This window comes from Salinicola rhizosphaerae, from assembly GCF_014652715.1.
Classification (GTDB): domain Bacteria; phylum Pseudomonadota; class Gammaproteobacteria; order Pseudomonadales; family Halomonadaceae; genus Salinicola; species Salinicola rhizosphaerae.
On sequence record NZ_BMZI01000009.1, the window covers coordinates 1 to 57,671 of the forward strand.

Genomic DNA, 57,671 nt, shown 5'->3' on the forward strand with positions numbered 1-57,671 from the left:
TTCTTCGCTGCTTCCGAGAACCTGTCTCGTCGTCAGCGGATGCGTACTTTACGGATCGGCCGCCGACTTGGCAAGGCCTGTTTTCAACTTTTTTGACCCGACGGGCCAATCCTCTTCGCCGACGCCGCCGAGCGAGCGCACCCGGAGACGACAACGCCCGCGCAGGGCGGGCGTTTCGAGCGATCGATGGCGAAGAGGAGCGGCCTGTCAGTCATCCTGCTTGTCAGGCCCGTCCATCGCCGCGCGGCGCTTCTCTTTCTGCGCCTTGCGCAGACGCCCGAGGGCGAGCACCGGCCCGGAGACAACGTAGCAGCCAAAGAGTGCCAGCAGCATGACCGATGGCTCGATCGAGATCAGCACGAAGAGCAGCACGATCGCCAACAGGAAGACGAACGGCACCGGCCCCTTGAAGTCGATCTCCTTGAAGCTGTGATAGCGAACATTACTCACCATGAGCACACCCGCCGCGGCAACCACGATCGTCATCAGCACCTTGAAGCCGAGCGATTCGGCATCGAAGGTATGAAAGACCCAAACGCAGCCCGCCACGACAGCGGCGGCCGATGGACTGGGCAAGCCAACGAACCACTTCTTATCGGTACTGCCGATCTGCACGTTGAAGCGCGCCAGACGCAGCGCGGCACCGGCCACGAAGATAAAAGCGGCGATCCAGCCGATCTTGCCGACGTCCTGCAGAATCCAGGTGAACGAGACCAGCGCGGGCGCCATGCCGAAGGAGACCATGTCGGCCAGACTGTCGAACTCCGCGCCGAAGGCGCTCTGCGTATTGGTCAGGCGCGCCACGCGGCCGTCGAGCCCGTCGAGCACCATCGCGACAAAGATCGCGATCGCCGCCTTGGCGTAATCGCCGTTGATGGCGGCAACGATGGAGTAGAAACCGGCAAACAGTGCCGAGAGCGTGAAAAGGTTGGGCAGCAGGTAAATGCCGCGGCGCCGAATGCGCTTGCCATTCTCGACCGTCTCCTCGATGACTTCATCCTCGTCATCGAACAGCGGCGAGGTGGCCCCGATAGTGATCGTCTCGGGCTCCTGCTCGGGGTGGCGGTCGTCCTGATTCATGGCATCACATCCCTGGTCGATTGGTGCGCTGGCGTTGAATGGCCATCATTCTACAGTTTGGCAGGAATCTCGACAGTTGCGCATGCCAAGCATCGGTATGCCGTAACGCAAACGGGGCGCGACTCGCGTCGCGCCCCGTTTGAACCGCCATACCGCAGGGCGGTCAGTTCTTGCTCTTGTCGACCAGTTGGTTGGCCGCGATCCAAGGCATCATGCCGCGCAGCTTCTCACCGACCTGCTCGATCGGATGTTCGGCGGTCTGACGCCGACGCGCGTTGAGCGAGGCATAGTTGCAGGCGCCCTCGGCAATGAACATCTTGGCGTACTCGCCATCCTGGATACGCTTGAGCGCGTTGCGCATCGCGGCTTTCGATTGATCGTTGATGATCTCGCGGCCGGTCACGTACTCACCGTACTCCGCATTGTTGGAGATCGAGTAGTTCATGTTGGCGATGCCGCCTTCGTACATCAGATCCACGATCAACTTGAGCTCGTGCAGACACTCGAAGTAAGCCATTTCCGGCGCGTAGCCTGCTTCGGTCAGCGTCTCGAAACCGGCCTTGACCAGCTCGACCGCACCGCCGCAGAGCACCGCCTGCTCGCCGAAGAGATCCGTTTCGGTCTCGTCCTTGAAGGTGGTCTCGATGATGCCGCTACGACCGCCGCCGATGGCGGCCGCGTAGGAGAGCGCGATCTCCTTGGCCTGCCCGGACGCATCCTGGTGGATCGCGATCAGATCCGGGATGCCGCCACCGCGCACGAATTCCGAGCGCACGGTATGCCCTGGCGCCTTGGGCGCGATCATGATGACATCGAGATCGGCGCGCGGCTCGACCTGGCTGTAGTGAATGTTGAAGCCGTGAGCGAAGGCGATGGTCGCACCTTCTTTCAGATTCGGTTCGATCTCGTTTTCATAGATCGCCTTCTGGTTCTCGTCCGGCGCGAGGATCATCACCACGTCCGCGGTCTTGCACGCGTCCGCGACGCTCGCCACCTTGAGCCCGGCGCCTTCGGCCTTCGCAGCCGAGGAAGAGCCCTTACGCAGCGCGACAGTCACATCGACGCCCGACTCTTTAAGGTTGTTGGCGTGGGCATGGCCTTGAGAGCCATAGCCGACGATGGTGACCTGCTTGGCCTGGATCAGGGAAAGATCACAATCCTTGTCGTAATAGACGCGCATGGCGGACTCCGAAATCGATCTGTGTGAGCGGGTGCTGCCGTTGTCATTCCGGGCAGCGCTTGTGTCAGCGTTGATGGCCACCGCGGTGCCGTCTGACGCGGCACTCATTCGGTCTCGGCATCACAACCGTCTGCGATGCGTTAGCCTGCGGCCACGATAAGCCAGGCACCTCATTGCGTAAAACGCTATATTTGCAATGATGTATTTCAGGATATGCAATCATGGATATGCGCTCGCTCACTCACTTCCTCGCGCTCGCCGATCACCTCCACTTCGGCCGCGCGAGCGAGACTTGCCACATCAGTCCATCGACGCTCTCCCGCTCGATCCGCCAGCTCGAGGAGAGCCTGGGCGTGACGCTGTTCGAACGGGACAATCGACACGTCGTGCTGACACGTCAGGGCATGCTGTTTCAGTCCTACGCCCGCGAGACACTTGAACAATGGCAGTCGGTGCAGCACACCCTGATGGAAGAGACGCGCGAACTGGCCGGGGAGATCAGCATCTACTGCTCGGTTACCGCCAGCTACAGCTTCCTCTATCGGCTACTGAGCGAGTTTCGGCTGCGCCATCCGCGCATCGAGATCAAGCTCCATACCGGCGATCCGGCCGATGCCATCGCTCGCGTGCAGTCAGAAAGTGAAGAGATCGCCATTACCGCTCGCCCTCGCAGCCTGCCGGACGCCCTCGCCTTCAAACCGTTGGCGACGTCTCCGCTGGTGTTCATTGCGCCGCAGGACGGCGCCGACTGGCTACCGGCGACGCCGGAGATTCCCACGCCGGCACAGTGGCAGCATGTACCGATGATCCTGTCCGAATCCGGGCTGTCGCGAGACCACGCCGATACCTGGTTTCGGGCGCTCGGCATCGCCCCGCGCATCTACGCTCAGGTGGCCGGCAACGAGGCTATCGTCAGCATGGTCGGGCTTGGCTTCGGTGTCGGCATCGTGCCGCGCATCGTGCTCGACAACAGCCCGCTCAACGACCGTGTCAGCGTACTGCCGGTCAAGCCGGAGCTACCGCACTACGATGTCGGGCTGTGCGTGCTCAAACGTCGCCTGAAAAGCGCGCTGATCGAGGCGCTTTGGGCGCAGTTACCCAATTAGCGGCGCAGCTGCCGAGTCAATCGCCAAACCGGTGGTGTACCAATGAAAGACGCCCGGTGAAATCGCTTCCACCGGGCGTCGTTGACAGCCGCTTCGGGCTAGAGCGACAGCAGCTTGTCGCCTCGGGCGATGCCGGAAACCCCGGTACGCGCGACTTCCAGAATGCCGATGGGCGCCATCGCCTGGACGAAGGCATCGAGCTTGCCGGCGTCACCGGTGATCTGCACCGTGTAGACGCTCGGCGTGACGTCTACGATCTGCGCGCGGAAGATATCCGCCGTGCGCTTGACCTCGTCTCGGGCGGCGCCCAGCGCCTTGACCTTGACCAGCATCAGCTCGCGCTCGATATGGTTGCCCTCGGTCAGATCGACCAGCTTCACCACATCGATCAGCTTGTTGAGATGCTTGGTGATCTGTTCGATCACGCGATCGTCGCCCACCGTGGTGACCGTCAGTCGCGACAGCGACGGCTCCTCGGTCGGCGCGACATTCAACGTTTCGATGTTGAAGTTGCGCTGGGAGAACAGCCCCACCACGCGGGAAAGGGCGCCCGGCTCGTTTTCCAGCAGAATCGAGATGATATGGCGCATCAGGTCCGCTCCGTCTTCGAAAGCAGCATGTCACGCATGGAGCCAAGCGGCACCTGCATCGGATAGACGTGTTCGAACGGGTCGACGTAGATGTCGAGGAACACGAGTTCGCTGGTATCGGCAAACGCCCGCTCGAGCGCCGGGGCCAGCTCATCGAAGGTCGTCACCTTGAGTGCCGTGAACCCATAGGCCTCGATCAGCTTGGCGAAGTCCGGCAGCGATTCCATGTAAGAGTGGGCATGGCGGGACTTGTAGTTCAGGTCCTGCCACTGACGCACCATCCCCAGCGACTGGTTGTTGAGGTTGACGATCTTCACGCCGACATCGAACTGCTTACAGGTCGACAGCTCCTGCATCATCATCTGGAAGCTGCCTTCGCCGGTGAAGCAGACCACGTCATCCTGCGGGAACTGGAGCTTGACCCCCATCGCCGCCGGAAATCCGAAGCCCATCGTGCCGAGCCCGCCGGAGGTGATGAAACGATTGGGTTTGGCGAACTTGTAGTACTGGGCCGCGAACATCTGATGCTGACCCACGTCCGTGGTCACGAACGCCTCGCCGCGCGTGGCTCGGTAGACCGCCTCGATCACTTCCTGGGGCTTGAGTGCCTCGCCGGCCTCGGACGGCTCGTAAAGCTTGCCCTCACGCTCCCCACGCCAGCCGTCGATGCTCTGCCACCATTCGGCGAGCGCCTCCCCGCTTGCCGGCTCGCGGCCCTGTACCAGGCTGATCATCTCGTCGATGACGCTGCCGGCCGCCCCGACGATCGGTACATCGGCGCGCACGGTCTTGGAGATCGAGCTCGGATCGATGTCGACGTGCACGATCTTCGCGGTCGGACAGAACTTCGAAGTGTTGTTGGTGACGCGATCATCGAAACGCGCGCCGATGGCGATGATCAGATCGGCATGGTGCATCGCCATGTTGGCTTCATAGCTGCCGTGCATGCCGAGCCAACCCAGCGATTGGCGGTCACCCTGCGGATAGCCGCCGATGCCCATGAGCGTCGTGGTAATCGGAAAACCGAGCCGCTGGACCAGATCGGTCAGCGCTTCCGACGCATGACCAGTGACGATCCCGCCGCCGGTGTAGAAAACCGGCCGACGCGACTTGAGCATCATGTCGACCGCTTTCTTGATCTGGCCGGCGTGGCCGCGAGTGACCGGATTGTACGAGCGGATCTTGACCTTTTTCGGGTAGACGTACTCGTAGCGCTCGGTGGGCGCGGTCATGTCTTTCGGGATATCCACCACGACAGGGCCGGGACGGCCGGTCGCCGCGAGATAGAACGCCTTCTTCAACACCTCGGGGATCTGGCTCGGATGACGAATCGAGAAGCTGTGCTTCACGACCGGCCGCGTGACGCCGACGATGTCGGTTTCCTGAAAGGCGTCCTCGCCGATCAGATGACTGGCGACCTGACCGCACAGCACGACCATCGGGATCGAGTCCATGTAAGCGGTGGCAATGCCGGTCACGGCGTTGGTTGCCCCTGGCCCGGAGGTGACGAGCACCACACCGGGCTTGCCGGTCGCGCGCGCGTAGCCGTCGGCGGCGTGCGTGGCGGCCTGCTCATGGCGGACGAGAATGTGCTGAACGCTATCCTGGCGGAACAGGGCATCGTAGATGTGCAATGCCGCGCCGCCGGGGTAGCCGAAGATTCGCTCGACGCCTTCGTCTTTCAGAAAGCGGGCGATCATATCGGCGCCGGAAAGTAATTCCACTGGTGAGTCTCCCCTGGAAATTCGAGTGCCACTACGCCTCTGGCGAATGAAGCGCAGCTCAATCGCGGCGGTACGCCGCTGCCAACACACGTTGGCGCCTGATGCCATTGTCCTGGCGTCTGGGTCCGGGGTGGGGACCCGCACTCATCGGCATCGCGCTGGCCGACTGGCCGGCTCGGTGCCTGGCACGGCAGATCGCCGTGTCGGGGTTGGCGGGAACGGGCGGTTGGCCCATTCCCTCATGTCCTGAGAACGTGCACCGGAACGCTTCCGATCGCGCGTCTCGACAGGCGGGTAGAGGTCACGAAGAACCTACCCTTCACGCGACGGCCGGGGATCGCCCGAGTGTGTCGCGCCTGCTATCAGGAACCGCCTAGATTCCACCAGCGCCCGTGGGCTGTCAACCTTCTCGCCTGCCGATATCGGAGTCGACGAGAAAAACGACCTGTCCGCGTCCGTTTCACTGACTGAAGCAGGATGTCTTGCGCGAAGCGCGCGTCATTTTCCACCGGCGAACAGCCCGAACTCCGTCCCTGAAAACCGAGCACAAAAAATCCGCGGCGCTTTCACGCCGCGGGCGAAGCAACGGTCAGGACGCGACCGCGTGTTGCATGAGTTTTCCCGCGTTACTTGTCGAACGCCAGATGATCCCCCTCGGCGGTCACCCGGATGGTGTTGCCGGGAACGAACACGCCGGCAAGCAGGTCCTGAGCGAGCGGGTTCTCGATCCGATTCTGGATAGCGCGCTTGAGCGGCCGCGCGCCGAACACCGGGTCGAAACCGACGACCGCCAGCTGCGCCATCGCTTCGTCGCTGACCTCGAGCTTGAGATCGCGCTCGGCAAGGCGGCTGCGCAGGCGCTCGAGCTGAATCGCGGCGATCGCCTGGATCTGCTCCTGGCCGAGGGCGTGGAACACCACGACCTCATCGATACGGTTGATCAGCTCGGGGCGGAAATGGTTCCCCACAACGGCCATCACCGCATCGCGCATCGCCGAGTAGTCGGCGTCCTCGCCCCCCATACGCTGGATTACGTCCGAACCCAGGTTCGAGGTCATCACGATCACGGTATTGCGAAAATCCACCGTGCGACCCTGGCCATCGGTCAGACGCCCATCCTCCAGCACCTGCAGCAGGATGTTGAAGACATCCGGATGCGCCTTCTCGACTTCGTCGAGCAACAGGACCGAGTAGGGCTTGCGGCGCACCGCCTCGGTCAGGTAGCCGCCCTCTTCGTAACCGACATAGCCCGGCGGCGCCCCGATCAGTCTCGCTACGGAGTGTTTCTCCATGAACTCGGACATGTCGATGCGCACCATGGCCTCTTCGGTATCGAAGAGGAAGGTGGCCAGCGACTTGCAGAGCTCGGTCTTGCCGACGCCGGTCGGGCCGAGGAACAGAAACGATCCGTTGGGCCGGTTGGGGTCCGCCAGCCCGGCGCGCGAACGGCGCACCGCGTTAGCCACGGCATTCACCGCTTCGTCCTGACCGATGACGCGTTCGTGCAGCGCCTCTTCCATGCGCAGGAGCTTGTCGCGCTCGCCCTCCAGCATCTTGGCCACCGGAATGCCGGTCCAGCGCGAGACGACCTCGGCGATCTCCTCCTCGGTCACGTTGGAGCGCAGCAACTTGAGCTCGGTCGGCTCGCTCTGCTCACCGTCGTCGTTGCTCTCGGCGATCTGGCGCTCCAGTTTCGGAATCACCCCGTACTGCAGCTCGGACATACGCCCCAGGTCACCCTGACGACGCGCCGCCTCGAGATCGATGCGCGCCTGCTCGAGTTCGGCCTTGTACTGCGCCGCGCCCTGAATGCTCGCCTTCTCGGACTTCCACACTTCATCGAGGTCGGCATACTCGCGCTCGAGTTCGCTAATCTGCGTTTCGAGATTCTCGAGGCGTTTGCGCGATGCCTCGTCGGTCTCTTTCTTCAGCGCCTCGCGCTCCATCTTGAGCTGAATCAGGCGCCGATCGAGCCGATCCATCTCCTCCGGCTTGGAGTCGAGCTCCATGCGAATGCGCGAGGCGGCTTCGTCGATCAGATCGATCGCCTTGTCCGGCAGCTGACGATCGGTGATGTAGCGCGTCGAGAGCTTGGCGGCCGCGATGATCGCCGAATCGGTGATATCGACACCATGGTGGACTTCGTAGCGCTCCTTCAGGCCACGCAGGATGGCAATCGTATCCTCCTCGCTCGGCTCGTCGACCAGCACCTTCTGGAAACGACGCTCGAGCGCGGCGTCCTTCTCGATGTACTGACGATACTCGTCGAGCGTCGTCGCCCCGACGCAGTGCAACTCGCCACGGGCCAGCGCCGGCTTCAGCATGTTGCCGGCATCCATGGCGCCGTCCGCCTTGCCGGCGCCGACCATGGTGTGCAGCTCGTCGATGAAGAGGATGACGCGCCCCTCTTCCTTCGCCAGCTCGTTGAGCACGGATTTCAGGCGCTCCTCGAACTCGCCGCGAAACTTGGCTCCGGCGAGCAGCGCGCCCATGTCGAGCGACAGCACGCGCTTGTCCTTGAGCCCCTCCGGCACTTCGCCGTTGACGATCCGCTGCGCGAGCCCCTCGACGATGGCGGTCTTGCCGACGCCGGGTTCACCGATCAGCACCGGATTGTTCTTGGTGCGGCGCTGCAGCACCTGGATCGTGCGGCGAATCTCGTCGTCGCGTCCGATCACCGGGTCAAGCTTGCCGTCGGTCGCGCGGGCGGTCAGATCGAGCGTGTATTTTTCCAGTGCCTCACGCTTCTCCTCGGCATTGGCGTCATCCACGTTGGTCCCACCACGCACCTCGCTGATGGCAGTAGCCAGGCGCTTGCGATCCAGCCCGGCCTGCGTCAGGACCTTGGCCACGCCACTTTTCATGTCCAGCGCCGCCAGCAGAATCAGCTCGATGGCGATGTACTGATCGCCCCGATTCTGCGCTTCGCGATCGGCCAGATTGAAAAGGCGCGCCAGATCCGGGCTCATGCTGACATTGCCATCGAACTGGCCGACTTCGGGTAAGTTATCCAGATAGGAAGAGAGCCCTTCACGCAGCCGGCTGACATCGCCGCCCGCTTTCTGCACCAGGCCTTTCACGCCGCTGTCGCGCATCTCGAGCAACGCCATCAGCAGGTGGCCGGGGTCGAGCTGATTGTGGCCGCGCCCCACCGCCAGCGACTGCGCTTCGGACAGCGCGTTCTGCAGCTTCGTCGTCATGCGATCCATACGCATACGTTCACCTCCATGGGCCGCCTCTCGGCGTGAGGCAGCGTGTCAGTTTATAAGTTGACACTAAAATGGAGGTATGTTTGCGCTTTTCAAGCAGAAGGTATGAAAATTTTTACTCGGAACGACTCTTTACGCGAAAATAGCTCATACGAGAATTTGCCGGATACTGCTCAGCGCAACCAGATCACGCTCGCCATGTGACCCGTACGCCCGTTGTCTCGGCGGTAGGAGTAGAAGCGTTGCTCATCGCAGGCGGTGCAGAAGTGCCCACCGCCGATCTGCGTGATGCCGAGACGCTCGAGTCGCAGCCGCGCGAGCCGGTAGAGGTCGGCCATATAGTGGCCGAGACGATAGGGGCTGGGCTCGAAAGCGCTCTCGGCTTCCGCCTGGACGGCGACGAACGCCTCGAAGACCTCGGGCCCGACCTCGAACTGGGCATTAGAGATGGCCGGTCCCATCCACACCAGCAACTCGGCGGGATCGACGCCGAGTGCTGCCACGCTTGCCTCCAGCACGCCGCCGGCCAGCCCGCGCCACCCGGCGTGAGCGACACCCACGCGGGTACCCTGACGATCGCAGAAGAAAACCGGCAGGCAGTCGGCGGTGAGCACGACGCAGGCATGGCCGCGATCGAAAGCGACGGAGGCGTCGGCTTCCGGCGGCATATCACGATAGTCGTCGGCGTAGCGCTGCATCACGCGCGCGCCGTGCACCTGCTTCAACCAGAACAGGGGGCGTCGATCGCCGACTTCCTGAGCGATCAACTCACGGCAGCGAGCGACCGTCTCGGGGTCGTCGCCCTTGAAGCCACTGGGATTGAACGCGGCGTAGTCTCCCTGACTCGGCCCGGTTTCACGTGTGGTGACAAAGGCACCGACGCTGGCCGGCGCCGCCCAGTCCGGCACGATCAACGTCGGCGCGTCGGCGGCATGCATGGTCGACACCGGCGCCGGCCGGGTAGCGAAATCCTCGCTCATCGCTCGGCCTCCGTATCCTCGCGCAGCGCATCCAGCAGCAGAAACATGTCATCGGGCAGCGGCGCCTGACACTCCACCGGCGCGCCGCTGGCGGGATGGTCGAAACGCAGCTTGTGCGCGTGCAGCGCCTGACGGGGAAATTCGCGCAGCAGCGTCTTGAGCTCATCGCCGGCCCCCGCGGGTAACTTGAGCCGGCCGCCGTAGACCGGATCGCCGACCAGCGGATAGCGAACATGCGCGAGGTGTACGCGAATCTGATGTGTACGGCCGGTCTCGAGCCGACAGCGCACGTGAGTATGCGCGCGAAAGCGCTCCTTGACGCGGTAGTGCGTGACGGCCGGTTTACCGGAGGCGGTGACCGCCTGACGCTGACGATCCTTGGGGTGGCGACCGATCGGCGCATCCACCGTGCCGCCGGCGGTCATCGCCCCCACGACAATCGCATCGTACTCGCGCGAGACCGTTCGCGCCTGGAGCTGTTCGACCAGCGCCGTCTGCGCCGCCAGCGTCTTTGCCACCATCATCAGTCCCGTCGTCTCCTTGTCGAGCCGGTGGACGATGCCGGCGCGGGGGATGGCGGCGAGCTTGGGCTCATGGTGGAGCAGCGCATTCAACAGGGTGCCGTCAGGGTTGCCCGCTGCCGGATGCACCACCAGGCCAGCAGGCTTGTCGACCACCAGCACATCGTCGTCCTCGTAGACGATCGCCAGCGGGATGTCCTGGGCCTCCCAGCGCGTCTCCTCCTCGAGACGCGTATCGAGGCTCAGCCGTTCGCCGCCGAAGACCTTGTCTTTCGGACGCGCGGATCGGCCATTAAGCGTCAGTTCGCCTTGCTGAATCCAGCTCTTGAGACGTTCGCGCGAGAACTCAGGGAACATTTCGGCCGCAGTCTGATCTAGACGTCGTCCGGCCAGATGCTCGGGTATGCGCTCGTCACGCTTCAGGATGTCGGCCATACGCGGGGATCGGTTCCGTTGCCGGTGCAGGAATGACCATCGGGAAGCACGGCTCGGCGCTGACGCGGCGATGGCGACTCGAGGCCGGGCGCGCGTAGGCATTCACGCCGTGTTTCCTTTATAGTGGGTCGGATTGGGCGGATTCTAGCACGGCCGCCAAGGATTGGTTGATACGAGGATGACGATGCGATTTTCAGCGCGATTTCCCGCACTGGGTGCCTTGCTGATCACGGGCGCCCTGCTCGCCGGTTGCGCCAGCAATGAACCTGCTCCCGACCTGCAGGAGCAGGATCTCTACCAGAAGGCTCAGAGTTCGCTCGATGCGGGTCGCTACACCACCGCCGTCACGCAGCTGGAAGCGCTCGACACTCGCTTCCCGTTCGGCCGCTACGCGGAGCAGGCGCAGCTCGAATTGATATACGCCTACTACCAGACCGAAAACTGGGAGCAGGCGCGCGCCGCCGCCAGCCGTTTCATTCGCCTGCATCCCGATCACCCGCAGGTCGACTACGCCTACTACATGCGTGGTTTGGCCGCCTATCAGGCCGGCCGGTTCAGTCTCGAAGGGCTGGAGCTGATCGATATCTCCAAACGCGATCTCGGCGCCTCGCGTGACGCCTATGTCGACTTCGGCGAACTGGTACGCCGCTTCCCGGACAGCGCCTACGCGCCCGACGCCCGCCAGCGCGTCATCTATCTGCGTAACGTGCTGGCACGTCACGAGCTGCAGGTCGCCGATTTCTATCTGCGCAAGGGCGCCTATGTCGCCGCCGTCGAGCGCGGTCGCTGGGTGATCGAGCACTATCCGAAATCGACGGCAACCCGCGATGCCCTCGCGGTCATGACGGAAGGCTATCTTGGCCTCAACATGCGTGACCGCGCACAGAGCGTGCTGCAGACGTTGATCAAGAACGACCCCGACAACAGCCAGCTCGACGGTGATACCTTCGTTCCCCGGCATGTTGACGTCGATCCGCCGCTGACGGCGAACGGCTAGCCCCGGCTTCGCCGGGGAGCCGTAAGCGATAAGAGCGGCGCTACGCGCCTGGAAGCTAGAAGAAGTTGCTGCTATCAGCCAAGACCGACGTTTTGGACTTTCGGTTTTCCTTACAGCTTACCGCTTATGGCTTATGGCTTGTGGCTTCCCGACGAAGTCAGGCGGGGATCAGTTCCCCGGCTGCCAACCGTTGACGATCGGATAACGCCGGTCGCGGCCAAATCCCCGCAGCGTCACACGCACGCCCACCGGCGCCTGGCGCCGCTTGTATTCGTTGCGGTCGACCAGCTTGACCACCTTGTAGACGTCGTCGCGCTCGTAACCGGCCTCGATGATCGCCTCGGCGCTCATGTCGCCCTCGATGTAACGTTCGAGGATGGCGTCGAGCACATCGTAGCCGGGCAGTGAATCGCTATCTTGCTGGTCGGGCGCGAGTTCGGCAGAAGGCGGACGCGTGATCACCCGCTCGGGAATCGCCGGCTCCTGCGCGTTGCGCCACCTGGCGAGCCGGTAGACCCAGGTCTTATAGACGTCCTTCAACGCGTTGTAGCCGCCGACCATATCACCGTAGAGCGTGGCGTAACCCACCGCCATCTCGCTCTTGTTGCCGGTGGTCTGAACCATCAGGCCCTTCTTATTGGAGATCGCCATCAGCAGGACGCCGCGCACGCGGGACTGCAGGTTCTCCTCGGTGGTATCGGCGCCAAGACCGCTGAAGCTTTCGGCTAGCGTGGCGGTGAACGCCTCCACCATCGGCGCGATCGGCATGACCTCGTAGCTGACGCCGAGCAGGCGAGCCTGTTCGGCCGCGTCCGCCTGGGAAATCTCGGCCGTGTAGTGATACGGCATCATCACCGCCTGAACGCGCTCCGACCCCAGCGCATCGACGGCGATCGCCAGCGACAGCGCGGAGTCGATGCCACCGGAAAGCCCCATCACCACACCCTTGAAACCACTCTTGTTGACGTAGTCGCGCAGCCCCGTCACCAGCGCGCAGTAAAGATTCTCCTCCGCGCCGAGCAACGGCTCGCGCTCACCGGCCTCCGGCTGCCAGCCTCCATCGCCGTTGACGAAGCGCACCGGCATCAATCCTACCTGCCAGAATGGCGCGCGCACCGCGACGTCACCGCGCGCGTCGAGAATCAGCGAGCCACCGTCGAAGACCAGCTCGTCCTGGCCGCCAATGGCGTTGACGTAGACCAGCGGCTTGCCCACCTCGCTGGCGCGGCCGGCGAACAGGCGCTCGCGCTCGGCGGGCTTGTCGAGATGAAACGGCGAGGCATTGAGCGTGATCAGCACATCCGCCCCGGCCTCGGCCGCCTGACGCACCGGCGCGCCATCCCACAGATCCTCGCAGATCAGAATGCCGAGACGCGCGCCGCCGTGCTCGATGATCAGCGGCTCACGGCCCGGCTCGAAGTAGCGATCCTCGTCGAACACCTGGTAGTTGGGCAGCGCCTGCTTGGCATACTCGCCCAGCCATTCGCCGGCGAGCAGCGCGCCGGCCAGATTGTAGCGCTTGCCCTCGCGCACGCCGGGATAGCCGACGATCACCAGCGTCTGCGGGGCGATACGGGCGATCTTCTCCGCCATCTCGCGCCGGGCGGCATCGAGTCGCGACGCCATCGCTTCGCGCAGCAGCAGATCTTCCGGCGGATAACCGGTCAGAAACAGTTCGCTGAACACGACCACGTCGGCGCCATGTTCGATCCGCGCCTCACGCACCGCCTCGATCGCGGCGGCGGTATTGCCGGCGATATCGCCGACCAGCGGATCGAGCTGGGCCATTACCAAGGTCAGATCTTGCATGTGTCGAAGCGTCCTCGAAAGACAGCGAGTTGGCGACGCCAAGGTTAGGTTGGCGTCGCATCCTTGCGGATCATTTTCGCCCATGCCGGACGCAGAGGCAAAACGCAGCGCGGTGCGGCTTCAGGCCGGCAAGCGGTACGGCGACGGGTCGACGATCGGTTCACAGCCGATCAGCTGATCAACTAGCAGACGCGTCGACGCCGGCGCCAGCACCAGGCCGTTGCGATAGTGCCCGGCATTGACATGCAGCCCCTCGAGACCCGGCACGGCACCGATCCGCGGCACGCCATCGGGCGAGCCGGGGCGCAGGCCCGCCCAGTGATGCTCGACCGGACAGTTCGCCAGCGCCGGCACGATCGATAAGGCGCTGGCATGCAGCGAAGCGAACGCTGCCTGTGTAGTCTGCTTATCGAAGCCGACCTCCTCGAGCGTTGACCCCGCGAGCACACGGCCATCGCCGCGCGGAATCACGTAGCGCCCATCCTTCAGCACGACCCGTTCGACCAACCCTGGAGGAGCCTTGAACAGGATCATCTGCCCGCGTACGGGGCGCACCGGTAGATCGACACCAACGCCAGCCAGCAACGTTCGCGACCAGGCCCCGGCACAGACGATGGTCTCACCGGCAGCAATCGCCCCCTGATCCGCCTCGACGCCGCGAACGGCGCGCCCTTCGGCCCGTAGCCGCACGACCGCGCGCCCCTCGTGTAGCGTGACGTTCGACATCGCCATCAGACGCGCCCTGAGCGCCTTGCCAAGACGCGGATTGCGAATGCTGCCGAGCGTCGGCATCCAGAGTGCGCTCTCGAAGCCGGGCGCAGCCTTGGGCTCTCGCGCATAAAGCGCATCGGCCGGAATGCGACTCAACGGCTTGGCGACCTCACGTGCCCAGGTCAGTGCCTGTTCGACGTCGTCGACGCGCAGGTATAAAAGGCCCTTCTGACGATATTCGGGGTCGATACCGGTCTCTTCATGGAGTCGGTCGGCGAGTTCAGGGTAGCGGCCCTCGGACCAGCTCGAGAGCGCGGAGATCGGGCGCGAATAGCGCCATGGATAGAGCGGGGAGACGATACCGCCACCGGCCCACGACGCTTCCCGCCCGCATTGGCCGCGTTCGACGATCGCGACGGAATGCCCGGCATCGGCAAGCTGCAGCCCGGTCATCATGCCGATGACGCCCCCACCCACGATCAAGAAATCCGGCATTCGGTCGATATCCTGGCAAAAGCGCGAGTCTACCACTCGCCTGACGCCCGGACCTCATCATGCCCTCAGCCACAGGCTTCATCCGTACCCCGCATCGCCAGCGCGGCTTCACGCTGATCGAGCTGATGATCTGCGTGGTGATTCTGGGGATCCTGGCGACTTGGGCAGCGCCAGGGCTGGCCAATCTGAGCGCCAAGATGACACTCGACAGCGAGGTGCAACGGATCTGGCAGCTTTTGCGGCTCGCGCGTCAGGAAGCCGCCAGCAGCGGTCAGGAGACCTGGCTCTGTCCAAGCGCGGAGGGGTCAAGCTGCAGCAACGCCGCCGACTGGAACGCGACACTGCTGTTGTTCATCGACGCCGATGGCGATGGACAGCGCGGTAGCGGCGAGCGTGTGCTGGCGGTGAGCCAGCCGGCGGGCAATCAGGTCAGTATCACGGCCAACAGTTTCTCCTCTGGCCTGGGCTACACCGCACTGGGATTCACCCGCGGCCGAGGGTCGGGCACGTTTACGCTGACCAACCCCGCGCTAGGGAGTGAAGGCAAGAAGATCGTGGTGCACTTTGCACGCATTCGAACTGAGTCGGTAACCGAAGACGACTCGGTCACCGAAGCGGAGAAAAACGGCTAGTCACACTCTCCCGAGGCGGGCGTTCGCGTACCCTCGCTCGTCAACGTCATCACATCGCATTCACCGCTGGTGCGACCGTCTGAGCGACTCGCTTCAATGGTGTAGCTTTGGCCATCACCGCTAACCGTCAGCTTCAAATCATATTTCGCGGTTCCGCTTTCCGGCGACTGACTGGGCGATAAGTCGAGGTCAACTGGCGATTCTGCCTCTTGCGTATCCTCTCCGTATCGGTAGATCTGCGAATAGCGCCGCTCCAGCGCCAGCGCCAGCGACTGCATCGCCGCCTGGGCATCGCGCGCCTGAGCGCGCTCCACGTAGCGCAAATAGCTCGGAATGGCGATCGCCGCGAGGATGCCGACGATTACCACCGCGATCATCAATTCGATCAGCGTGAAACCGCGGGCTCGGGAGAGTGATTTCATGAGTTAATCCAGTGTGCGCCAGGTGACACGACCGAGCTGCATGCGGTTGAGTGGGGTTTCGGCTATCTTCGCCAGCGTGCCGTTGGTGCCGGCGCTGATCTTGGTTTCCTGCGTTCCTGCCTCGTTCAGCACGACGCTGGGCGTAAATATCGCCCCGTCAGTCGCAACGCCGATGGGCACGTAGCTCGCGTCGTTGTCGGATGTCGGGTAGTAGGCATCCTGTTCGTCGACCGTGCCATCGCCATTGACGTCGATGACGGGTGTGGCAAAGGCCGAGCCGTACCAGGCGTTGAGCTCGTAGAGATAGCCGGCGTCCTCCGCGCCGCAGGTGCCGAAGCCGGGAATCAGCGAGGAAAAAAGAATGCGATTGCCGCGAAGCGAAGGGCCATCGACGACGCGCTCGGTACCGGTGAAGTCGAGATACCAGCCGTTTTCCGGATAGCTGCGTGTATCGACACTATCGAGATAACGCACCACGGCCGACGTCGAGTCCTGGTCATCGAGCGTCGTCTGATGAAGGGCCCGGCCGCTCAGGCTCTCACGAGTTAGTGTGTCCTGGCGGGCACTGCCGTCGACGAAATCGCGGATCGCATAGAAGCTGTCGGCCGTCTGACGATCCTGTGTCGTCGGCAGCCCGTAGTTTTCCTCGGCCCCCGTACCGAAAAAGAGCATCAGCCCGCCATCGGGATGATTGCCGACGGTCAGCGTCGAGGTCATGACCTGATGCTCTCCGTCGCGAACGCCGCTGAAAAGACGGTGCATGCCCGCGCCCCACTCTGACGGATCTTCGGAAGAGAGATCGAAGCGCCAGATATTGCCCTGTAAATCCGCGCCGTAGGCGAGATCCACGCGCCCATCCTCGTCGCGATCGACGAGCGAGACCGTCATCAAGCCGTTGGCGCCGCTGTTGTCGGCGGCACCAGGCGTCAACCGGATGACGTCATCGGCCGACCACTCCCCACCGGCGCCGCCATCGACGAACAAGATGTAAAGGCTGGCTTTGCCCGCCTCGCTGGCATAGCCGTTGCCGCTCACGACGGCAAAGCGCCCGTCTTCCATTTGAACGACGCTGGGCTGGTTGTAGATGTAGCCAATTTGCGATTCATCGTCACCGAAATGGGTTTTATCGTCGTCGACACCGTACTCCCAGAGCGAGAGCGCGGCGGCGTTGGATTCACTGAAGCGAGCAGGCTCGGTCACATCCAGCGCGAAAAGGCCCTGGCCACCGGACCCCAGACCGCTCGCCAGCATCGAGAACCAGTCGCCGGTGCCAGCCGCGCCATGGCGAACATCGAGGACCGTCGGACTCCCATCGACGTAGTACCGATGCTGGTAATCCGGGTCGGCGAGTGCCGGTAGCTGGCTGATCAACATGCCGGGAATGTAGGCTAGCTTCTCGACGCCTGTGGCAGCATCGAAACCGTGCAGCATACCGTCGTTGCCACCGACGTAGAGCATCGGCGTGCGATCCGCATGAACCGCGCGAAACGTGGCGTACGAGGTATCACCCTCTGGAGGAACGTAATAGGTGTTGGGAACACCGACCAGATAAGGCTGAGAGCCGATAAAGTCCCCAAGCCTGGCGCCCTCGCGACCATTGAGCCAGAAGCGATCTCGAAAGCTGCCGCCATTACGTTGCTCTTTGGCAGTGTCTCCCCGGATATAGGCAATCAAGTTACGAAGCGACTCGGTCATATTGACGCCCGCATCACTGAACGCTTTCTCGGTAAAGGGGACGCCGGCTCCAGTAATCGGATTACGCGTGATAATACGACGATCTCCGGGCGCGGGTAGCTTGTCACGCGCACTCCAGACGGGCGACGGCGTACCATCGTCTTCGAGCTTCACTGCCTGGACATCGCCCGACCAGCTGTACTGATTGTTATAAAGCGTCTGGAAGACGTAGTCCTTGACTTCGCCGTCATACCCAACGGTGACGCCAGCCCCGGTACGGTTGGTATTTTCCAGTACTTGATCGAGAAGTTGCCGCAGCGTATCGGACAATTCCCCGATCTGGTTGACTTCGAAGTAGGCCCCCGGGGAGCCATCTGGCCTGCGGCTGTCATTGCCGTATTTGGCGGCGTAATAGAGTGGTGTTTCCAACTGCTGACCGGTATTACCCGTCACCCGATAAACCGCAGTTGTTGCAGCGCTTCCGGTGCATGGCGCGGATGCCGGGCATAGCGATTCCGGATAGTCGTTGGTATAGCTATTGATACCTGTGTGCACGTTGAAACCATCGCTCTGCGCAAGAACAATCTGATCTGCGCGATCGCCAGTACCGTATCGCCCCCCCGTACCGCTCAGTATGTAACCCAGCCCGAGCTTATGAGAAGCCGCAGCGCGCGTCACGCTGGTCGTGATCGCGAGTCGTTCGTTCGATAATGTATAGCTGAGCCGTACTTCGGCATCGAAATCGTAATCGCCACCAAACTCTGAATCTTCCCAGTCGACCAGAAAGCTGCCGCTAGAACCGTCGGCTGCTTGGGACTCGACTAAAAAGTTGACCACGGCACATTTACCGTTGGCTGTAGTGTTGGAGCAGGCAGGTATCAACGACACTGACTTTCCATTGCCAATGGGAATGGAGACCAAGGGAACGTTGGACGCGAGCTGGACGGCGTAGGTATCGATCGACCGGCCGCTCTTGCCATCGTCGCTATGAACCACGGTATCGTCATGAGCGAATCGGGCTAGACCGGCGACGCTGTAGCCACCTTCCAACCCCGGCGCCGAAGGACAAAGACCCTTGGCATCTCCAAGATTGGAGAGCGATTTTGCCGTGCAGAATTTATCACTACTGGTTCCGCTGCTGGCGGGAGTCTGACCGATGAAGTAGCTACCAGAAATGCCTTCAGCAGCACCGACGGCATTAGTCTCGGACCGTATCTGGGCGGCAGAGATAGGGCTACGACTTGGAGCACCGAGATTATCGCTGTCGAATGAGATTTCACTGGCGTTGATCAGCAGGAGAGAGTGCGCTGCGCACCATTTATCGGAGATATCGTTATTCCATGCCGGCGACGTCAACCCAGGAACATAACTGGTTTCGACACTTCCCGCGCCCACAGAAAAGATATCCGTTGGGCTATTTTCGCCACTAATATAGCGAAGAGCCTCGAGAGCAATTTCACCGAACGGGTTCCCCCAATTAGAGCAACTCCCATTGGCAAAACTACTCTTTCCCCAAGGGCAGTTATCTCCAGCAGTCGCGTTATAGTTAGTATCCTTATAGCTATATTTAGCGATCTTGAGAGCATCGAGATTACTGACAATGCCGCTGACACCTGGTTGGTAGACTCCATTCGACTCACTGTATTCATTGCCAAAGTTTTCGAAGTTGGCTCTTAAAACTCCACCCTGTTTATTATTCCGATAGGAGCCCGTAAACATGCCAAATTCAATATCCTTGACATAATCATGAAGCAGGCCCGTTGGTTTCGGATAAGCGGAATCCGGATAGGCTGTGCAGTTATCTTCTCCCGGAGAGCGGCATACCTCGATACGTGCGCGATACTCCGCAGCCTGGTAATTATTTCCACCGGCCCTCCTCGGAAAATCTCCCCAATCGTAGCGCTCGGAACGCCACGGACACTGCCAAGCCTCAGTACTGGCCCACAGTGGCCAACCGACCTTGCTTCCGTTCTCGTTACCAGTTGCGACGCGAATCAGAGGTGGGTCAGTCACTGCTCCAGAATAAATATTTTCTTGAGCGTGATAAGTAGTATTGCAAAAGGTGATCGCGGTCGAACCGTTGTAGGGAGTGTTTTTGTTGATGATGCTTTTATCCGACAAGATCTTGCTAAAGCTATGCGAGTCCATCGGTAGGAAGGCTCGCTCGAGAATTGTCGTGTCCTGTGCATTATCACGATAGCGCTTGCCGCCATAGAGTGCTTTGCGAATGATATCGATGCGCGTCATTGTCGCCCAGTTGAGCAGGTTACCACTCCAGAATTTATTCCCCGTACAGGAGTGATCGGCAGCAGCGTTGCTGGTGCGTTTGAAAGCGCCATCCGCGAGAGCACTATCGTACTGATAGCAACTCGCACTATCGAAGTATCCGTAATAGTCCAGGTCCGGGCGATACGTAGAATCGATAGCTCCGTCCCCATCCAGGTCAGACCAGTCGGTATAGGCCTTCGAAAACCAGTTATGGTCATTGGAGAGCACCAGCATGCTGCGTGGCTCGGACTCTGCCTGTGCGCTCAACGGTGGATATTGCGGGATGTCCGAGGCAGCCAGGCAGCGCCCAGCGATTAGCAGTATTGACAAGGCAAGCCATCGTTCAATAGACATAACGTGCCTCGAGACGCTGGACAGAACGCCCTCCTGGGCCGAAGCCAATGCTGAAGACGCGAAAGAAGTATCGCTTATCAGGATTTTCCTCGGCCTGCCCCTTTACCGCCGCATCAACATCCTCGTAGCCGTCGATGAGCGCCGGCGAGATACAGCCGATCAGATAGCGCGGTGTCGGCACGAAGCTGTCGCCTCCACCGTCGTAGAGGGTGAAATCGGCGGCGGCGCCCTGACTCTCGAGCGACTTCCAGTGGTCATCGGACTCTAGCGCGTCTGCGGTCGTGATGTTGTAGCGGGCACCACCGGTGTTGCAGAACAGGCTCAGCTCATCGGTGCTCGTGATCGCCTGCTCTGCCGAGCGCAGGGCTGCCTCTGCTGCCTGAAACGCCATCTGTCGTGCCGCGTCATTCGTCGCAAGCCGTTGCTGCATTCTCGTTATCTCGCCGGCACCGAAGGTGAGCATGGCGATCAGTGCTACCAGCACGAGGGTTACCAGCAGCGCAGCCCCGCGCTCCGTGTGAGGCAAAGGCGATGTCATTGTGCCGTCTCCGGCAGGTTACGCAGTGTGATCGTCGAACTCAGACGGGTGCGCGCATGCCCATCGTCATAGGTGAGCGAACCATCCCCCCACGGGAAGGTCTGCGCATATCGCGTCCCCGAGCTTTCGTCGGAAGCCAGAATCATCTCGAATTGAATCGCCTTGACCGCGCTCCAGTTGACGTCCGCTTCGCGCTGGAAGCGATTGCCGTCGTCCAGGTAGCGCCAGCCCAGCGCATCGACATCGTTGAGCAGGGGCAGCGAGTCATGCGCCTCGTCGTTCTCGAAGTAGACCTTGCAACGCAGCGTACGGTCTTCGAGATAGAACCTGCTGATCGCGATCTCGTCCGCATTATCGTCATCGGGAAAACGAGTGCCGTCGCACAGAGTCAGCGCCTGCCCTTCGAGTACGGGCGCTCGATATCGAATCCAGACCTCGTCGTCAGTGTCGGCGCCAACGACCTGCCCCACCTCGAATGACGGGATGCCGGAGCCATCTGGCGACGTAAATGAGGGGAAAACGTCGCTCAGATCCTCCCAGCGATCGCTGTAGCCGGCGAGCCATAGCTGCTGCTGCACGACATGCAGGGCGAATCGCCGGGCATCCTGGACATCGCCGTTGGCGACCGATGTCTGATAACTCTGACGGCTAGAAATCAGGTAATTCGTGACCATCAGCACCAGCATCAGCCCGATGGCCATGGCGACCATGAGCTCCACCAGGCCGAGGCCTGACTGGCGTCGTGAGGGCCCACCGATCACAGCGCGGTCTCGATGCGCAGACAGCCACCGCCCTCGATAGCGCCGCCCCCATCGTCGTCCTGCGGGCGACAGTCGTTGTCATCGTTCTCGCCGCGGACCCGGCGCCATACGATAGCCAGCTGCGCGAGCAGCAGACCATCGCCCTCGTCGTCGATCGTCAACGACACGACAGCATTAGGCAACTGCTCGGCGAGCGAGGACTGCCAGTCCTCCACCACGTTGCACAGCCACTGATTGACGCTATCGCAACCGCTCCGCGAGTTGGCATCGATCTGCAGAGTTTCGGCAGCCTGCCGATCAATGCGCAACTGCTCGATCAGGCTGCCGGCAAGCATCACCGCCTCAGAGCGCCAGCGCGCCTGAACCTCTTCATGCATCGTGGCGAGCTGGAGCGCGCCAACGCCGAGCAGTGCAATACTCAAGACCAGCAGCGCAATCAGTGATTCGATCAGCGTCACGCCACGCTGACAGGCACCGAGGCCCGCGATCGGTCCGGCACTAGGAGTATCGACTGGCGCTTTCGATTGGCTGAAGGACACGGGACCCTCGTCTGACGCGAGAGCCGCCTGGATGGAGACGGCCGACCGGGGTGCAATCGTCGAGAGACCCGACGATGACATTCGTTTACCCCATATCGGCCATTGTCGAAGGGAATTTAGGGCGGGTTAGACTTCGCTGGCAATCACGCGTTCGCGCAGCTCGCGCGGCATCGAGAACGTGATGGTTTCGGGGCGACCATCGAGCTCTTCCGGCGCGTCGGCACCTAGCGCCGTGAGTCGATCGATGACGCCTTTCACCAGCACCTCGGGCGCGCTGGCGCCGGCGGTGATGCCGATGGTCTCGACACCTTCGAGCCAGCTCGCCTCGATCTGTCCGGCATCGTCGATCAGGTAGGCCGGCGTGCCGACGCGCTCGGAGAGCTCACGCAGGCGATTGGAGTTGGAGCTGTTGACACTGCCGACCACCAGCACGAGATCGGCAGCCGCAGCGAGTTCACGCACGGCATCCTGCCGGTTCTGGGTCGCGTAGCAGATATCATCCTTGCGCGGCCCCTGAATCTGCGGGAAGTGCTCACGCAAAGCATCGATCACCTTGGCGGTATCATCCATCGAGAGCGTGGTCTGCGTGACGAAAGAGAGCCGGGAAGGGTCACGGACCGGCAGGCCAGGCACGTCGTCTTCATGCTCGACCAGATGAATCTTGCCGCCGTAGCGCTCGTCGTAGCGCCCCATGGTGCCTTCGACTTCCGGATGGCCGGCATGGCCGATCAGAATGCACTCCTGGCCGCGCTTGGCGTAGCGCAGGACTTCCATGTGCACCTTGGTCACCAGCGGGCAGGTGGCATCGAAGATCTTGAGGCCGCGCTGCTCGGCCTCTTCCTGTACCGCGCGCGAGACACCGTGGGCGGAGAAGATGACGATGACATCGTCGGGAACCTCATCGAGTTCCTCGACGAAAACGGCGCCGCGCTCGCGCAGGCTATCGACCACGAAGCGGTTGTGAACGACCTCGTGACGCACATAGATCGGCGGACCGAACACGTCGAGCGCGCGATTGACGATGTCGATGGCGCGGTCGACGCCGGCACAGAAACCGCGGGGATTGGCCAGCTTGATCTGCATGATGACCTCGCTTGAAAGGTGCCGCCCGGCCTTTCGAACTTCCGGGACGGCAGAATGGCGCGACCGACGTCAGTGCGTCGTCGCCGGCTTGACCTCGATGATCTCGACTTCGAACGTCAGGGTACGCCCTGCGAGCGGATGATTGAAGTCGACCTCGACATGGCGCTCGTCGACGCTCGCGATGACCCCCGGCAGCTCGCCGCCGGCAGGGTCGGAAAATGACATCACCATGCCGGGCTCGACGGCTTCCTCGAAGGCATCCTTGGAGAGCCGCTGCACGTTCTGCGGGTTGTGCTGACCGAAGGCGTGCTCCGGACTGATGTCGAAGGCGCCCTGCTCACCGGCGCTCATGCCCTTCATCGGCGCTTCGAACCCCGGCGGCAGGTTGCCATCGCCGAGCTGAAACGTCGCCGGCTGCTTGTCGCGCGTCGAGTCGACCACTTCGCCATCTTCCAGCTTCACCGTGAAGTGAAGCGTCACTTCCATGCCATCGTCGATGCGATAATCGCCCTGGGGTTCGCCGCTCATGATTTCTCCCTGGTTCCCTGATCAGGCGTTTTCGTCCGACGCGAATCGAAAAACGACTGCAGGATCAAGCCGACGGCACCCAGCGTGATGGCGCTGTCGGCGAGGTTGAATGCCGGATAGTAGTGCGGCCCCCAATGGAACGACAGATAGTCGACCACATAGCCATGCACGAGGCGATCGTAGAGGTTGCCTATCGCCCCGCCGATGACCAGCGCCAGCGATATCGCGGTTGGCACTTCGCCTCGCTTGAGCCGCGTCAGCCACACTGTCAGCCCGATGCTGGCACCGATCGCGATCAGCGCGAACAGCCAGCGCTGCCAGCCGGCGTGCTCTGCCAGGAAGCTGAACGCCGCGCCGGTATTGTGCAAAAGCGTCAGATTGAAGATCGGCAGAATCTCGAGCGGCCGGCCGTATTCGAGGTTCGCCGAGGCCAGCGCCTTGATGCCGAGATCGAGCAGGATCACGGCAAGCGACAGCCACAGCCAGCGCAGCGGACGAGGCATGCGTTCGGTTGTCGTCGTGTCGGGATGACGTTTCAGGTTCGAGGAATCAGGCAAAACGGCGTACCTCGCCCGGGCCACCCGGCAGGTTGGCGATGGAGCGCGCCGACAGGGTCGGATGCGCAGGGTCCGCACCGACATCGGCGCGGCGCTCCCAGCTACGCTCGTCCTTGTCGTACGGGCTCAACCGCACGGCGACCTTGAGCCCCTCGAGCTCGGTCGACTGGGCATCGCCGCCCTCGGCAAGCGGCGCGAGCGTGGCATCGGAGGTGATCAGCACGAAGCGCAGCTCATCCTCGAAGCGCGAAAGCAGTGCGCGTAGCTCGTCGTCGACGTAAAGCGTCACTTCGCTATCCAGCGCGCCCTTGATCACGCCCTGGTTGCGCGCGTCCTCGAGCTGCTTGTTGACCGCCTGCTTGACCGCCATGACCCGCTCCCAGAACTCGCGGCCCATCGTCGCATCGGCCGGCAGTTCCGCCAGCTCTTCGTAGTAGGTCTCGAGCAGCACGCTGGCCGCGCGCTCGCCGGGAATGTTCTCGTAGATCTCCTCGCCGGTGAACGAGAGGATCGGCGCGACCCAGCGCGCCAATGCCTCGACGATGTGGTAGAGCGCGGTCTGACAGCTGCGGCGGGCCAGGGAGTCAGGCTGGGTGGTGTACTGGCGATCCTTGATGATATCGAGATAGAAGCCCCCCATGTCTCGCGCGCAGAAGTCGTGAACCTGCTGATAGACGTCGCGGAAGCGATAGTCGGCGTAGGCCGTCTGAATCCGCGACTGCAGCACCGCGGCGCGGTCGACCGCCCAGCGGTCGAGCGACAGCATCTCTTCGACCGCGACCCGATCCGTCGCGGGATCGAACCCGTTCAGGTTGGCCAGCAGAAAGCGCGACGTGTTGCGGATACGCCGATAGACGTCGGCCGTGCGCTTGAGGATCTCGTCGGAGACCGCCATCTCGCCGGAATAGTCGGTGGAGGCGACCCACAGGCGCAGGATGTCGGCGCCGAGCTTGTCCATGACCTGCTGCGGTGCGATCACGTTACCCAGCGACTTGGACATCTTGCGGCCCTTTTCGTCGACGGTGAAACCGTGAGTCAGCAACGCCTTGTAGGGCGGATGACCGTCGATGGCGCTGCCGGTCAGCAGTGAGGAGTGAAACCAGCCGCGATGCTGGTCCGAGCCCTCGAGGTAGAGATCCGCGCGGGGGCCGGTGTCGTGACCGAGCGGATGCGAGCCGCGCAGCACGTGCCAATGGGTGGTGCCGGAGTCGAACCAGACATCGAGCGTGTCGGTGACCTTTTCGTAGTCGGCGGCCTCGTCACCCAGCAGTTCGCTCGGCTCGAGCTTGAACCAGGCATCGATCCCTTCGATCTCGACGCGGCTGGCCACCTGCTCCATCAGTTCGACAGTGCGCGGATGCAGCTCGCCGGTGGCGCGGTGCAGGAAAAACGGGATCGGCACGCCCCAGTTACGCTGACGCGAAATGCACCAGTCAGGGCGGTTGGCGATCATGGCGTGCAGACGCGCCTTGCCCCAGCCGGGGATGAAGTCAGTCGCCTCGACCCCGGCCAGCGCTGTCTCGCGCAGCGTCTTGCCGTTGGTGCCTTCGATATCCATGCCGACGAACCACTGCGCGGTGGCACGATAGATCACCGGCGTCTTGTGGCGCCAGCAGTGCATGTAGCTATGGGTGATCTTTTCGTGCGCCAGCAGCGCGCCCGCTTCCTCGAGCGTGGCGACGATATGCGGGTTGGCCTTCCAGATCATCTGGCCGCCGAACAGCGCCAGATCGTCGGCGTAGACGCCGTTGCTCTGCACGGGATTGAGGATCTCGTCGAAACTCATGCCGTAGGCGCGGCAGGTGGCGAAGTCATCCTCGCCGTAGGCCGGCGCGGAATGCACCAGGCCGGTGCCGGCACCCAGTTCGACATAGTCGGCGACGTAGACCGGTGAACGCCGCTCGTAGCCGGCACCCATGCTGGCCAGCGGGTGGCGAAACGCGATGTGTTCGAGACTCGCGCCCGGCGCCGTGGCCAGGGTTTCGCCCGTCAGCCCGAAACGTTCGAGACAGCTCTCGACCAGCTCTTCGGCGAGCAGCAGCAGACGCTCGCCGGTATCGACCAGCGCGTAGGTGAACTCCGGATGGACGTTGAGCGCCTGATTGGCCGGGATGGTCCATGGCGTCGTCGTCCAGATCACGGCAGCCGCCGGTTTCGGCAGGGAGTCGAGCCCGAAGGCCGCAGCCAGCTTGGCGTCATCAACGCTCGGGAAAGCGACATCGATGGCATCGGACTGCTTGTCCTGATATTCGACTTCGGCCTCGGCCAGCGCCGAGCCACAGTCGAAACACCAGTTGACCGGTTTGAGCCCCTTGAACACGTAACCGCCCTTGACCATCTCGGCCAGCGCGCGGATTTCGCCCGCCTCGTTGGCAAAGTTCATGGTCAGGTAGGGATGGTCCCAGTCGCCCTGAACACCGAGACGCACGAAACCTTCTTTCTGGACCTCTACCTGGGCGCTGGCGTACTCGCGACACAGCGCACGCGCTTCGTCGGCCGGCAGGTGCTTGCCATGGGTCGTTTCGACCTTATGTTCGATCGGCAGCCCGTGGCAGTCCCAGCCCGGTACATAGGGCGCATCGAAACCGGCCAGATTCTTCGACTTGACGATGAAGTCCTTGAGCAGCTTGTTGACCGCGTGACCGATATGAATGCTGCCGTTGGCATAGGGAGGGCCGTCATGCAGCACGAACCGCTCACGCCCCTGGCGCGATTCACGCAGCCAGGCGTAGAGATTCATGTCATTCCACTGCGCGATTCGCGCCGGCTCCCGCGCCGGCAGGTTGCCGCGCATGGGGAAGTCGGTCGAAGGCAGATTCAGCGTGTGCTTGTAGTCACTCATGGCGGTATCGATTCGCTCGGGGCTAGGTTCGTGTCACTCGGGCTTTAGTCAACAGGGCTCGGTGCGGGAGTCGTTCGTTCCGGCACGGCAATTCGCCGCAAACCGGAGCATGGCGTCCAGGGCGTCGTTGCGAGTACCGAAGCCCTGGATCACGGGGTTGAAGATTTCACTCATCGGGTGCGTCCCCGCCGGTCTCCGGCGGCAGTGGCGCAGAGGCCAGCGGAAAGCGCGCCTGCGGCAGCGTCGCGGCAGCGCAGGACGACATCTGCGGGCTCGCCTCGCCCCCCGACTGCTGCGCCAGAGGAAAATAGGCTCGGGCCGATGCTAGGTCGCGATGGATCTGCGTGACCAGCGCATCGAAATTGTCGAACTTCACTTCGCCGCGCAGGCGTGCACAGGGCACGACGGTCAACGACTGGCCGTACAGATCGATCTCGCGGTCGAGCAGGTGAACCTCCAGCATCGGCCGGTCTGACCCTACCGTCGGTCGCCAGCCGATATTGGCGACACCCGCGGCCCACTCACCGTCAGGCAGCCTCGTGGCGCAGGCGAACACGCCGCGCATCGCCAGCGGCCGACGCGTCAGGGGCACGTTGGCCGTCGGCACGCCGATGGTTCGCCCCAGCTGCCGGTCACGCACCACGCGCCCCTTGAACGCATAGGGGCGACCCAGCATCCGCGCTGCCTGATAAAAGTTGCCGCTCGCCAGCAGTGTGCGCACGCGCGTACTGGAGACACGCTCATCGTCGAGGGCGAAGGTTCGCGTATGCTCTACCGCAAACCCGCGCGCCTTGCCGACAGCCTGCAACAGGGTGAAGTCGCCGGCGCGGTCGCAGCCGAACCGGAAATCGTCACCGACCACCAGGTGGCGTACGTGGAGACCGTTGATCAGCACCCGTTCGACGAATTGGTTGGCCGTCAGGCTACGCAGCGCGTCGTTGAACGGCAGGCACAGAATACGATCGGCGCCGTGCGCGGCCAGCAGTTCGACCTTGTCACGCAACCGCGTCAGCCGCGGCGGCGCTTGGTCGGCGGCGAAGTATTCGCGGGGCTGCGGCTCGAAGACGACCACCGTCACCGGCAGGTCAGCGGCCTGCGACAGCGCCTGGAGCTGCTCCAGAATCGCCTGGTGACCGAGATGCACGCCGTCGAAGTTACCGATCGTCGCCACGCAGCCGCGCTCATCGCCGGCTGCGTCGCGTCCTTTTGACAGATTGTGCAGGCCTCGAATCAGTTCCATAACGACTCGCCGTCAGCAAAGACTTCCATTATAACCAAGGGCTCCGCCGCGGGATAATCGGGTCCACGCCCTTGTGCGATTGGCCCGGCCGTCCGCGTTCATCCCCGCAGTCGGAAATGACGCAGGCGCACGCCACTCGCCGCCAGCCACGCGAAGTAGACCCCAGCGCCAGCCGCGACCAGCAACGTCAGCTCGCCCGCGCGGTGCAGCGCGCCCCATTCGACCCAGACATGCCAGGATGGCGACAGCCACCACAGCACCAGCCCCATCAGCAGGCAGCCGCCCACGACCTGAAAGGCGTAGCGTCCCCAGCCGGGCTGAAAGCGCAGCACCCCGCGCTTACGCAGCCCCGCGCCGAGCAGTCCGGCGTTCAGAAACGCCGACAGCGCAGTCGCCAGCGCCAGACCGGCATGCGCCAGCGGGACGATCAATGCCAGGTTCATGAGCATGTTGGCCGCCATGGCCACGATACCGATCTTGACCGGCGTTTTGGTGTCCTGCCGCGCGAAATATCCCGGCGCAAGCACCTTGATCAGCATGAACGCCAGCAGGCCGAGTGCGTAGGCCCGCAAGCTGCGCGAGGCCATGACCACATCATGGTCAGTCATCGCGCCGTAGTGGAACAGCGTTACCAGCAGCGGCTCCGCCAACAGCACGAGAGCGAGCGCCGCAGGCAGGCCGATCAGCAGTACCATGCGCAGCGCCCAGTCGAGCATGCGCGCGAAATGCTCTCCGGACTGCTCCGCATGGCGCTTGGAGAGCGCCGGCAGAATGACCGTGGCGATGGCGATGCCAAACACCCCCAACGGCAGCTCGACCAGGCGATCCGAATAGTAGAGCCACGAGACACTGCCCGAGACCAGAAACGAGGCGAGCACGGTATCCAGCAGCAGGTTGATCTGAGATACCGAGACACCGAACAGCGCCGGCGTCATCAGCCGTAGAATCCGCCTCACGCCGGGATGGCGGAAATTCGGCACGAACCGAGGCGTCAGCCCCAGCCGGGCAAGAAACGGTAGCTGAAACAGCAGCTGCGCGGCCCCCGCGATCAGGACCCCCCAGGCCAGACCCAGCGCCGGGTCGCTCATCAGCGGCGTCAACCACAGCGCCGCACCGATGAGACAGACGTTGAGCAGCACGGGCGTGAATGCCGGTACCGCAAACCGCTCCCAGGTATTGAGCACGCTACCGGCGAAGGCCGTCAGCGAGATCAGCAGCAGATAAGGAAAGGTCAGCCGCAGCATTTCCGCAGTGAGCGCCAGCTTACCGGGATCGGCCTTAAAACCGGGGGCAAAGAGCCATGTCAGCCACGGCGCCGCCGCGATCGCCAGCGCCGTGATCAGCGCCAGCACCACGCTCAGGCTGCCGGAGACCGCATCCAGCAGCTCGCGCACTTCCGCGCGCGTGCGCTGCGTGGCGTACTCCGAGAGCACCGGTACGAAGGCCTGATTGAATGCCCCCTCGGCAAACAGTCGGCGCATGAAATTAGGAATCTTGAAGGCGACGAAGAACGCATCCGCGCCGCTGCCGGCACCGAGCAGCGCGGCGATGACCACGTCTCGCACCAGCCCCAGCACCCGCGAGGCGAGCGTCATCACGCTGACGACCATGCCCGAGCGCAGCAGACCGCCGCGCGTCGTCGGCATCGCCGTCTCGCCGGTCGCAGTCTCTTCTATCGGCTCGCTGACGGCGGGCCTGGTTTTATCACTCATGCGATGCCGCCTCGGCCTGCAGGAGATGTCATGCGGAATACGACGAAGCGTCGTCCCAGTTCCGACGATGCCGTATGCAATAGTCGGTCATAAAAACCGGCCGGTCATAAAACCGGTTGTAAAAAAAAGCTCGGCCACAAAAAAACCGGCCGAAGCCGGTTTTTTCGATCAAGGCGTCCGGCTCAGGCAGCCAGCGCCTTAATTCGCTTGTTCAAGCGGCTCTTGATGCGAGCAGCCTTTTTCTTGGACAGCGCATCCTTGTCGGCGATGCGGTCGATGACCGGCTGCGCCGCCTTGAATTCGGTGTTGGCCTGCGCCTGATCGCCAGATTGGATCGCCTTGATCACGCGCTTGATATAAGTACGGACCATGCTGCGCTGACTGGCATTGTGCTTGCGGCGGTCTTCCGCCTGACGTGCGCGCTTGCGCGCTTGCTTGGTATTCGCCACCGTCGACTCCTTGGAGATGTTGACAGTCAATTCTGTGAGTTAAATCACCCAGGCCAGCCTCGAAACCGCTTCAGGCCAACCCTGAATGATTCGGCCGAATGTTGATGCTGCGCCCAACTTCGCTTCGAAAACGCGTTCGAAATCAAAGACGATTCGAGCCACAACGATCGTCACTGGGACGATCCTTCACGGGCCATGTCTGAGAGGATGCGGGATTCTATCACAAGCGTTGAGCGCCATACCAGCGTTCAACGCGTGACACGACACCCTAAAGCACGACCAGATTGTCCCGGTGAATCAGCTCCGGCGCTTCCATGTAGCCAAGAATCTCGGCGATACGCTGACTCGGCTGCCCCAGCAGACGCTCGGCATCAGCGCTCGCGTAGTTGATGAGCCCCTTGGCGACGCGCGCGCCGGATTCGTCGACGCAGACCACCATGTCACCGCGCCGAAAACTGCCTTGCAGCCACTTGACGCCGACAGGTAACAAACTGGACCCCTGGGAGCGCAACACCGAAACCGCGCCGGCATCGAGCGTCAGCGTCCCGCGGACCTGAAGCTGGCCCGCTAGCCAGCGCTTGCGCGCCGCCAGCGGGGCGTGATCGGGATGCAGAAGCGTCCCGAGCGACTCGCCCTCGATCAATCGGGTCAGCACCGTCGGCTGGCGACCGCTGGCAATGGCGGTTACGGCGCCGGAGCGTGCCGCCAGGCGAGCCGCGCGCAGCTTGGTCGCCATGCCCCCGCGACCCAGCACGCCGCCACCGCCGGCCATGGCATCGAGCCTCGGGTCGTCGGCGTCACCCTCTTCAATCAGTTTGGCGTCGGGATTACCGCGCGGATCCGCGTCGAACAGCCCTTCCTGGTCGGTCAGAATGAGCAAGGCATCCGCCTCGAGCAGATTGGCGACCAGCGCGCCCAGCGTATCGTTGTCGCCGAAGCGGATCTCGTCGGTGACGACGGTATCGTTTTCGTTGATCACCGGTACGACGCCGAGCTGCACCAGCGTGCGCAGCGCCGAACGCGCATTGAGGTAGCGCTTGCGGTTGGACAGATCGTCATGGGTCAGCAGCACCTGCGCGCTGCGTAAACCATGACGCGCGAAGTGGGTTTCGTAGCACTGCGACAGCCCGCTCTGCCCGACGGCTGCCGCGGCCTGCAGTTCGTGCACGGCACTCGGGCGAGAGTGCCAGCCGAGCCGTGCCATCCCCTCGGCGATGGAGCCGGAGGAGACCAGCACGACTTCGATGCCACGACGATGAAGCGCCGCCATCTGGTCGACCCAGCCACCGATCGCGGCGTCGTCCAGCCCGCGACCGTCGTTGGTCAGCAGTGCGCTGCCGATTTTCACCACGACACGTCTGGCACCGCTGAGCACCTCGCGTCCCCACCGTCGATCCGCCGTCATCGCCTCGCCTCTTTCGTCACGCTCCGCTCCGCCTGTGTCGACCCACGCCTTCGATCAGCGGGTATATTCGATCTCGACGTCGTGATCATCGTCATCGTCGTCAAGATCGTCTTCGACCTCGCCACGCTTCACGCGAAGACGCGCCTGATGCGCCTCGACGCGCGCCACCGACTCCGCTTCCATCCGGGCGCGCATGTCCCGCTCGCGCTCGGCGGCGGCCTCGTCCTCGTTCTCTAGCTGGCGCTGCTCGGTCAGCCAGCGATGAGCGGCCTGCACCAGCTCGTCCGTACCTTCACTCGAGATGGCCGAAATCCGGTAGACCGGCCCGCTCCAGCTCAGGCGCGCAAGGATATCGTCAACCCGCGCCTCGCGCTCCTCCACCGGCACCAGATCGAGCTTGTTGATCACCAGCCAGCGCGGCAGCTCCGATAGTGTCGGCGAGAATCGCTCGAGTTCGCCAGCGATCGATTCGACCACCGCAACCGGATCGGCATCATCGAACGGCGCGGCATCGACCACGTGCAGCAGCAGTCGCGTGCGGGTCAGGTGCTTGAGAAAACGCAGCCCCAGGCCCGCACCATCGGAGGCACCCTCGATCAACCCGGGCACGTCAGCCATCACGAAGTGCTCATGCGTGCCCAGCTTGACCACACCCAAATTGGGCACCAGCGTGGTGAACGGATAGTCGGCAACCTTGGGCTTGGCAGCGGAAACGGCACGGATCAGCGTCGACTTGCCGGCATTCGGCATGCCCAGCAGGCCCACATCCGCCATCACCTTCATCTCCAGACGAAGCTTGCGTCGCTCGCCATCGGTCCCCGGCGTCGTGCGTCGCGGCGCCCGGTTGGTCGAAGACTTGAAGTGGATGTTGCCCAGACCACGGCGCCCGCCCTGCGCCACCAGCACGACCTGTCCTTCACTGGTCACGTCGGCGATCACCTCGAGCGTATCCTCGTCGATCACCGTGGTACCGACCGGCACCTTGACGTGCAGATCCTCGCCCGCCTTGCCGCTCATCTGTCGACCCTGACCGGGCTGGCCGTTCTGCGCCTTGTAGAAGCGCTGAAACTTGAAATCTATCAGCGTATTGAGCGACTCGTCACCGATCAGGTAGACGCTGCCGCCGTGGCCGCCGTCACCGCCGTCCGGCCCCCCACGCGGCACGAATTTCTCGCGCCGGAAGCTGAGACAGCCGTTCCCGCCCTTGCCGGCCTCGACCGTGATCGACGTTTCATCGACGAATTGCATGTCACTCTCCCGGCGGCGCACCGCTCAGAGGTTGTTCGACGGAAACCAGCCTGTCTTCCGCCCGCGCAAAAAGCCCGCACATACGAAAAAGCCCCGCCTGGGCGGGGCTTTTCACGCAGCGTTCGTGAAGTCTCAGGCGGAGACTACGCTCACGAACTTGCGGTTCTTCGGACCTTTCTGCTCGAACTTGATCACGCCGTCGTTCAGCGCGAAAAGCGTGTGGTCCTTGCCGATGCCGACACCCGTGCCCGCGTGGAACTTGGTGCCGCGCTGGCGAACGATGATGTTGCCGGCGATCGCCTTCTGTCCACCATACAGCTTGACGCCAAGGCGTTTGGATTCGGAATCGCGACCGTTACGCGTACTACCGGCAGCCTTCTTGTGAGCCATTGCGAATACCTCCTTTCCGGGGGAATGATCCGCTTACGCGGAGATTCCGGTGATCTTCACTTCAGTGAACCACTGACGGTGGCCCTGACGCTTCATGTGATGCTTACGACGACGGAACTTGATGATCTGGACCTTGTCGCCGCGACCGTGCGCAACGATCTCTGCAGACACCTTGGCACCGTCGACCAGCGGCGCGCCGACCTTGATGTCGTCGCCGTCGGCAACCAGCAGCACCTGATCGAATTCCAGGCTGTCGCCGGTCGGCACTTCCAGCTTCTCGAGCTTCAGTGTCTGACCTTCCTGCACGCGGTACTGCTTACCGCCACTCTTGATTACAGCGTACATATTGCTCTCCGGACACTCGTCGGGGTTGGTGCTCTTGGATCGGCCTGCGGCAAGTGGTGCCCCTTCCGGCAACCATCTGACAGGGAGCATGACGAGTTGGGTCGCGGATTATAGCGACTCTCCCGTTACCCGACAAGGCGTCTTCACCATCGATCACGCCCTCTTGTCATGCCTATTGTAAGGTGCCGCGCGCTGCCGACTCGTTCGCCGGCAGCCCCAAGAACCCGCGCCAGGCGGCTTGACGCACCTTGGGGTGCCACCTAGCATAGCTCTCCACATCGCCTCTCCCGGTCGCGGCACGCCGCTCATGGCCGACGTCGAGCGGCCCCCGAAGCCCCATCCGAATCTGTGACAAGCCGACCATGCAACCCAACGCCGCATCCATCCATGCGTCGGTGGCCGAGGACTTCGCCGCCGTCAACCGCACGATCCTAGATCAGCTGGCGTCGCGCATTCCTCTAGTCGAGACCATCGGACAGTACATCATCGAGAGCGGCGGCAAACGCCTGCGCCCGCTGCTGGTACTGCTTGCCGCGCGCGCGCTCGACTATCAGGGCAACAGGCACATCACGCTCGCCACGCTGATCGAGTTCATGCATACCTCGACGCTGCTGCACGACGACGTGGTCGACGAGTCCAGCCGCCGTCGCGGCAAGGCAACCGCCAATGACACCTGGGGCAACGCGCCTTCGGTACTGGTCGGCGACTTCCTCTATTCCCGCTCGTTCCAGATGATGGTCGAGGTCGGCTCGATGCGAATCATGCAGGTGCTCTCCGGCGCGACCTGCGTGATCGCCGAAGGCGAAGTGCAGCAGCTGACCAATATCGGCAACGCGGACATCGCGGAATCCGACTATTTCGACACCATCCAGGGCAAGACCGCGATGCTGTTCGAAGCGGCTTCTCACAGCGGCGCCATTCTCGCCGAGGCCAGCGCCGAGCAGGAACGCGCGCTCAAGCTCTACGGACGCTACCTAGGACTCGCCTTCCAGCTGATCGACGATCTGCTCGACTACCAGGGCGATGCCGAGACCATGGGTAAGAACGTCGGTGACGACCTCGCCGAGGGCAAGCCGACACTGCCGCTGATCTATGCCATGCGGGAGGGCAGCCCGGCGCAGGCAGCACTGATCCGCGAAGCGATCGGCAATGGCGGCCTCGATCACCTCGACGAGGTATTGGCGATCGTGCGCGAAACCGGCGCGCTGGAATACACCCAGCGGCGCGCCGAAGAGATGGCTGCCAAGGCGCGTGAACAGCTCGAACAGCTGTCGCCAAGCCCCTATCGTGAGAGCATGGAGACGCTGACGCGGGTCGCAGTCGAAAGAGATGTTTAAAACCCGATCCCCCGGGGTTGCGCCGCGCCGCCGGATGCGTATAATTCACCTCCGTCGATTCAGCCCCTCATCGGGCATCGCGACGAAACACCGACTCGGAATATAGCTCAGCTTGGTAGAGCGCTGCCTTCGGGAGGCAGAGGTCGTAGGTTCGAATCCTGCTATTCCGACCAAGATTATCGAAAAGCGCCGCAGACCCGTTCTGCGGCGCTTTTTTTGTGCACTCGTCTTTTGCGCACTCGATTGCCGTTCTGCCAGCGATCAGCGATCAAACCTGTGCTTACCGCGCCCGCCGGCTGTTTTGACATCTCATGTCATTATGTTTCTAATTATTTCAAAATATCGCGTCTATCCAACCTCACTCGGCTGCTCGGTGCGAAGAAGCGACCGGACAGCGCGCAACGGCTCCTCCCGCCCCGACGATTTCGCAGCCCCTTCGATGACACTTAAGGCTTATGGGCGCAGGGGAGCACCACCACTAGAGTGATGATAGCCAGCGCTGCAGCCGAGACGAACCGTGCGCTGCCGGGATGGCAGCGCGCTGGATCGAGGCAGCGAGGCCCCACCGTTTTCTTCCGGCGCGAACGCTCCTACGAGCCTCCCACCGGGATCGACTACCAGGAGGTAGCCCCATGTCGACCCGTCCGATCACGACTTCCCTCATCGCTCTTCTCATCGCGCTCGCCCTCACGTTGCCGACGGCCTACGCTCAAGACCCGAATGACGATCAGACCCCACCGCCCTGGTCGCAGCAGGATATCGAGACTGCGCAGGCCCAGTGTCGCGCCAACATGACCGCAACCGGCATCGAGGGTCCCAAGGTCGAGCGCTACTGTGAGTGCGCCGCGCAGGCGCTGCAGGAGCGCTTCAGCGCCGTCGAGGTCAAGAAGATGCGCCGCGAACATAACGCCAGCGACAGCGAGGACAATCGCCCGCCGGAACTGGCCCAGGCACTGGAGCAGTGCTCACCGGTACTGGAATCGCAGTGAACGTGCCTTCGCCGCATCCATTGGCCGCCGTCACCGCGTATGTCCGTGCAGTCGATTGACGATCGTGCGCTCGTGTATCGCCTTCATGGGTAGAGAACGATGACGTTGGCCGAAGCGCGGCCCGCCAGGAAGCGAGGCTCGCCAGCAACCCCGGTTGGAACGAACCGGGAGCCGAGGGTGGCAAAGTCCGACAGCACGCCGCGCGTGAGCGAGGGGTGAGCAAGGAAAGCACAGCGCGCAGCAATGGAGCGCGCAGCGCGCGGAAAAATGACCTAACTTTCAGCCTGACGACCCAATCGTGCGTTCCGCGTCGCGGCGAGCACCGACGCAAGTCCCCGGCAACGGATGCCGGTGGTCGGAAACGGCGACGTTCAGGTTGGCGGTCGGCCGGCACCTACAGTCAGTGAACTGCCGTCATGGACGGACGGCATCGATCGCGGCAGTCCTCGGGCTACCGCTGGATGCGATGGATCAACGCGGGAATTCAGGGAAGGGACAGATGGCATCTCACGCCGCCGATATCACGGATCAGGAAGAGGAGCTGGCGCGCCTGCGCGAGAGGATTCAAGGGCGCCTCGATCAGCTACTGCCGCAGACCGACCAGCGCGATCTCGTCAGCGCCGCCATGCGCGAGAGTGCACTGGCGCCGGGCAAGCGAATCCGCCCTCTCTTGATGATGCTGACCGCGCGTGATCTCGGCTGCGTTCAGCACCCTGGCCTGCTCGATCTGGCCTGCGCCGTGGAGATGGTACACGCCGCCTCCCTGGTGCTCGACGATCTTCCCTGCATGGATGACGCCCAGCTCCGCCGGGGCCGACCGACCATCCACCGCCGTTTCGGCGAGAACGTGGCCATCCTTGCCGCCGTCGCGCTGCTCAGCGGTGCCTTCGGCGTCATCGCCAACGCCGCCGGACTCTCGGATACGCAGCGCACCCGTGCCGTTGACGAGCTCTCCCGCGCCGTCGGTCAGCAGGGCCTGGTCCGCGGCCAATTTCTCGACCTCAGCGAGGGCAACGCCACCCGCTCGCTCGAAGCCATCGCCGACACCAACGAACTCAAGACCAGCGTACTGTTCGGTGCCACGCTGCAGCTCGCCGCCATCGCGGCTGAAGCCACGGAGGCAGCCGGTGACGCGCTGAGAGGCTTTGCCCGCGATCTCGGTCAGGCATTTCAGCTGCTCGATGACCTTGCCGATGGCCGCAGCGATACCGGCAAGGACGTCGCTCAGGATCTGGGCAAGTCGACACTGGTCGCGATGCTCGGCAGTGACGCCGTTCACCAGCGTCTGCGCGAGCATCTCAAGCGCGCCGAGGTCCACTTCGCCCACGCCTGCGGTCCGCGGACGCCGACTCAGGCCTTCATGCACGCCTGGTTCGAGCGCCAGCTGAATCATGAAGCGCCTGCCATGTCGACCGTGTCGCGTCAGCGCCAGCCCTCTTGAGCGGGGAGAGATGACGATGCGCCCTTCCCCACCCGCCGTCGAGGCGCCAGCGGAGCTGGTCAGACGCAAGAACGACCATCTCGACATCGTGCTGGATGCGACCCGGGCCGTTTCCCGGGCGCGCACCGGATTCGATCGCTGGCGCTTCGAGCACTGCGCGCTTCCGGAGCTCGACCTCGATGGTATCGATCTGTCCGCGTCGCTGTTCGGACGACGGTTGCAGGCTCCCCTGCTGATCAGCTCGATGACCGGCGGCGCCGCCCGCGCCGTCTCGATCAATCGCCATCTCGCGGAAGCGGCGCAGACCCTGGGCCTGGCCATGGGCGTCGGCTCTCAGCGCGTCGCCATCGAGGGCGCCGCCGACCTGGGACTGGATCGCTCGCTGCGTGATATCGCGCCGGACGTGCCGCTACTCGCCAACCTGGGCGCTGCTCAGATCCGCGGCCGCGAGGGACTCGATTACGCTCGCCGCGCGGTCGAGATGATCGACGCCGACGCGCTGATCGTGCATCTCAACCCGCTGCAGGAAGCCGTGCAGCCAGGCGGCGACCGCGACTGGCGCCGGGTACTGGAGTCCATCGCTCGCCTGGCCTCCGCGCTGGACGCCCCCGTGGTCATCAAGGAAGTCGGCGCCGGTATCTCGGCCGACGTCGCCGCACGCCTGGCCGAGGCCGGCGTGGCCATGGTGGATGTCGCAGGCGCCGGCGGCACGAGCTGGGCTGCGGTCGAGGGGGAGCGCGCCGGCGACGCTCACGCTCGCGCCGTCGCGATGGCCTTCGCCGACTGGGGCATTCCAACAGCCGAGGCGCTGCAGGCGATTCATGCCCGGGTGCCGGCACTGCCACTGATCGCCTCCGGTGGTATCCGCGATGGGATCGAGGTCGCCAAGGCACTGCGGCTCGGCGCTTGCCTGGTCGGACAGGCTGCGGCAACGCTGGCCGGCGCGAGTGAGTCGAGCGATGCCGTGGTGGCGCATTTTCGAGTTCTCATCGAGCAGCTGCGTATTGCCTGCTTCTGCACCGGCAGCCCGGATATCGCCGCGCTGAAACGCGCCAGGCTGCATCCGTCGGAGAGCGTGCGTTGAGCCATTTCGCCGTCGTTGCACCGCCGCTCTACAGTCATTTCCAGGCGCTCGAAGCGCTGGCGGTCACGCTGATCGGCCGCGGTCACCGCGTGACCTTCGTGCATCGCGCCGCGGCCCGCCCGCTGATTCGTGACGCGCGAATCAACTTCACGGCGATCGATACGCCGACCGCCGCCTTTCGGTCGGGGCATCGCGCGTTTGCGATGCGGGCCAGCGCACTGTCGATTCGTCGTGTCATCGTCGACATGGCCGCCAGTACCGATGAGCTCGCCTCCGCCCTGCCGCCGCTGCTCGATCGACTTGGCGTCGACGCTGTCATCGCGGACCAGATGGAGGCCGCCGGCGGTCTGGTTGCCGAAGGAGTCGGTTTGCCCTTCGTGTCGGTCGCCTGTGCGCTGCCGGTCGATCGGGAGGCCGGCCTCCCGCTGCCGGTGATGCCCTTCAGCTACGCCACCGACGCGCGCGCGAGACAGCAGTACGCCGCGAGCGAGCGAATCTACGACTGGTTGATGCGTCCGCACGCTCGCGTGATCGCCACCCATGCCGCCCGTTTCGGCCTGGGAAGGCGCGAGGCTTTGCATCACTGCCTGTCGCCTCTGGGGCAGATCAGCCAGACGCCCGCGACACTTGACTTTCCGCGGCAGGCGCTACCCGCCCATTTCCACGCCGTCGGCCCGCTGCGCTCGCCGACGTCCGCTCGGGGCGGGCGCTGGACGATCGACGCTGACCGCCCGTTCGTCTTCGCGTCGTTCGGCACCCTGCAGGGACACCGGTTCGGCCTGTTCGAGAAGGTCGCTCGCGCTTGTCGACGGATCGGCGCGCGACTGCTCGTGGCCCACTGCGGCGGCCTCACCGCGCATCAGGCGCGCCGGCTCCAGAGCCGTGGTGCCACCTTCGTCACCGATTTTGCCGATCAGCATGCCGCACTTGCGCAAGCCGATGCCGTGGTGACCCATGGCGGCCTCAACACGGTGCTCGACGCCATCACCGCGGAAACCCCGATGCTGGTCATTCCACTCGCCTTCGATCAACCCGGCGTTGCCGCCCGGGTCGCCTGGCACGGCCTGGGCGAGCGCGCATCGCGCTTCGCCTCCGCCGGCCAGATCGCCGAGGGCCTATCGCGCCTGCTGGCGAGTGACGATTACCGCCAGCGACTCGCGGCTTCCCGCGAGGGCCTGATCAGCGCCGGTGGCGTCGAGCGCGCCGCGCGGCTCGTCGAAGCTGCCCTGGTGACGAGAACCGCCGGCGACGCTCGTGCGACGGGCCAAGCGGCGCAGCCCCAGCCGGCGGTGGTCTCTTGATGCAACCGCATGCGATACCCGCAGTGCCGCCCGGTGGCTGGGACCTCATTCTGGTCGGCGGCGGACTGGCCAATGGCCTGATCGCCTGTCATTTGCGCGAGACACGGCCTGAACTGGACGTGCTGGTGCTCGAGGCAGGACCACGAGCCGGCGGCAACCACACCTGGTCGTTCCACCAAGGAGATCTGTCCGCGGCCCAGCACGCCTGGCTCGCTCCGTTCGTCACCAGCCGCTGGTCAGGCTATGACGTGCGCTTTCCGGCGCTCGAGCGGCGCCTCGACGGCGACTATCTGAGCATCACTTCGGAACGCTTTGCCGCCGTGATGGCGACGACGCTTGGCGAGCGGCTGGTGACGAGCTGCGAGGTCGAGTCGCTGTCACCGACCGCGGTCCGCCTCGCCAGCGGCGAGAGGCTGACGGCGCGCGGCGTGATCGACGGTCGGGGGCCGCTCGCGCCGGAAGCCGCCAATCCGCATCTCTGGACCGGCTTTCAGGCCTTCGTCGGTCAGGCGTGGCGGCTTTCGCGACCGCACGGGCTGGTCAGACCGATACTCATGGATGCGACCGTCGATCAACAGGGCGGCTACCGCTTTGTCTATACGCTGCCACTCTCGCCGGATCGCCTGCTGATCGAGGATACGCACTACGTCGACGGCCCCGCGCTCGAGGTCGTGCGTGCTCGCGCGAATATCACCGACTACGCCGCAGCGCGCGGATGGCAGCTCGACACGCTCGAGCGCGAGGAGCGCGGCGCGCTGCCGATCACGCTCGCCGGGGACTTCACGCGCTTCTGGCAGCGGCTCGACGGCCAGCCGACAAGCGGACTGCGCGCCGGGCTCTTCCACCCCACGACAGGCTACTCGCTCCCCCAGGCGGCAGCGTTGGCCGAGCATCTTTCGGGGCTTTCCTCGTTCGAGGCCAGCCAGCTGTTCGACGAGATTCGCGCCTTCGCGGCCGAGCGTTGGCGCGCGCAGCGCTTCTATCGCATGCTCGATCGCATGCTGTTTCTCGCCGGCAAGCCGGACGCGCGCTGGCAGGTCATGCAGCGTTTCTACCGGCTCGACGCCGCGCTGATCGAGCGCTTCTACGCCGGGCGCTCGACGATCAAAGACAAGCTTCGCATTCTCAGCGGCAAACCGCCGGTGCCGGTGGGGCAAGCCATGAACGCCATCATGCAACGGACGTCTCGACTCAAGGCACTTCCATGAAAAAAACGATCGTGATCGGCGCCGGTTTCGGCGGCCTGGCGCTGGCCATTCGCCTGCAGGCAGCGGGGATTCCGACGCTGTTGCTGGAAGCCCGCGACAAGCCCGGAGGGCGAGCCTACGTCTATGAGGATCAGGGCTTCACCTTCGACGCCGGCCCCACCGTCATTACCGATCCTTCGGCGCTCGAAGCGCTGTTCGAGACTGCCGGGCGCCGGCTCGCTGACTATGTCGAGCTGCTGCCAGTGACGCCGTTCTATCGCCTGCGCTGGGAGTCCGGCCAGATTTTCGATTACGCCAACGACCAGGCCGCGCTCGAGGCACAGATTCGCCGCTTCAACGCCGACGACGTCGACGGCTACCGGCGTTTCCTGCACTACTCCCGCGAGGTGTTTCAGGAGGGCTATCTCAAGCTCGGCAGCCAGCCGTTTCTCTCCTTTCGCGACATGCTCAAGGCCGCGCCCGCCCTGACTCGACTGCAGGCGTGGCGCAGCGTCTACGGCATGGTATCGACCTTCATCCGCGACGAGCATCTACGTCAGGCATTCTCGTTCCATTCGCTGCTGGTCGGCGGCAATCCGTTCTCGACCTCCTCGATCTATACGCTGATTCATGCGCTGGAACGAGAGTGGGGGGTGTGGTTCCCGCGTGGCGGCACCGGTGCGCTGGTTCAGGGCATGGTCAAGCTTTTCGAAGAGCTTGGCGGCGAGTTCGAGTTGAATGCCCGCGTCGAGCGCCTGGAAACCGACGGCGACCGTGTCACCGGCGTGACCCTCGAGGATGGCCGCCACTTCGAGGCGGCGGCAGTGGCCTCCAATGCCGATGTCACCAATACCTACGCCAAGCTGCTCGGCGAGCATCCGCAGGGTCAAGCGGAGGGCGCGAAGCTGAAGCGCAAGCGCATGAGCAATTCGCTGTTCGTGCTCTACTTCGGACTGGACCACAGCGATGGCAACCGTCACGACGACATGGCTCACCACACCGTCTGCTTCGGCCCCCGCTATCGCGGCCTGATCCACGATATCTTCCACCGCGATACGCTCTCCGAAGACTTCTCGCTCTACCTCCACGCACCGTGCGTGACCGACCCCTCGCTCGCCCCGCCCGGCTGTGGCGCCTATTACGTCCTCGCGCCGGTGCCGCACCTGGGCACCGCCGATCTCGATTGGGACGTCGAGGGACCGCGCCTGCGCGAGCGCATCTTCGACTATCTCGAAGCCAACGTGATGCCCGGGCTGCGTGAACAGCTGGTCACGCATCGCATCTTCACGCCGTTCGATTTTCGCGACACCCTCGATGCGCACCTCGGTTCGGCCTTCTCGATCGAACCGATTCTCACGCAGAGCGCGTGGTTCCGTCCGCACAACCGCGATAGCCGCCTCTCCAATCTCTATCTGGTTGGCGCGGGCACGCACCCGGGCGCCGGCATTCCCGGGGTGATCGGCTCGGCCAAGGCGACGGCGGGGTTGATGATCGACGACGACGCACGGCGGGAGGCGTCGTGACCGCACCGGCTACCGATAACGCGCTGCGCGATCACGCCGAGCAGACCATCGCCGTCGGCTCCAGGAGCTTCGCCACTGCCGCCAGACTGTTCGATGCCGAGACACGCCGCAGCGCGCTGATGCTCTACGCCTGGTGCCGCCACTGCGACGACGTGATCGACGATCAGGCGTTGGGATTTTCGAGTCCGGAAGGGGCGGCCGGCAGCGCCACGCCCACCGGTTCCAGCGAAGAAGCGCTGAGCCGCCTGGAGACGCTCAAGGCATCCACCCGGCGCGCTTACGCCAATGAGCCGATGCATGAGCCTGCCTTCGCCGCGTTTCAGGCGGTCGCGCTCGAGCACGCCATTCCACCGTCGCAGGCGTTCGATCATCTGGAAGGCTATGCCATGGATGTGCGCGAGGCGCGCTACACGACGCTCGAGGACACCCTGCGCTACTGCTATCACGTCGCCGGCGTCGTTGGCCTGATGATGGCACGGGTCATGGGCGTGCGCGATGAAGCGGCGCTGGATCGCGCCTGCGACCTGGGCCTGGCGTTTCAGCTTACCAACATCGCCCGTGACATCGTCGACGATGCCAGGCTCGGCCGCTGCTATCTGCCTGAGTGCTGGCTCGAGGAAGCCGGGATCGAGATGAAGGGGCGCGACCCTCGCACGCTGGCCGATCCCGGCTATCGCCCGGCGCTGGCGGGCGTTGCCCGGCGACTGGTCACGACCGCTGAACCCTACTATGCATCCGCACGTGAGGGGTTGACGGCCCTGCCGCTGCGCTCGGCCTGGGCCATTGCCACGGCACACGGCGTCTATCGCGAGATCGGCGTCAAGGTGGTCAAGGCCGGCAACCACGCGTGGGATCAGCGCCAAGGCACCAGCAAGGGCGAAAAACTGGCGCTGCTCGTCAGCGGCGCGGGGGCGGCGTTGCGTTCTCGCCGTCGTCGCCCGACGCCGCGGCGTGACGATCTCTGGCAGCGTCCTCGCGAAGCGAGGCCTGATGGTCGCGCAGCTCCGACTTGAGCCGCGCGACCGGCGGCGCGTACAGAAATCCGAACGAGAGTCCGTGCTCGCGCCCCTTGATCGCATGGTGAATGCGATGAGCGGTGTAGAGGCGGTTGAGATAGCCACGACGCGGGATGTAGCGAAAGGGCCAGCGCTTGTGGACCAGACCGTCGTGCACGATGAAGTAGAGTGCGCCGTAAGCGGTCATTCCGGCGCCCACCCACTGCAGCGGCCAGGCGCCCGCAGTGCCCAGCGCAATCAGCACGATGGCAATGGCGGCGAACACCACCGCATAGAGATCATTGAGTTCGAACCAGTGCTGACGCGGCTCGTGGTGAGAGCGATGCCAGCCCCAGCCGAATCCGTGCATGATGTAGCGATGTGCGAACGCGGCAAACAGCTCCATGCCGACCACGGTCAGGAGCACGATCAGCGTATTGGGCAGCAACGTATTCAGCAGCAAGGGAGTATCCTGGGATTCGTGAGTCGTCTCCCAGCCAGCTTAATGCAAATGGCGGGCGTTGCCATGCCTCCCTGAGCCTCGTCGGAGATCACGATACGGGCCCGCATCCACGCGCCGCGAGATCGCGTAGGTTCCTCCTGCCGATCCGCTTGCGGCACGCGCCCCTCTCGTCAAAGGTCCCTCTCGTCAAAGGACAGCCCCATGCCGAATGCCCCTCAGGCGTCACCGTCGCCCGGCGCCCGCCAACGCCGCCACCGCCTGCCGGTTCGGCTCTGGCACTGGTTCAATCTCTGGTTTCTGGTCGTCATGCTGATGAGCGGCCTGCAGATCTTCAACGCCCACCCCGCGCTTTACTGGGGCAGCGCTTCCGATTTCAACGATCCGTGGCTCGAGATGTACGCCATCCGCGACGGCGATGGCAGCATTCACGGTCAGACCGCATTGGGGCCATGGACCTTCGACACCACCGGCGTTCTCGGCTATTCGGGCGTGGCGGGCCAGGAGCAGGTGCGCGGCTTTCCCGGCTGGATCACGCTGCCAAGTTATCAGTACCTGACCATGGGCCGGTTGTGGCATCTCTTCTTCGCCTGGCTCTTCGCCGGTGCCGGCGCGCTGTTCGTCATCTATGCCCTGTTCAGCGGCCACCTGCGACGCGATCTGTGGCTCTCCGGCAGGCAGTGGCGCGGGCTCGGCCGAGACGTGCTGAATCATCTGCGCTTTCGCTTTCACCCAGCACGCGGTGGCTACAATGGCCTGCAGAAGCTGAGCTATCTCGGCGTCCTGCTCGTCGCGCTGCCCATGATGGTCATCACGGGCCTGTGCATGTCACCGACCTTCAACGCGGCCGCACCCTGGCTTCTCGATCTGCTGGGAGGGCGCCAGAGCGCCCGCTCGCTGCATTTTATCTTCGCCACGGCACTGGTCGTGTTTTTCCTCGTCCACTTCGCCATGGTGCTGCTGAGCGGCCCCTGGCGACAGGTACGCGACATGATCACCGGCGGGCGACAACCACGCGATGGCGATACCGGGAGTGATGACCATGCCGCGTAACGACAAATCTGCCTCGCGCCGGACAGACCGCCAGCGAAGGAATCGCCACGCCAGCCGGCGGCGCTTTCTGCAGGGCACGCTGATCGGCGCCACCGCACTCGGCCTTGGTGGCTGCGACCGGCTCTCCGAAAGCCCGAAGGTGGCCGAGACGCTCGACCTCGCCGAGCGCCTCAATCTGCGCGTGCAGCGCTTTCTGGCCGGGGCTCGCGGCCTGGCGCCGGAGTATCCGGCCTCGATGATCGACAAGACGTTTCGGCCCAACGGCTCGACCAACCCCCAGGCCGCCCGCTATCGAGAGCTGGCCGCCAATGCCTTCGCCGACTGGCGACTGACGATCGATGGCCTGGTCGACCGGCCACAGTCCTTGTCGCTGTCCGAGCTTCGCGCCCTCCCGGCACGGACTCAGATCACGCGGCACGACTGCGTCGAGGGCTGGAGCGCCATCGGCCAGTGGACCGGCCCGGTCCTGGCTGACCTGCTCGATCGTGCCGGGGTGCAGTCAGCGGCGCGCTATGTGGTGTTTCACTGCATGGACCAGCTCGGCGGCGAGGATTTCTATTACGAGAGCCTCGATCTGGAAGAAGCGCGCCACCCCCAGACGATTCTCGCCTACTCGCTCAACGGCGCCCCGCTGCCCACCGCCAACGGGGCACCGCTACGCCTGCGCGCGGAGCGACAGCTCGGCTACAAGATGGCGAAGTATCTCTCCGGCATCACCCTGGTGACGCACTTCGACGACATCGCCGGGGGCAAGGGCGGCTACTGGGAGGATCGCGGCTATACCTGGTACGCCGGCATCTGAACGGGCGTGGCACGCCAGCGACTCGGCCCAAGGTCGCAGGCGCTCCCCCGTCACTCACCTTGACATTCCCCGCCAATCGGCTGCACTGAGACAGCGGCGCTCTCAGAAAACTTTGCCCGCCTCGTCAGCCATTCGAGGCGACCCCGAGAGCCCATTCACGCGTTACAAGGAAGGTCTCATGAGCATCGTGCACCCCCTGACTCGTCAACTGCGCCTAGGCGCCTTCGGAATCATCATCGGCTGTCTCGCCGCGGGTGCCGCGCAGGCAGACGACAGCGCCACGCCGAAACATTTGCGTGGCACGATCACGTCGGTCAGTGATTCGAGCTTCAGCGTCGAGTCCACCGACGGGATGACCCACCAGGTCACCATCGGGCAGGACACACGCCTGGCTGGCGTCTCCCAGAGCAGTCTCGACCGCATCGAAGAGGGAACCTTCATTGGCACCGCCAACATGCCGGGTGAAAACGGCGAACCCGCCGAGGCGCTGGAGATGGTCATCTTCCCGGAATCGATGAAGGGTACCGGCGAGGGCGATTATCCCTGGGACATGCCGCGCGGCGCCGGCAAGCAAAGCGGTGACGACATGGCCAAGAGCGGCAAGATGGGCGGTAGCGCCAGCAGCTCCACCATGACCAACGGCACCGTCGAGAGCACCGGCGGCATGAGCGAAAGCGGCGGCAAGATGGGCGGCAGCGCCAGCAGCTCCACCATGACCAACGGCACCGTGAACAGCGCCGCCGACGAGAGCGGCATGATGACGCTGACGGTCGACTATGGCGACGGCAGCAAGCAGATCCGCGTGCCGAGCGATACACCGACCGTCATGGTCGGCAAGGCGTCCATGGATGATCTCGAGGAAGGTGCCGCCGTGTTCGTGGCCGGTGACCTGTCCCAGGATCCGATTCCCGCCAAGGCAGTCATCGTCGGCCTGGACGGTACCGTTCCGCCGATGTAACCAACGCCTGCCTGGCTCCGGGCGGCATCGACGCGTCGCGACGAGGCTCTCACGCCTCGTCGCTTTCTTGAAGCCGCCGGCGGCGATTACGTCGATAGCGCCTGACCAGCGCCAGCCAGGCGGCTGTCACGAGCATGCCGGCCAGCGTGACGCCCTGCCACGGCCTCGCCGCATCGCCAAGCCAGGTCTCCAGCGCGATGATCAGCACGAATCCGATGGCCTGGCTGGCAATGGCCACGCGACGCAGGTTGTCCGAACTTCCCGACCGATTCGCCGCGCTCATCGCCTGCCCTCCTCTGTCTGGTCTTGGCTGCTTTTCAACTTTCCTGCCTTTCAACCTGCTTGCCTTTCAACCTTCCTGCCGTGCGCTCTGCGGTCTGCTCGCAAAAGCCACGAGGCGACGGCTGGCCGAGCTTGCCAATCCGTCACCCCGGCACTGCCTTCCGCTCGGCGGGCTGCTAGAATGCGTCGCCGATTGAACCCGATATCGCAGCGTAAATCACGACCGAGGCATCATGAGCGACTTCTTTCCCGGCCAGCGTTGGATCAGCGACGGCGAGACCGAGCTGGGGCTCGGCACCATTCTGACCGTCGACGCCCGCAGCGTCACGGTGCTGTTCACCGCCAGCCAGGAAACGCGTACCTACAGCGTCCGCCAGGCGCCTCTGACTCGCGTGGTCTTCGGTCCCGGCGATCGCATCGACACCGCCGACGGCTATCAGCTGTCGGTCGAGCGCGTCGAAGAGCAGGATGGCTGCGTGATCTATCACGGCCAGGATACCGACGGCGAGCCGCTGACGATCGGCGAAGCCAAGCTTTCCGACAGCATGCGCTTCCACCAGGCGCAGGATCGGCTGCTGACCGGACAGGTCGACCGCAACGACTGGTTCGAGCTGCGCTACCGCTCGCTGCATCATCACCAGCGCCTGGCCCGTAGCCCCGCGCTCGGTCTCGCCGGGCCCCGCATCGATCTGATTGCGCATCAGCTCTATATCGCGGATGAAGTCTCGCGCCGCCAGTCCCCGCGGGTGCTGCTCGCCGACGAGGTCGGCCTCGGCAAGACCATCGAGGCGGGGCTGATTCTGCACCGGCTGCTGCTGACCGGGCGCGCCAGCCGCGCGCTGATACTCGTACCCGCCAGCCTGACACATCAATGGCTGATCGAGCTGCTGCGCCGTTTCTCGCTCTCCGTCACCCTGCTCGACGAAGCGCAGAGCGAGGCATTCGGGGACGACAATCCGTTCGACAGCGGCCAGTGCATCCTCGCCAGCCAGCAGTGGCTGTTCGCCAACCCCCACCGCCAGCGCCAGGCCGAAGCGTGTGAATGGGACCTGCTGATCGTCGACGAAGCGCATCACCTGGACTGGTCGCCGCAGACGACGGGGCCCGGCTATGCCTGTATCGAACGCCTGTCGCAGCGCATCGCCGGCCTGCTGCTGCTGACCGCCACGCCCGAGCAGATGGGCCTGGAGAGCCACTTTGCGCGACTGCGACTGCTCGATCCGGATCGCTATCACGATCTGGATCGGTTTCGCGCCGAGGAGAACGGGTACGCGGCCGTCGCCGAGGCCATCGAAGCGCTGGCGCGGCTGCCGGGTGATGCGGCCGACAGGGACCGTCTCGGCGCCGTGATCGACGATGCCGACGGCGAGGCGCTCGCCGCGACGCTGCTCGATCCCGAAAGCGATGAGGCGCAGCGCGACAGCGCGCGCCGTCAGCTGCGGGAGCAGCTGCTGGATCGCCACGGTACCGGCCGCGTGATGTTTCGCAACAGCCGACGCCACGTCGGCGGCTTTCCCGAGCGCCATCTTCACGTCAGCGAGCTGCCGCTGCCGGACGCCTACCGCGATCAGTTCGACGAACTGCGCGACGGCAACGACCATATGGCCGCCCAGCTCTCCGCCGCCGACCTCGGCCCGCGCGAGGCAAGACTCTATCCCGAGGCCGCCTATCGCGCCCTGGATGATGCCAGGCATGACGGTGCGGGCGACGCCTGGTGGCGCTTCGACTCTCGCGTCGACTGGCTGATCGAGCGGCTCGAGACGGCCGCTGCCGCACACAAGACGCTGGTCATCGTCCACCGACGCCAGACCGCCGTCGAGCTGGCCGAGGCACTGCGTGTTCGCGCCGGTATCGCGGCGCCGGTGTTCCACGAGGCGCTGAGTCTGGTCGAACGCGACCGCGCTGCCGCCGCCTTCGCCGAGGACGAAGATGGCTGCCAGGTGCTGATCTGCTCGGAAATCGGTTCGGAGGGGCGCAACTTCCAGTTCTGTCATCATCTGGTGATGTTCGACCTGCCGTGGCACCCCGACCTGCTCGAGCAGCGCATCGGTCGTCTCGACCGCATCGGCCAGCTGCACCCGATCGATATTCACGTGCCGATGCTGTCGCCCAGTCCCGCCGGCGTTCTGCTGCGCTGGTATCGCGACGGTCTGGACGCCTTTTCCGCCCCGCATGCCGCCGGTGGTGACGTTCTCGAGGCGCTCGGCGATGCCTTGCTGGAGGCGCTCGACGACGACAGCAGTCTCGATGCCCTGATCGAGGAGACGCGCACGTTCAACGACGCCCGACTCGCCGAGCGCGAGGCCGGACGCAATCGCCTGCTGGAGTGGAATGCCTGCCGCCCCGAGCGCGCCGATGCCGTCATCAGCGCAGTGGTCGAGCAAGACAACGACAAGGCGCTTCCGCGCTACGTCGACCAGGCGCTGGACATCTTCGGCGTTGACAGTCGCGATCTCGGCAATGGTCTGATGCACCTGGCACCTGGCTCGCACATGCTCGATAGCCTGCCGGGGCTCGCGCAGGGCGATGACGGATTCACGGCCACCTACTCGCGCGCTCGGGCACTGGCTCGCGACGACATTCAGCGACTGTCGTGGGAGCACCCGCTGGTCAGCGCCTTGCTCGAACGCGTTCTGGAGTCGAGTCTCGGTAACACGGCGCTGGCACTGCTTCGCCACCCGAGCATTCCCGGCGGACGGCTCATGGTCGAGCTGGTGTTCCGCACGCATTGTCCGGCGCCGAAGTCGCTGCAGCTGGGTCGGTTTCTACCGGACACGGGCATTCGGGTACTGCTCGACGAGAGCGGTACCAACCTCTCTGACAAGGTCACCTTCAGTGGCCTGTCCCGCAATCTGCAGCGGGTGAAGAAAGGCGTCGCCCGGGAGCTTCTCAAATCACGCCACGACCAGCTGCGGGCGCTGCTGAGGCAGGGCGAGCGCGAAGCCGAGCGCGAGCTGCCAACGCTGGTCGAAAACGCCCAGCAGCAAATGCGCGATACGCTGGACCGTGAGCTGGCGCGGCTCAAGGCACTGGCGGCGCGCAACGATGCGATTCGGGAAGACGAGCTGAAATCACTCGCCGACGAGCGTCACGCGCTCGACACCGCCATCGAGAGTGCCACGCTGCGCCTGGACGCGGTGCGCGTCATCGTGACCGTCGACAATGAACAGCGCTAGGTGCTCGCCAATTCCGGCGGCGAGACGCGAAGGGTGCCGCCTCAGTGCGACACGATCGCTGCCAGGGCGTCGTCCAGCGTCGGATAGCGGAAGGTGAACCCGGCTTCCTGCAGGCGAACGGGCTTCATCTTCGCGCCGGTCAGCAGCAGGCGCGACATCTCGCCCAACCCGAGCTTGAGCAGCGGCGCAGGGACGCAGAGCCTGGTCGGGCGGTGGAGATGGCGGCCCAACGCCCGAGTAAATTCGGCATTGGTGACCGGTGCCGGTGCCGAGCCATTGAAGGCGCCTTCGAGACCATCGCCGTCGAGCAGAAACTCGATCGCGGCGACGAGGTCTTCGCGGTGAATCCAGGGCATGTACTGACGTCCGTCGCCGAGGCGTCCGCCCAATCCAAGCCTGAACGGGGGCAGCAATTTGGCCAGGGTGCCGCCACCGGCATCCAGCACCAGGCCGATACGCAGCACCGCGACACGCACACCAAACGCCGCAGCCTTCTGCGCCTCCTGTTCCCAGGCCAGGCAGAGACGGTGGGCGAACTCGTCATGCGGCGGCGTCTCCTCGCCGACCTCGCGGTCACCCTGGTCACCGTAAAAGCCCATTGCCGAGCCGGATACCAGCACGCGCGGCGCGCGATCTTCAGCCGCCAGCTGCTCGCAAAGCGCGACGATGTCGCGCGTGGCATGGCGGCGTGATTCGACCAGTCGCGTCTTCTGGGAGTCGCTCCAGCGCCGGTCGGCAATCGGCTCGCCCGCCAGGTTGACGATCGCCTCAGGCGCCGCCGAGACGAAATCCATCGCATCATCGGCGACACGGACGGCCTCGGGAAGCACGCGCCGTGCGCGCTCGGGATCGCGCGAGATCACCATGACCTCGTGATCCGCCTGCAGCGCGCGCTCGACCAGTCGCCGACCCACGAACCCCGTTCCTCCCGTTATCAACAGCCGCATGTTCGTCGCTCCTTCGATGGTGGGTTCAAATGCCAGACGCCCAGGACAGGCGCGCAGAATAGCGAATAGCGCGACCACTGGTCAGTTCCGCCAGAGACCGATGGCTGCTCTTGACCCGCGGCACCGAGAAGGCCGCTAGCGCCTGCAGGGCCATTATCGGGTGACGCGCTCCTCGCGTCGGTCTTATACAGATTGACTCTAGCAGTCCTGGCGGCAACCCGATGTCGGAAGTCGCGGCCGTCGCCGAGCCGGAGCCAGTCTGGCCGAGATCACTCAGGCCGAGATCAGTCAGACAGAGACAAGTCGAGGACAAACCGACCCCAGGGTACGCCTCTCACCTGACTGAACGCCGCCTTTTCGCCCGATATCGCCTTGTCTCGAATTCGTCCGGCAAGGCAGTGAATAACCGCCAAGGTTTACATCAAAATTGTACAAAACCCTTGATTCGTACAACTCAATCCACCATCCTTGCATCGAGATGAATCGCATTCCGTGACGACTCGTCGAAGTCTTCGCCCACGGAGGCTCCCGGATGACGTCCACTGACGTTCAGGGCACAATTGAGCATAAAGGAAGGCCATAAGGCCCAGTGGATTGATAGCCCGTGGTGATGACTCCGTGGTGAAGACACGTAGCAACGACTTGAACCTCTTTCGACGAGACGGCGCACGCAGAGACCTCGCAGGAGGATTTGCATGACTTATCAGGCAATGGATTCTAGTGCCGCGCCGCTCTATCCGATTCGTGAAGTTTCGCGCCTCACTGGAGTCAACTCCGTCACCCTACGCGCCTGGGAGCGTCGCTACGGCTTGATCCGCCCTCAGCGAACGCCGAAAGGACACCGACTTTACGCGCGCGACGACATCGAGCGCGTCGAGCGCATTCTGCAGTGGCTCAACCGCGGCGTACCGGTCAGCCAGGTACGGGAGCTGCTCGATCAGCCAGAAGCCGCCGAGACGCCAGCACCTCAAATGGGGGACTGGGCAAGTCAGCGTCAGCACCTGATTCACGCTGTCGACTCACTCGACCTCGGTCGGCTGGAGTCGCTTTTCAATCAGAGCCTGGCGCTCTATCCGGTCAGCCTCTGCATCGCCGAGCTGTGGCAGCCAGCGATCCTGCAGCTCGAAGAGCGCTGGGGCGACCAGTTCGGGGCGACATTGCAGCGCCGGCTACTGGAAACGTTCCTGCGCACGCGAATCGGCACGCGGATCTACCACGCCAACCAGTTGAGCAACGCAGCAGAAGTGCTGGTGACGCGCATGCCCGACGACACGAGTGGATTCTGGGCGCTACTGACCGGCCTGGCCGTGTCCTCGGCCGGCTATCGCGTTCAGCTGATCGACGGCGATCTTCCGCTCAGCGAGTTCCCGATGGCCATCGAGCGACTTGGCGTCAAGGCGCTGCTGCTGGCCAGCGGTCAGGCCGAGCGCAGCGATGTCATTCGCCGTCAGCTTCCCAGACTGGCCGATCAGGCCGATGTGCCGATCTGCCTGGTCGGGCCGGTGGCGCGTATCCGGGCCAGCGACCTGGAAAACACCGGGGTCGCGGTGCTCGGCGAAGAGGTCGGACAAGCCCTCAGCCGCTTGCGCTCGATGATCGACGCCGACATCTGACATCGTCGGCTCGGGTTACAGTATCGACTCGGCCGAGCCGGCGAACACCAGGCACGCGTGGCGCAGGGAAGCGCCACCGGCATGCGTTCGTTCACACCGATTCTGCCCATCATTGCCGTCTCCGTACCGTCCCCCGCTCGGTGGGCGGCAACGATGACCGATACCACAAGGACGTGACATGAAACCCATCCAGCTCGTCTGGTTTCGCAACGATCTGCGTACGCTCGACAACACGGCGTTGAGCGCCGCCGCTCGCAAAGGGCCCGTGGTTGCCGTATTTCTCGCCTGCCGCCGTCAGTGGCGCAGCCATGGCCACGGCGCCAACAAGCTGACATTCATCCACGACGGCGTCATGGCGCTGAAGACGGAGCTCGAGCAACTCGGCATCCCGCTGCTGTACCGAGATATCGACGACTTCTCGAAGGCACCGGATACCCTGGTCGAACTTGCCCAACATCATGGGGTGGCAACGCTGCACTTCAATCGGGAATATCCGCTCGATGAGCGCCTGCGCGACGAAGCCGTCGCGGACCGCTTCCAGGAAGCCGGTATCGCCGTCCATGACTACACCGACGCTATCGCCTTCGAACCGGGAACCCTGCTGACGGGACAGGAGGCCTACTACAAGGTCTTCACGCCGTTCTCCAAGGCCTGGCATCAGAACATCGATGCGCCACGGCTGGCGCTGCGGGAAACGCCCGAGCGTCAATCATCCATCGATATCGCCAGCGACGAGATTCCCGACCTGCCGAAGAAGGATCGGTCGAGTGTCGTCGAGGGTGACGCGTGGCCAGCCGGACAGGAAGCCGCAGCAGATCGTCTCGAGCGCTTTCTCGATGAGCGTGGTGCCCGCTACAAGGTCGATCGGGACTTTCCCGCTCTTGCGGGCACCAGCGAGCTCTCGGCCTATCTGTCGACCGGCATGATCTCCCACCGCCAGTGTTGTCAGGCGGTGATGGGCCGCAATGGCGGCCATCTCGCCGACGGCGATGCCGGCTTGTCGAGCTGGGTCAATGAGCTGATCTGGCGCGAGTTCTACCAGCATATCCTGATCGGATTCCCGCACGTCTGCGTCCACCGGCCGTTCCAGCTCGACACCGAGAGACTCGCCTGGCGCAGCAGCGACAAGGACTTCGACGCCTGGTGCGAGGGCAAGACCGGCTATCCGCTGGTCGACGCAGCCATGCGCCAGCTGGTGGCGACCGGGTGGATGCACAATCGGCTGCGCATGGTGACCGCCATGTTCCTGAGCAAGCACCTGCTGATAGACTGGCGACGAGGCGAGGCGTTCTTCATGAATCACCTAGTTGACGGCGATTTCGCTTCCAACAACGGCGGCTGGCAGTGGGCGGCGTCGACGGGTACCGATGCCGCCCCCTACTTCCGTATCTTCAATCCCACGACCCAGTCACAGCGCTTCGACCCCGATGGCGAATTCATCGCCCGCTGGGTGCCGGAGCTGGCCGATCTGCCCGTCAAGTCACGTCACCAGCCGAGCGATGAGCAGCGACGGGAAACCGGCTATGCCAAGACGGTGGTGGATCACAAGGTCGGGCGCGAGCGAGCGCTGGAGGCGTTCAAGGCGCTGGGATAGACGCCGACCCGGCGTCGGCCCGGCTCCGAATCAGGTGAGCGCGGTGGAGTCGGACTGACGCAGACGCTCTTCGACGGCGCTCGCCGGCTGCGGGCGGGCATAGAGATACCCCTGCACATGGCGGCAGCCACGAGCCAACAGGAAGTCCCGCTGCTCCGTCGTTTCCACGCCCTCGGCAATCACGTCCAGGTCCAGCCCCTGGGCCATGGCGAGCACTGCCGAGGTGATGGCGGCGTCGGCATGGTCATGCGGCAAGGCGCGAATGAATTCGCGATCCAGCTTGAGCTTGTCGATCGGCAGACGCTTTAGATAAGCCATCGACGAGTAGCCGGTGCCGAAGTCATCGATGGCGATCTGCAGCCCCTCCCGGCGCAGCGCCTCCAGGCGCGGCGAAATATCGCCGGCCCGCTCGTCCAGCAGCACCGATTCGGTCAGTTCCAAGCCCAGCAGGGGCGCCGGCACGCGGTACTGGCTCAGCGTCGAGATCAGTCGCGATTCCAGATCCCCCTGAATCAGCTGCAGCGCGGACAGGTTGACCCACACCGGCACGACCTTGATGCCCTGACCGCGCCAGGCCGAAATCTGCGCGACCACCTGTTCGATCACCCAACTGCCGAGCGCCGGCATCAGGCCGTGGCGCTCCGCCAGCGGGATGAACTCGGTCGGTAGAATCATGCCGTGATCCGGATGATGCCAGCGAAGCAGCGCCTCCATGCCGATCATCTCGCCATCGTCGAGACGGTGCTGCGTCTGGTAGTAGACCTCCAGCTGCGCCCCCTGAGCCAGCGCCTGGCGGAGCTCGTTGAGGATGATCAGGTGGCGATCGCTCTCGACCTCGAGCGACGGGCGGAAGCGACGGTCATGATTGCGACCGTGGCGCTTGGCGCTGTAAAGCGCGGACTCCAGCCGTTGAAACAGCACGTTGGCGTCGCTGCCGTCATCCGGCGCGCGACAGCTGCCGATGGTCAGACCCAGCCGCAGCGAGTTGCCGTCGATCTCGAACGGTTCGCTGAGGTGCTGGCGCAGGCTGCCGATCCACTTTTCGTGATCGTCGAACGTGGTGGTGCGAATGACCATGAATTCGTCGCCGCCCAGGCGCCCGACGATGCCGCCGGCAACCTGGGCGGCCAGGCGCTGACCGAACCGTGCCAGCAGCCGATCGCCGCTGTCGACGCCAAGACTGTCGTTAATGCCCTTGAAAGCGTCGATGTCGATCAGCGCCAGATCGAGCCCTTCGCCGGCACGCAGGTGGCGCAGGCGCGACGCAAGTAGATCATGCAGCCGGCGGCGGTTGGGTAGCCCGGTGAGCGGGTCCTCGAAGCCGATGCGTCGAAGGTCCTGTTCCCGCGCCTTGTGGCGACTGATATCGGTAAACATGCCGACATAGTGCGAGACCCGACCCTTGGCGTCATGACAGGCCTGCACGCGCAGCCACTCCGGATACTGGTCGCCATGCTTGCGCTGGTTCCAGACCTCGCCCTCCCAGCGCCCCGTCGTTTTCAAAGTCTGCCAATAGCGATCGTAGAACGCCTTGTCATGCCGACCGGAAGAGAGTGCAGAGGGGTCGAAGCCACGAATTTCGTCGAGGGTATAGCCGGTGATCTGAGTGAAGGCCGGGTTGACGGTCAGGATGCGATTGGCGGTGTTGGTGATCATCACGCCATCCTGAGAAAGCTCGAGCGCCTGCTCGCTGAGTATGCGCCGCTGGTGCTCGGCGCGCGTCTGGCGCCAGAGATCCAGCAAGCCGAGCGCGACGATCGCCAGCGCCGCGAGACGCAGGGCGAGAATCGGCAATAGCGTGGCGACCGCCAATGCGGCAGCACCCAGCCAGATCAGCGGTCGATTCAACGAAAAGGTGGGCCACATAGGTATCGTTATCGTCGTTATCATCACGAAGACGTCGCGCGGTCCGGATCGGAGGCGCACCTGCGCCGGGCCTGACCGCGCCGACTCGTGGTATCGGCATGAAGAATTCCCGCTCCCCTCTCGCATCATGCCCCGCCAACAATTGCCAGGGCAAGCTCGGTACAGCGCTCGCGACGACCTCGTCGACGGCGCCAGAGGCGCGTCATGTGGCCTATCGGCAGAGAGTCGCCCGCGCTTGAGCCTGGATGGCAGCCCCTCGAGCCGATGACGCGGCGTGCATTCGTCGCGCGCAGCCATTAGACTGGCCGCGCCTCGTCATGGCGAGGCAAACTCTTTTTCGATTCTCGGAACGATCTAGTGACCAGACAGCACTCTTTCAGCCACGACGATCTGCTGAAATGCAGCCGGGGGGAACTGTTCGGCCCCGGTAACGCTCAGCTGCCCGCGCCCAACATGCTGATGCTCGACCGCATCACGCAGATCAATGAAGATGGCGGCAAGTACCACAAGGGCGAGATCATCGCCGAGCTGGATATCCATCCCGACCTGTGGTTCTTCCAGTGCCATTTTCCCGGCGACCCGGTCATGCCAGGATGCCTGGGCCTGGACGCCATGTGGCAGCTGGTCGGCTTTCACCTCGGCTGGCTGGGCAACCCCGGCCGGGGTCGCGCACTGGGCTGCGGCGAGGTCAAGTTCTCCGGGCAGATCCTGCCGAGTGCCGGTCAGGTTTCGTATCATATCGAGATCAAGCGTGTGATCACCCGGCGATTGATCCTGGGTATTGCCGACGGCACCTTGTCGGTGGATGGGCAGGATATCTACCAGGCCAAGGATCTGCGCGTCGGTCTGTTCACCAATACTGAGAAATTCTGAGCGGGAGGCTTCCATGAAACGAGTGGTAGTCACCGGCCTGGGCATCGTTTCCTGCCTGGGCAACGACGCCCGACAGGTGCTCGACTCTCTGCGTCAGGGGCGCTCCGGCATCCGCTTCAAACCGGAGTACGCCGAGCTTGGCTTCCGTAGCCAGGTCGCCGGTGCCGTAGATATCGACCTCGAGACGCTGGTCGACCGCAAGCAGCTTCGCTTCATGGGCGATGCCGCTGCGTACGCCTATATCGCCATGCAGCAGGCGATCGATGACGCCGGACTCGAGCCCGACGAGATCTCCAACGAGCGCACCGGCCTGATCGCCGGCTCGGGTGGTGCATCCAGCGCCAACCAGGTCGAAGCGGCGGACGT

48 protein-coding genes and 1 tRNA gene (1 of these 49 running past the window's edge) are annotated in these 57,671 nt (G+C 63.9%); 20 read left to right on the forward strand and 29 right to left on the reverse strand.

The window, feature by feature from the left end; translation table 11 throughout:
- Positions 1 to 207: 207 nt before the first annotated feature.
- Both pssA and ilvC read right to left on the reverse strand, forming a co-directional pair.
- The gene (gene pssA / locus IE125_RS17990; RefSeq protein WP_189446077.1) at positions 208 to 1,080 is read right to left on the reverse strand and encodes a CDP-diacylglycerol--serine O-phosphatidyltransferase; all 873 of its coding nucleotides are present in this window, start codon (positions 1,078 to 1,080) and stop codon (positions 208 to 210) included.
- 163 nt (positions 1,081 to 1,243) lie between these two features.
- Positions 1,244 to 2,260 (reverse strand): ketol-acid reductoisomerase, encoded by a 1,017-nt coding sequence (gene ilvC / locus IE125_RS17995; RefSeq protein ID WP_189446078.1) that lies wholly within the window; start codon positions 2,258 to 2,260, stop codon positions 1,244 to 1,246.
- A gap of 221 nt (positions 2,261 to 2,481) precedes the next feature.
- On the opposite strand from ilvC, the gene ilvY reads away from it, so the two are divergent.
- Entirely contained in the window at positions 2,482 to 3,366 is an 885-nt protein-coding gene (gene ilvY, locus IE125_RS18000; protein WP_189446079.1) for an HTH-type transcriptional activator IlvY, read from the forward strand.
- A gap of 98 nt (positions 3,367 to 3,464) precedes the next feature.
- Here ilvY and ilvN read toward each other — a convergent pair whose 3' ends face one another.
- From ilvN to rluD, 5 genes are all read right to left on the reverse strand, one after another.
- Positions 3,465 to 3,956: an acetolactate synthase small subunit gene (gene ilvN / locus IE125_RS18005; RefSeq protein ID WP_189446080.1), complete on the reverse strand. Its 492-nt coding sequence runs from the start codon at positions 3,954 to 3,956 to the stop codon at positions 3,465 to 3,467.
- Positions 3,956 to 5,680 (reverse strand): acetolactate synthase 3 large subunit, encoded by a 1,725-nt coding sequence (locus IE125_RS18010; protein ID WP_189446081.1) that lies wholly within the window; start codon positions 5,678 to 5,680, stop codon positions 3,956 to 3,958. Before IE125_RS18010 ends, ilvN begins: the two co-directional genes overlap by 1 nt.
- 626 nt (positions 5,681 to 6,306) lie before the next feature.
- Positions 6,307 to 8,895: an ATP-dependent chaperone ClpB gene (gene clpB, locus IE125_RS18015; protein WP_189446082.1), complete on the reverse strand. Its 2,589-nt coding sequence runs from the start codon at positions 8,893 to 8,895 to the stop codon at positions 6,307 to 6,309.
- A 167-nt stretch (positions 8,896 to 9,062) separates the two neighbouring features.
- Positions 9,063 to 9,869 carry a peptidoglycan editing factor PgeF gene (gene pgeF / locus IE125_RS18020; protein WP_229809200.1) on the reverse strand — a complete coding sequence of 269 codons (807 nt, stop codon included), beginning with the start codon at positions 9,867 to 9,869 and terminating at the stop codon, positions 9,063 to 9,065.
- The gene (gene rluD / locus IE125_RS18025) at positions 9,866 to 10,825 is read right to left on the reverse strand and encodes a 23S rRNA pseudouridine(1911/1915/1917) synthase RluD (RefSeq protein WP_189446083.1); all 960 of its coding nucleotides are present in this window, start codon (positions 10,823 to 10,825) and stop codon (positions 9,866 to 9,868) included. Before rluD ends, pgeF begins: the two co-directional genes overlap by 4 nt.
- A 184-nt stretch (positions 10,826 to 11,009) precedes the next feature.
- Here rluD and IE125_RS18030 point away from each other — a divergent pair, with 184 nt between their 5' ends.
- A complete protein-coding gene (locus IE125_RS18030) occupies positions 11,010 to 11,822 on the forward strand; it encodes an outer membrane protein assembly factor BamD (protein WP_189446084.1) in 813 nt (270 codons plus the stop codon).
- Positions 11,823 to 11,990: 168 nt separating this feature from the next.
- On the opposite strand, the gene IE125_RS18035 is transcribed toward IE125_RS18030, so the two are convergent.
- Both IE125_RS18035 and thiO read right to left on the reverse strand, forming a co-directional pair.
- Positions 11,991 to 13,631, reverse strand: a complete 1,641-nt coding sequence (locus IE125_RS18035) for an NAD+ synthase (RefSeq protein WP_189446085.1) — start codon at positions 13,629 to 13,631, stop codon at positions 11,991 to 11,993.
- Between the two features lie 120 nt (positions 13,632 to 13,751).
- Positions 13,752 to 14,837 carry a glycine oxidase ThiO gene (gene thiO, locus IE125_RS18040; RefSeq protein WP_189446086.1) on the reverse strand — a complete coding sequence of 362 codons (1,086 nt, stop codon included), beginning with the start codon at positions 14,835 to 14,837 and terminating at the stop codon, positions 13,752 to 13,754.
- 59 nt (positions 14,838 to 14,896) lie between these two features.
- Between thiO and IE125_RS18045 the strand changes: the two genes are divergently transcribed.
- Positions 14,897 to 15,469: a GspH/FimT family pseudopilin gene (locus tag IE125_RS18045; RefSeq protein ID WP_189446087.1), complete on the forward strand. Its 573-nt coding sequence runs from the start codon at positions 14,897 to 14,899 to the stop codon at positions 15,467 to 15,469.
- On the opposite strand, the gene IE125_RS18050 is transcribed toward IE125_RS18045, so the two are convergent.
- The 16 genes from IE125_RS18050 to rplU all read right to left on the reverse strand — a co-directional run bounded on the left by IE125_RS18050 (position 15,466) and on the right by rplU (position 33,824).
- Positions 15,466 to 15,891, reverse strand: coding sequence for a type IV pilin protein (locus tag IE125_RS18050; RefSeq protein ID WP_189446088.1), 426 nt, complete (start codon positions 15,889 to 15,891; stop codon positions 15,466 to 15,468). The two genes, IE125_RS18045 and IE125_RS18050, sit on opposite strands and share 4 nt — an antisense overlap.
- A 3-nt stretch (positions 15,892 to 15,894) precedes the next feature.
- Positions 15,895 to 20,187, reverse strand: coding sequence for a pilus assembly protein (locus tag IE125_RS18055; protein WP_189446089.1), 4,293 nt, complete (start codon positions 20,185 to 20,187; stop codon positions 15,895 to 15,897).
- The gene (locus IE125_RS18060) at positions 20,177 to 20,725 is read right to left on the reverse strand and encodes a pilus assembly PilX family protein (protein WP_189446090.1); all 549 of its coding nucleotides are present in this window, start codon (positions 20,723 to 20,725) and stop codon (positions 20,177 to 20,179) included. Before IE125_RS18060 ends, IE125_RS18055 begins: the two co-directional genes overlap by 11 nt.
- Positions 20,722 to 21,486, reverse strand: a complete 765-nt coding sequence (locus IE125_RS18065; RefSeq protein WP_373297446.1) for a PilW family protein — start codon at positions 21,484 to 21,486, stop codon at positions 20,722 to 20,724. Before IE125_RS18065 ends, IE125_RS18060 begins: the two co-directional genes overlap by 4 nt.
- Complete coding sequence (locus IE125_RS18070) at positions 21,483 to 22,025, reverse strand: type IV pilus modification PilV family protein (RefSeq protein WP_189446092.1); 543 nt, start codon at positions 22,023 to 22,025, stop codon at positions 21,483 to 21,485. Before IE125_RS18070 ends, IE125_RS18065 begins: the two co-directional genes overlap by 4 nt.
- Before the next feature lie 126 nt (positions 22,026 to 22,151).
- Positions 22,152 to 23,108 carry a 4-hydroxy-3-methylbut-2-enyl diphosphate reductase gene (gene ispH / locus IE125_RS18075; protein WP_189446093.1) on the reverse strand — a complete coding sequence of 319 codons (957 nt, stop codon included), beginning with the start codon at positions 23,106 to 23,108 and terminating at the stop codon, positions 22,152 to 22,154.
- A 69-nt stretch (positions 23,109 to 23,177) separates the two neighbouring features.
- Positions 23,178 to 23,636 carry an FKBP-type peptidyl-prolyl cis-trans isomerase gene (gene fkpB, locus IE125_RS18080; RefSeq protein WP_189446094.1) on the reverse strand — a complete coding sequence of 153 codons (459 nt, stop codon included), beginning with the start codon at positions 23,634 to 23,636 and terminating at the stop codon, positions 23,178 to 23,180.
- Entirely contained in the window at positions 23,633 to 24,139 is a 507-nt protein-coding gene (gene lspA, locus IE125_RS18085) for a signal peptidase II (protein ID WP_189446095.1), read from the reverse strand. Before lspA ends, fkpB begins: the two co-directional genes overlap by 4 nt.
- A gap of 46 nt (positions 24,140 to 24,185) precedes the next feature.
- Entirely contained in the window at positions 24,186 to 27,035 is a 2,850-nt protein-coding gene (ileS, locus tag IE125_RS18090) for an isoleucine--tRNA ligase (protein WP_189446096.1), read from the reverse strand.
- 166 nt (positions 27,036 to 27,201) lie between these two features.
- On the reverse strand, positions 27,202 to 28,275 hold the full coding sequence (gene ribF / locus IE125_RS18095; RefSeq protein WP_189446097.1) for a bifunctional riboflavin kinase/FAD synthetase: 1,074 nt from the start codon (positions 28,273 to 28,275) through the stop codon (positions 27,202 to 27,204).
- A 98-nt stretch (positions 28,276 to 28,373) separates the two neighbouring features.
- The gene (gene murJ / locus IE125_RS18100) at positions 28,374 to 29,921 is read right to left on the reverse strand and encodes a murein biosynthesis integral membrane protein MurJ (RefSeq protein WP_229809204.1); all 1,548 of its coding nucleotides are present in this window, start codon (positions 29,919 to 29,921) and stop codon (positions 28,374 to 28,376) included.
- A gap of 248 nt (positions 29,922 to 30,169) precedes the next feature.
- The gene (gene rpsT, locus IE125_RS18105; RefSeq protein ID WP_189446099.1) at positions 30,170 to 30,436 is read right to left on the reverse strand and encodes a 30S ribosomal protein S20; all 267 of its coding nucleotides are present in this window, start codon (positions 30,434 to 30,436) and stop codon (positions 30,170 to 30,172) included.
- Positions 30,437 to 30,704: 268 nt separating this feature from the next.
- Positions 30,705 to 31,841, reverse strand: coding sequence for a glutamate 5-kinase (gene proB / locus IE125_RS18110; RefSeq protein WP_189446100.1), 1,137 nt, complete (start codon positions 31,839 to 31,841; stop codon positions 30,705 to 30,707).
- A gap of 54 nt (positions 31,842 to 31,895) precedes the next feature.
- The gene (cgtA, locus tag IE125_RS18115; protein ID WP_189446101.1) at positions 31,896 to 33,089 is read right to left on the reverse strand and encodes an Obg family GTPase CgtA; all 1,194 of its coding nucleotides are present in this window, start codon (positions 33,087 to 33,089) and stop codon (positions 31,896 to 31,898) included.
- A gap of 132 nt (positions 33,090 to 33,221) precedes the next feature.
- The gene (gene rpmA / locus IE125_RS18120; protein WP_189446102.1) at positions 33,222 to 33,479 is read right to left on the reverse strand and encodes a 50S ribosomal protein L27; all 258 of its coding nucleotides are present in this window, start codon (positions 33,477 to 33,479) and stop codon (positions 33,222 to 33,224) included.
- A gap of 33 nt (positions 33,480 to 33,512) precedes the next feature.
- Positions 33,513 to 33,824: a 50S ribosomal protein L21 gene (gene rplU, locus IE125_RS18125; RefSeq protein ID WP_189446103.1), complete on the reverse strand. Its 312-nt coding sequence runs from the start codon at positions 33,822 to 33,824 to the stop codon at positions 33,513 to 33,515.
- 362 nt (positions 33,825 to 34,186) lie between these two features.
- On the opposite strand from rplU, the gene ispB reads away from it, so the two are divergent.
- The 9 genes from ispB (at position 34,187) to crtB (ending at position 43,699) form a co-directional block, all read left to right on the forward strand.
- Positions 34,187 to 35,161, forward strand: a complete 975-nt coding sequence (ispB, locus tag IE125_RS18130) for an octaprenyl diphosphate synthase (RefSeq protein WP_189446104.1) — start codon at positions 34,187 to 34,189, stop codon at positions 35,159 to 35,161.
- A 96-nt stretch (positions 35,162 to 35,257) separates the two neighbouring features.
- Positions 35,258 to 35,334: transfer RNA gene (locus tag IE125_RS18135), tRNA-Pro, on the forward strand.
- A gap of 459 nt (positions 35,335 to 35,793) precedes the next feature.
- Complete coding sequence (locus IE125_RS18140; protein WP_189446105.1) at positions 35,794 to 36,150, forward strand: hypothetical protein; 357 nt, start codon at positions 35,794 to 35,796, stop codon at positions 36,148 to 36,150.
- A 499-nt stretch (positions 36,151 to 36,649) separates the two neighbouring features.
- On the forward strand, positions 36,650 to 37,591 hold the full coding sequence (locus IE125_RS18145; RefSeq protein ID WP_189446106.1) for a polyprenyl synthetase family protein: 942 nt from the start codon (positions 36,650 to 36,652) through the stop codon (positions 37,589 to 37,591).
- Positions 37,592 to 37,607: 16 nt separating this feature from the next.
- Positions 37,608 to 38,675, forward strand: coding sequence for a type 2 isopentenyl-diphosphate Delta-isomerase (fni, locus tag IE125_RS18150; RefSeq protein ID WP_189446107.1), 1,068 nt, complete (start codon positions 37,608 to 37,610; stop codon positions 38,673 to 38,675).
- Positions 38,672 to 39,976: a glycosyltransferase gene (locus IE125_RS18155; protein ID WP_189446108.1), complete on the forward strand. Its 1,305-nt coding sequence runs from the start codon at positions 38,672 to 38,674 to the stop codon at positions 39,974 to 39,976. The genes fni and IE125_RS18155 overlap by 4 nt, the downstream gene beginning before the upstream one ends.
- On the forward strand, positions 39,976 to 41,184 hold the full coding sequence (gene crtY, locus IE125_RS18160) for a lycopene beta-cyclase CrtY (RefSeq protein WP_189446109.1): 1,209 nt from the start codon (positions 39,976 to 39,978) through the stop codon (positions 41,182 to 41,184). Before IE125_RS18155 ends, crtY begins: the two co-directional genes overlap by 1 nt.
- Complete coding sequence (locus IE125_RS18165; protein WP_189446110.1) at positions 41,181 to 42,686, forward strand: phytoene desaturase; 1,506 nt, start codon at positions 41,181 to 41,183, stop codon at positions 42,684 to 42,686. Before crtY ends, IE125_RS18165 begins: the two co-directional genes overlap by 4 nt.
- A complete protein-coding gene (gene crtB / locus IE125_RS18170) occupies positions 42,683 to 43,699 on the forward strand; it encodes a 15-cis-phytoene synthase CrtB (RefSeq protein WP_189446111.1) in 1,017 nt (338 codons plus the stop codon). Before IE125_RS18165 ends, crtB begins: the two co-directional genes overlap by 4 nt.
- On the opposite strand, the gene IE125_RS18175 is transcribed toward crtB, so the two are convergent.
- Complete coding sequence (locus tag IE125_RS18175) at positions 43,584 to 44,144, reverse strand: sterol desaturase family protein (RefSeq protein WP_229809201.1); 561 nt, start codon at positions 44,142 to 44,144, stop codon at positions 43,584 to 43,586. The genes crtB and IE125_RS18175 overlap by 116 nt on opposite strands.
- A 201-nt stretch (positions 44,145 to 44,345) precedes the next feature.
- Here IE125_RS18175 and IE125_RS18180 point away from each other — a divergent pair, with 201 nt between their 5' ends.
- From IE125_RS18180 to IE125_RS18190, 3 genes are all read left to right on the forward strand, one after another.
- Positions 44,346 to 45,194: a cytochrome b/b6 domain-containing protein gene (locus IE125_RS18180; protein WP_189446112.1), complete on the forward strand. Its 849-nt coding sequence runs from the start codon at positions 44,346 to 44,348 to the stop codon at positions 45,192 to 45,194.
- Positions 45,184 to 45,996, forward strand: a complete 813-nt coding sequence (locus IE125_RS18185) for a molybdopterin-binding protein (RefSeq protein WP_189446113.1) — start codon at positions 45,184 to 45,186, stop codon at positions 45,994 to 45,996. Before IE125_RS18180 ends, IE125_RS18185 begins: the two co-directional genes overlap by 11 nt.
- Before the next feature lie 178 nt (positions 45,997 to 46,174).
- Complete coding sequence (locus IE125_RS18190; protein ID WP_189446114.1) at positions 46,175 to 46,954, forward strand: metal ABC transporter permease; 780 nt, start codon at positions 46,175 to 46,177, stop codon at positions 46,952 to 46,954.
- Between the two features lie 49 nt (positions 46,955 to 47,003).
- Here the strand turns inward: IE125_RS18190 and IE125_RS18195 are convergent, their stop codons facing one another.
- Positions 47,004 to 47,237, reverse strand: a complete 234-nt coding sequence (locus IE125_RS18195) for a hypothetical protein (protein WP_189446115.1) — start codon at positions 47,235 to 47,237, stop codon at positions 47,004 to 47,006.
- A 232-nt stretch (positions 47,238 to 47,469) separates the two neighbouring features.
- On the opposite strand from IE125_RS18195, the gene rapA reads away from it, so the two are divergent.
- Positions 47,470 to 50,412, forward strand: a complete 2,943-nt coding sequence (gene rapA / locus IE125_RS18200; protein ID WP_189446116.1) for an RNA polymerase-associated protein RapA — start codon at positions 47,470 to 47,472, stop codon at positions 50,410 to 50,412.
- A gap of 41 nt (positions 50,413 to 50,453) precedes the next feature.
- On the opposite strand, the gene IE125_RS18205 is transcribed toward rapA, so the two are convergent.
- Positions 50,454 to 51,359, reverse strand: coding sequence for a TIGR01777 family oxidoreductase (locus IE125_RS18205; RefSeq protein WP_189446117.1), 906 nt, complete (start codon positions 51,357 to 51,359; stop codon positions 50,454 to 50,456).
- Positions 51,360 to 52,054: 695 nt separating this feature from the next.
- Here IE125_RS18205 and IE125_RS18210 point away from each other — a divergent pair.
- Positions 52,055 to 52,972 (forward strand): MerR family transcriptional regulator, encoded by a 918-nt coding sequence (locus tag IE125_RS18210; RefSeq protein ID WP_189446118.1) that lies wholly within the window; start codon positions 52,055 to 52,057, stop codon positions 52,970 to 52,972.
- Positions 52,973 to 53,150: 178 nt separating this feature from the next.
- Positions 53,151 to 54,566 (forward strand): deoxyribodipyrimidine photo-lyase, encoded by a 1,416-nt coding sequence (phrB, locus tag IE125_RS18215; protein ID WP_189446119.1) that lies wholly within the window; start codon positions 53,151 to 53,153, stop codon positions 54,564 to 54,566.
- 30 nt (positions 54,567 to 54,596) lie between these two features.
- On the opposite strand, the gene IE125_RS18220 is transcribed toward phrB, so the two are convergent.
- Entirely contained in the window at positions 54,597 to 56,432 is a 1,836-nt protein-coding gene (locus tag IE125_RS18220) for a putative bifunctional diguanylate cyclase/phosphodiesterase (protein ID WP_189446120.1), read from the reverse strand.
- 357 nt (positions 56,433 to 56,789) lie between these two features.
- On the opposite strand from IE125_RS18220, the gene fabA reads away from it, so the two are divergent.
- A complete protein-coding gene (gene fabA, locus IE125_RS18225) occupies positions 56,790 to 57,305 on the forward strand; it encodes a 3-hydroxyacyl-[acyl-carrier-protein] dehydratase FabA (protein ID WP_189446121.1) in 516 nt (171 codons plus the stop codon).
- A gap of 13 nt (positions 57,306 to 57,318) precedes the next feature.
- Positions 57,319 to 57,671, forward strand: partial view of a beta-ketoacyl-ACP synthase I gene (gene fabB / locus IE125_RS18230; RefSeq protein WP_189446122.1) — the 5' end (the start) only. It continues 865 nt past the right edge of the window; only the first 353 of its 1,218 coding nucleotides appear in the window; the start codon lies at positions 57,319 to 57,321; its stop codon lies beyond the right edge, outside the window.

What these genes read in the sequence shown, in the direction of transcription:
- pssA (WP_189446077.1), bottom strand. Translation starts at nt 1,080, where the DNA reads ATGAATCAGGACGACCGCCACCCCGAGCAGGAGCCCGAGACGATCACT.
- ilvC (WP_189446078.1), bottom strand. Translation starts at nt 2,260, where the DNA reads ATGCGCGTCTATTACGACAAGGATTGTGATCTTTCCCTGATCCAGGCC.
- ilvY (WP_189446079.1), top strand. Translation starts at nt 2,482, where the DNA reads ATGGATATGCGCTCGCTCACTCACTTCCTCGCGCTCGCCGATCACCTC.
- ilvN (WP_189446080.1), bottom strand. Translation starts at nt 3,956, where the DNA reads ATGCGCCATATCATCTCGATTCTGCTGGAAAACGAGCCGGGCGCCCTT.
- clpB (WP_189446082.1), bottom strand. Translation starts at nt 8,895, where the DNA reads ATGCGTATGGATCGCATGACGACGAAGCTGCAGAACGCGCTGTCCGAA.
- pgeF (WP_229809200.1), bottom strand. Translation starts at nt 9,869, where the DNA reads ATGAGCGAGGATTTCGCTACCCGGCCGGCGCCGGTGTCGACCATGCAT.
- rluD (WP_189446083.1), bottom strand. Translation starts at nt 10,825, where the DNA reads ATGGCCGACATCCTGAAGCGTGACGAGCGCATACCCGAGCATCTGGCC.
- IE125_RS18030 (WP_189446084.1), top strand. Translation starts at nt 11,010, where the DNA reads ATGCGATTTTCAGCGCGATTTCCCGCACTGGGTGCCTTGCTGATCACG.
- IE125_RS18035 (WP_189446085.1), bottom strand. Translation starts at nt 13,631, where the DNA reads ATGCAAGATCTGACCTTGGTAATGGCCCAGCTCGATCCGCTGGTCGGC.
- thiO (WP_189446086.1), bottom strand. Translation starts at nt 14,837, where the DNA reads ATGCCGGATTTCTTGATCGTGGGTGGGGGCGTCATCGGCATGATGACC.
- IE125_RS18045 (WP_189446087.1), top strand. Translation starts at nt 14,897, where the DNA reads ATGCCCTCAGCCACAGGCTTCATCCGTACCCCGCATCGCCAGCGCGGC.
- IE125_RS18050 (WP_189446088.1), bottom strand. Translation starts at nt 15,891, where the DNA reads ATGAAATCACTCTCCCGAGCCCGCGGTTTCACGCTGATCGAATTGATG.
- IE125_RS18055 (WP_189446089.1), bottom strand. Translation starts at nt 20,187, where the DNA reads ATGTCTATTGAACGATGGCTTGCCTTGTCAATACTGCTAATCGCTGGG.
- IE125_RS18060 (WP_189446090.1), bottom strand. Translation starts at nt 20,725, where the DNA reads ATGACATCGCCTTTGCCTCACACGGAGCGCGGGGCTGCGCTGCTGGTA.
- ispH (WP_189446093.1), bottom strand. Translation starts at nt 23,108, where the DNA reads ATGCAGATCAAGCTGGCCAATCCCCGCGGTTTCTGTGCCGGCGTCGAC.
- fkpB (WP_189446094.1), bottom strand. Translation starts at nt 23,636, where the DNA reads ATGAGCGGCGAACCCCAGGGCGATTATCGCATCGACGATGGCATGGAA.
- lspA (WP_189446095.1), bottom strand. Translation starts at nt 24,139, where the DNA reads ATGCCTCGTCCGCTGCGCTGGCTGTGGCTGTCGCTTGCCGTGATCCTG.
- ileS (WP_189446096.1), bottom strand. Translation starts at nt 27,035, where the DNA reads ATGAGTGACTACAAGCACACGCTGAATCTGCCTTCGACCGACTTCCCC.
- ribF (WP_189446097.1), bottom strand. Translation starts at nt 28,275, where the DNA reads ATGGAACTGATTCGAGGCCTGCACAATCTGTCAAAAGGACGCGACGCA.
- murJ (WP_229809204.1), bottom strand. Translation starts at nt 29,921, where the DNA reads ATGCCGACGACGCGCGGCGGTCTGCTGCGCTCGGGCATGGTCGTCAGC.
- proB (WP_189446100.1), bottom strand. Translation starts at nt 31,841, where the DNA reads ATGACGGCGGATCGACGGTGGGGACGCGAGGTGCTCAGCGGTGCCAGA.
- cgtA (WP_189446101.1), bottom strand. Translation starts at nt 33,089, where the DNA reads ATGCAATTCGTCGATGAAACGTCGATCACGGTCGAGGCCGGCAAGGGC.
- rpmA (WP_189446102.1), bottom strand. Translation starts at nt 33,479, where the DNA reads ATGGCTCACAAGAAGGCTGCCGGTAGTACGCGTAACGGTCGCGATTCC.
- rplU (WP_189446103.1), bottom strand. Translation starts at nt 33,824, where the DNA reads ATGTACGCTGTAATCAAGAGTGGCGGTAAGCAGTACCGCGTGCAGGAA.
- ispB (WP_189446104.1), top strand. Translation starts at nt 34,187, where the DNA reads ATGCAACCCAACGCCGCATCCATCCATGCGTCGGTGGCCGAGGACTTC.
- IE125_RS18140 (WP_189446105.1), top strand. Translation starts at nt 35,794, where the DNA reads ATGTCGACCCGTCCGATCACGACTTCCCTCATCGCTCTTCTCATCGCG.
- IE125_RS18145 (WP_189446106.1), top strand. Translation starts at nt 36,650, where the DNA reads ATGGCATCTCACGCCGCCGATATCACGGATCAGGAAGAGGAGCTGGCG.
- fni (WP_189446107.1), top strand. Translation starts at nt 37,608, where the DNA reads ATGCGCCCTTCCCCACCCGCCGTCGAGGCGCCAGCGGAGCTGGTCAGA.
- crtY (WP_189446109.1), top strand. Translation starts at nt 39,976, where the DNA reads ATGCAACCGCATGCGATACCCGCAGTGCCGCCCGGTGGCTGGGACCTC.
- IE125_RS18165 (WP_189446110.1), top strand. Translation starts at nt 41,181, where the DNA reads ATGAAAAAAACGATCGTGATCGGCGCCGGTTTCGGCGGCCTGGCGCTG.
- IE125_RS18180 (WP_189446112.1), top strand. Translation starts at nt 44,346, where the DNA reads ATGCCGAATGCCCCTCAGGCGTCACCGTCGCCCGGCGCCCGCCAACGC.
- IE125_RS18185 (WP_189446113.1), top strand. Translation starts at nt 45,184, where the DNA reads ATGCCGCGTAACGACAAATCTGCCTCGCGCCGGACAGACCGCCAGCGA.
- IE125_RS18190 (WP_189446114.1), top strand. Translation starts at nt 46,175, where the DNA reads ATGAGCATCGTGCACCCCCTGACTCGTCAACTGCGCCTAGGCGCCTTC.
- IE125_RS18195 (WP_189446115.1), bottom strand. Translation starts at nt 47,237, where the DNA reads ATGAGCGCGGCGAATCGGTCGGGAAGTTCGGACAACCTGCGTCGCGTG.
- rapA (WP_189446116.1), top strand. Translation starts at nt 47,470, where the DNA reads ATGAGCGACTTCTTTCCCGGCCAGCGTTGGATCAGCGACGGCGAGACC.
- IE125_RS18205 (WP_189446117.1), bottom strand. Translation starts at nt 51,359, where the DNA reads ATGCGGCTGTTGATAACGGGAGGAACGGGGTTCGTGGGTCGGCGACTG.
- IE125_RS18210 (WP_189446118.1), top strand. Translation starts at nt 52,055, where the DNA reads ATGACTTATCAGGCAATGGATTCTAGTGCCGCGCCGCTCTATCCGATT.
- phrB (WP_189446119.1), top strand. Translation starts at nt 53,151, where the DNA reads ATGAAACCCATCCAGCTCGTCTGGTTTCGCAACGATCTGCGTACGCTC.
- IE125_RS18220 (WP_189446120.1), bottom strand. Translation starts at nt 56,432, where the DNA reads ATGTGGCCCACCTTTTCGTTGAATCGACCGCTGATCTGGCTGGGTGCT.